The sequence below is a fragment of the Pantoea sp. CFSAN033090 genome, from assembly GCF_001264395.1.
Taxonomy (GTDB): domain Bacteria; phylum Pseudomonadota; class Gammaproteobacteria; order Enterobacterales; family Enterobacteriaceae; genus Pantoea; species Pantoea agglomerans.
The window spans coordinates 1-57,406 of sequence record NZ_LGYX01000012.1 but is presented as its reverse complement, the minus strand read 5'-3'; the positions used below and the strand labels follow the sequence as shown (position 1 = coordinate 57,406).

Below are 57,406 nucleotides of genomic sequence, written 5' to 3'. Positions count from 1 at the left end.
AAGGCGCAGAACATCACCATTCTTTCCTATCTGGCGAACCATTTTAAGGTGCCGATGATCGCATGGCTGGGACCGCTGATTGCCATTGTGGCGATCACGAAATCGTTTCTCGGTCACTATCTTGGTGCGCGCGAAGGATTTAACGGCATGGTTAATAAGGCGCTGCGCAGTCGCGGCAAAACCATCGCGCCCGCCAGACTGAATCGCCTGACCGGACTCTTTATGCTGCTGACGACCTGGCTGGTGGCAACGCTGGATCCCAATATTCTCGGCATGATTGAGACGCTTGGCGGGCCGGTCATTGCGATGATTCTGTTCCTGATGCCGATGTACGCTATCCAGAAGGTACCCGCGATGCGGAAGTACAGCGGTCATATCAGCAATCTGTTTGTCGTGCTGATCGGACTGATTGCCATCTCCGCAATCTTCTATTCGCTGGTGAAGTAACACTTAGCGCAACAGGCGCATCTCAATCCCCCTGGGATGCGCCTGCCATTCTGCCCGCCCTTCGCCATTCTCTCTATGCACCTCCACGTATTCAGCGATATCGCTCCCTGATTTAAGCCCGCTGCCGCGTTGTTAATGCCGCCTCTCAGACGCATCTGGTTAGCAATAGTTACATTTGGTACTTATCAGCATGGTAGAGTTAACGCGAATAATTATTATTCCCTAAAAGGACAGGAGAAAAATGAAAATCGGGATAGTTGCTGCCACCACACTTTTACTGTCAACCGCCTGTGCGGCTACCACCTATCCGGTCACGGTGACCGATATGGATGGTCAGAAAATTACGCTGCAAAAAGAGCCGCAGCATGTGATTTTACAGGATGGGCGTGACGTGATGGCGCTGGCATTACTGGATCGCCAGAACCCGTTTCAGCGTGTCGTTGCCTGGAACAACCTGCCGAAAAAGCAGGATACCCAGACCTGGGACCTGCTGAAGCAGCGCTGGCCGCAGGCGGCATCGATTGTTGATATGGGCTTTAACGATCAGGGGCAGGTCAATCTGGAGAGCGTGCTGGCGAAGCAGCCCGATCTGATGATTGCGCAGCTGCGCGCCAAACCGGCCCTGACGCAGTCAGGCGTGCTCGCCACCCTGAAAAATCTCCATATCCCGGTGCTGTTCCTTGATGTTGAACTTCATCCGAAAGAGAACACCCTGAAGAGCGTGAAAGTGCTGGGCACCGTTCTGAATCGCGAAGCCGAGGCGAAAGCTTACGCCGATTTTTACCAGCAGCGCTGGCAGATGCTTCAGCAGAAGATTGCGCAGGTGCCGCACAAGCCAACCGTGTTTATTGAACCGATTGCCGGTAACAGCGACAACTGCTGCTTTACACACGGTCATAACGGCTGGGGCGCGCTGGTGGAAGCGGTCGGTGGCAAGAATATCGGTTCTGCACTGCTGCCCGGCAGCTCAGGATTTGTGTCGCTGGAGAAGATTATCGCCATGAAGCCGGACGTCTATATCATGACCGGCTCTAAACGCCCGAACAGTAACGTGCTGCCGTTTGGTTACGGTGCCAGTCAGACCGACGTGACCGCCACCTTTAACCGCCTGCAGAGCCGCACCGGTCTGGAGCAGATCGAACCGGTGAAACAGAAGCGGGTGTATGGCGTTTATCACCATTTTTATAATCACCCTTACAACATTATCGGCATGGAAATTCTGGCAAAAGATCTCTATCCGGAAGTGTTCCGCGATCTGGACCCGACGGCTGATTACCACCACATCGTGACGCACTTTACCGGGTTACCGGATGCGCCAGTGATCCTCAGCACGCCATAACCGCAAAAATGTCAGGGTGCGTTTCAGCATCCTGACTTTTCATCGGCCATCATCCGTCAACCAGAGCGTGATTTTCAGACAGCGCAGGTTGCCCGGTTAACCTCTGGATTGCGTCAGCAACGTTGTCATCGCATGTCCTGTGTTAAGAAAGCGCTAAGCAAGCGTAATAGTGTGTAAGTTACCGGATTTTAAGACTTTTACAGATGCCTCCCGCCACAATTATTGCCATGATGCCGATCAACGGTGCCTGAACAGCCGTTATTTTCGGAGGCAGTATCATGAAAAAAACAACATTAACGCTTATCGCTTCACTTTTGACATGCAGCACACTCTTTTCTCAGGCCTCACGGGCAGACGATCGTGATGACGCGCACCGCAAGCCTGTGCCGCGTCAGAACGGTGACCATCGTGCTGACAATCGCGGTTCTGACCAGAATCAGGAGCGTGGCAACAACCGTCATGACAGCGTCAATCATCGCCCGGATCAGGACAACAACGGTCGGGGCAGAGAGGCACGTAATGATCGCGACCATTTCGCCTGGCAGGGGCACGACTTCCGTCGCGGGCATCCTGTCCCGCAGGCGTACCGCGGCGACCATTACCGCGTAGCCGACTGGCATGAGCGCGGTCTGCGTGAACCACCGCGCGGTTATCACTGGGCAAACATCGACGGCAACTATGTGCTGATTGCTGCCGCAACCGGGGTAATTACCGCGCTGGTGCTGAACAGCGCCCTGAACTGATCCCCAGGGGATGGCTGCGGCCATCCCTCTTTCTTTCCGTTTTGCTGCGCCAGCGGCTATCCTGACACTCCACGCTGAAATTTCCCTGTGTAAGGAGTCATGATGACGACGGTTAAGATGGTTGCGGTAGATATGGATGGCACATTTCTGGACGATAACAAGCAGTACAATCGATCCCGCTTTCTCGACTGCTATCAGCAACTCACCGCCCGTGACATCAAATTTGTGGTGGCCAGCGGCAATCAGTATTACCAGCTCAAATCATTTTTCCCGGAGATCGCCAGCGATATCGCCTTTGTAGCCGAAAACGGCGCATGGATTATCGATCGTGATGAGGAACTGTTTTGCGGTGCCTTTGAACGCCGCGATGTTGACGCGGTGATCGATACCCTGCAAAACGGCGACTATCCGGGTCTGCGTTACCTGCTGTGTGGCCGGGAGAGCGCCTGGTACTTCGACGGCATGGAAGAGAACTGGCTGAAGAAGATGCGCCATTACTGTCACCGGCTGAAGCCGATTCATCATCTGGATGAGGTGCAGCATGACCGGCTGTTTAAGTTCGCGCTGAATCTCTCTGATGACTATATCGAGCCACTGATGGCGGATATTGAACGTCTGCATCAGGGGCGAGTGGCAGCGACCTCAAGCGGTCACGGCTCGGTGGATTTGATCGTGCCGGGGAATCATAAAGCGCACGGTCTGGATCTGCTGGCACAACGCTGGGGGATCGCGCACGACCAGGTGCTGGCCTTTGGTGATGGCGGTAACGATCTGGAGATGCTCAGACAGTCTGGCTTCAGTTTTGCCATGGACAACGCGCCACAGCGGGTGAAACAGGCGGCGCGCTACGCCGCGCCCTCTAACAACGAGCAGGGCGTGCTGCAGGTGATTGAGCAGATGCTGGCAGGTGAGGGGCCTTTTAGCGCCACGCAGGCTTAGCCGTCTGGCGCTGCGATTAAGCCAGGACGGTCAGCGCCGTGATTCAGCCAGCCGCCTGGCTCAGAGAGCGGGTGCAACAGGATAGCGCTGAGGAGCAGCAAAGCCGGGCGAGGCTGGCAGGCCCGGTTGTGCCTGGTCAGCGAATGCGGGCAACGCGGCTCCTGATCACGCCGTGATTTCCCAGGCCTGCGCGATCATCATCTGCATCTGTTCGCGGCTGTAATTCACCAGCGAATTTTTGCTGTTGGCTCGCGCCAGAATCCACTCCACCTCGGCGCGGCTCAGTGAAGGGCCATCCTGCCAGAATGGGGTGATCGCCTGCTGCTGCAGCCACTGTTTCAGAAACTGAGCCGGTGAGTCCGTAGTTTCGCTGAAGAGCTGCGGGTGCAGTTCCGCCATCAGCTTACGCTGTAGTGGCTGTTCGCTGTCGGACAACAGATCCAGGAACGGAAACAGCAGACGTCCGCACACTTCACCGTGATGGAACGGCTTTATCGCGCCCAGTTCCCCTGCAATACCGTGGATCACCCCCAGACCCGCACTGCTGAGACTGACACCGCCCAGCCACGACGCCATCATCATCGCTTCCCGTGCCGCGTCGCCAGCAGCATCCTCACGATTAAGGGCAGGCCAGGCCTGAACAAACTGACGCAGGCCGGTCAGCGCCAGCTGTCGGGTAAAGAGGTTGCCTTTGCCGGAGAGATACGCTTCAAACAGGTGGGTAAACGCATCAATACCGCAGGTTGCCAGCACCCGGTCCGGCGCACCTTTCAGCAGATCGGCATCGAGAATTGCCACCTCCGGCACAAAGACCGGGTGACGCAGTGACGCTTTTATCTGAATGTCACGCTGGTCAGTCACCACCGCATTTTGCGTCACTTCACTGCCGGTACCGGCGGTGGTCGGGATAGCAATCAGCGGCAACGTGATGGGCTGAACCGCGGTGTCACCCACTTTTTCCAGATAGCGGGCGGTTGGCAACGGATGTTGTACCATCGCACTAAACGCTTTCGCCGCATCCAGCACGCTCCCGCCGCCAATCGCGACGACCCGATCCACATGACCGCGCCAGCGCGCAACCCAGCCATCAATCTCGGCGGGTGAGGCTTCATGACTGACAATTTCATAGCCAATAATATGATCGTTGAGTCCGGCTTTTAGCCGGGCATATGCGGGGCCTTGCAGAAAAGATTGTCCACAAAACAGCAGGGTAGGCTGTGGCCGGGCGGTCAGCAGCGGCACCAGTTTATCCAGGCTGCCCCGGCCAAAGAGGGTTCGTTGATTACTGTACAGCTCACTCAGGTTCTCACTCACCAGCGCATCCTTTTTACATTTCGCTAAAATCTGAGTGTAACGAAAAGCAAGGCGCCGGGACTGGCAAACTTTCTGATAACGCATTGGCAAAAAGTTGATCACCTTCGCAAAACAGAAATTCACCCCCGGCGGGGTGGTGCTTTCCTGCTGATGTTACCCTTAACATGTTATCGGTAACAGCGTTTGTCGGGATGTGTAAACATCTTACAGCGCACTGTTTTGTAGCCCTCAGGGGATCATGATAATAAACCGACACTGAATGATGTTCAGTGCACAAGGTGGAGAAAAGCTATGCCATTACTCTATGTGGCGATTGGCGTCGCGTTACTGCTGCTGCTGATGATTCGCTTTAAGCTTAATGGATTTATCGCGCTGATCCTGGTGGCGCTGGCGGTCGGTGTGATGCAGGGCATGCCGGTTAATAAAGTGATTACCTCAATCAAAGCGGGCGTGGGCGGCACGCTGGGCAGCCTGGCGCTGATCATGGGCTTTGGTGCCATGCTCGGTAAATTGCTGGCCGACTGCGGCGGTGCGCAGCGTATTGCCACCACCCTGATTGAAAAATTCGGCACTAAGCATATTCAGTGGGCGCTGGTGCTGACCGGTTTTATCGTCGGATTTGCGCTGTTCTATGAAGTCGGCTTTGTACTGATGCTGCCGCTGGTGTTCAGCGTTGCGGCATCGGCACGTGTGCCGCTGCTCTATGTCGGGGTGCCGATGGCGGCTGCCCTGTCCGTGACGCACGGCTTTCTTCCGCCGCATCCTGGCCCGACCGCAATCGCGACGCTGTTTAACGCTGACATGGGTAAAACGCTGCTGTTTGGTACGCTGTTGGGTATTCCTACGGTGATTCTGGCGGGTCCGGTCTACGCCCGCTTCCTGAAAGGCATCGACAAACCGATTCCTGAGGGTCTCTATAACCCGAAAACCTTTACCGAGGCGGAAATGCCGGGGTTTGGCGTCAGCGTCTGGACGGCACTGGTACCTGTGGTGCTGATGGCGCTGCGTGCGGTGGCAGAGATGCTGCTGCCTAAAGGCCATGTGCTGCTGCCCTATGCGGAGTTCTTTGGCGACCCGGTGATGGCGACACTGATTGCGGTGCTGATTGCAATCTTCACCTTTGGACTGAATCGCGGCCGCACGATGGAACAGGTCATGGATACCCTGACCGACTCGATCAAAATCATCGCCATGATGTTGTTGATCATCGGCGGTGGTGGTGCCTTCAAACAGGTGCTGGTGGATAGCGGCGTGGATAAATACATTGCCAGCATGATGCATTCTACTCAGCTGTCGCCAATCTTTATGGCCTGGTCGATTGCCGCGGTGCTGCGTATTGCTCTGGGTTCTGCCACGGTAGCGGCCATTACCGCCGGGGGAATTGTGGCACCGCTGATTGTTACCAGCGGCGCCAGCCCGGAACTGATGGTCATCGCCGTAGGGTCCGGCAGCGTGATCTTCTCGCACGTTAATGACCCGGGCTTCTGGCTGTTCAAAGAGTATTTCAACCTGACGATTGGCGAAACCATCCGCTCCTGGTCGGCGCTGGAAACCATTATTTCGGTCTGTGGTCTGGTGGGTTGCCTGCTGCTCTCCTGGGCGATTTAACCTCTGGCCGCTGGCAAGCCTGCCAGCGGCTCTCTGCTTTCGCGTCTCTCCCGCTGCCTCTTTGAGCTTTGAACATCCCGTCGCGCTTGCTGCCCCTGTTGCCGGTTAAACCGGGATGTGCGGGACAGACAGCATAAAAAAGGCCGCAAGGTGCGGCCTGACAGAGAAGATTCAGTCTGAATCTGCCACGTTAATGAGGCGGTTCAAAACCGGCTTTTACCATCTGTTCCCGCAGCGCGTGTGCAATGTCACGGTTGCCACCGGTAACGGGGTAGATAACGTTATTCACCACATCATCAAGGTAGTGCTCGTCAAACTCCTGCAGAGAGAGCTGCGTGCCGCCTTCATCGTTGATGGCGAAAGTCCCTTTGATGTGGTTACCGCTGTTTTTTGCCTTGAGGCTGTAGCGGCCCATGCTGGTATTAATCGTGCTCATAAGATCTCCTCGCGACTCATTTTCAATCTCATCACTCTTGAGGCCTGCCTTGCCGCCTAAATTTTAGCCAGGAGTGTTCTGTAAAACGAAGAAAGAGAGCCGTTAAAAAGTGGTGTTGCGATCGTTATCTCAGAATTTAAATAAAGCTCAGGGTTGATGAACTTATGACCAGTTGAGCCTTAAGTGAAGCGGCAGGGCGCATTTTCCTGTCTATAATGCTTACAGGAAAAGTGTTTAATTGGTGAGGGGAAAGGAAATGAAAATTATTCTGTGGATTATTGCGATCATTTTTATCGTTGGCTTACTGACCCTGACAGGGGTGTTCAAACTGATTTTCTGATATCTGTTAACGCTTCAGCAACAGCGGGCACCTAATCAGGTGCCCGCAATGTTTTCTGGCTGGCCAACAGAGCGTCTGTAATGGGATCCATCGGCGTATTGGGCAGCAGATCCTGTGAGCCCAGAGGTTTCTTACAGTATGCGCAGCAGGCACCATGAAAGTTTCGCTGGCCCTCGCGGTAATCAGTAAAAACGAATCGGGCGCTTCCACATTGACCGCAACGTATCTTCATCACCATCCTGTGTCTCACCCTCCTTTTACTCAGCATTAACGGATGCCTGTGCCTGACAGGTTAAGCAGACTTTATCTATTGCGCGGCAATATTATTTCGCACTGCGATAAGAAAAGTAGTTTCTTATGCTTTTGATTGTTTGTTGCCAAATGCGCATTCGGTCACTAAAAAGCATTTCATTGATCCAGATCAGTGTTTATTAGTTGTTGGCTAAAATATCCGCGAATAGCCTGCCATGACTGATGATAATGGCACAGCCGACTCATTTTTTTTGGCGAGGGAGCGGGATCTGCGCCAGTGAATTTAAGATTTATCGTACAATAAATAGCCACTGGCAGGACGCAGGCCTGAAAAAGCAGAAAAACGGGTTTAAGGTCATGGGACTTACCGTCCGGATGATAGAAAAAAATTGACCTTTTACCGGCGTAAACGTCATTAAGAACAGGAATATATCTTAATCAGATTTTTCTTTTTAACGTCAGTAACATAACCGCTTAAAATTAAAAAGGGTTTCGTTTCCAGCAGGTTAGCGACCGATACCCGCTCTGCGCCTGATACGCGTTGAGCGATGTTTCGCAAGTCGAAAAGCAGGAAAGTGTGATGGATGTACAGAATGTCGATATTTATCACTTTTTCATCAAATCATGCTGGACAAATCCCTCAGCAATTGCTGTACTAGACCCCGACACAGTTTAGTGTCCATTTTTCATGTAAAGGTAATATAGATGTCTAAGATCAAAGGTAACGTTAAGTGGTTTAATGAATCTAAAGGATTCGGTTTCATTACTCCTGAAGATGGCAGCAAAGATGTATTCGTACATTTCTCTGCAATCCAGAGCAACGGCTTCAAAACTCTGGCTGAAGGTCAGCGCGTAGAGTTTGAAATCACCGACGGCGCTAAAGGCCCATCTGCTGCTAACGTTATCAGTCTGTAAGTTAACAGTCAGAATTCTAAAAACCCGCCTTATGGCGGGTTTTTTTATGGCTGTAATCTGCGCTTCATCCCCCCTGTCGTACTCTCACTCTCGGCGTGTTGGCGCACAAACTGCGCGGCGGTTCACACTAAATAACCGTAACATATTTATAACAACCCGAGATGCAGCTTTTTGGCTTGCGACGCTATATAACTGTGCGACAGAACCCAGTGAGTGAGGAGGCAGGATGAACATACGTCAGGCAGAGTTGAAAGACAGTTTTGCGTTGAGTGCATTACTGAGCGAGTTAGGCTACGGCGGCACTGAAAGCTTTATTGAACAGCGCCTGGCGCAGTTATGCAGCGATCCCAGTGAAGCGCTGTTGGTGGCTGAACATGGCAGTCAGGTGCTGGGGTTTCTCTCCTTACATTTTATTCCTCAGCTGGCGCTGGCCGGTGATTTCGCCCGCATCAGCTATTTCTGCATTGCAGAAGGTGAGCGCAGTAAAGGCGTCGGCCAGCAGCTGATTCAGCATGCAGAAATGCTGGCGGCTCGTCGTGGCTGCGATCGCATGGAAGTCCATTGCCATCAGTCACGTCTCAAGGCGAACCAGTTCTACGCCCGTGAAGGCTATGTTGAATCCCCCTGTTATCTCATCAAAGATCTGCAAGCGAGTTAAATTCCCGTCCGCTGGCGATGACCAGCGCCCCGGCAATCATCTCCCGCTGTTCATCCCTGAGGCTGGCGATACTGACGCGAATAAATTGGGTTGGGCCGAGCCGACAGCGCTCGCCTGGCACGACCGCAATACCGCGGGCAGCCAGCGTGATCATGGCAAACTGCTCTGAAGTCACCGGAATATAGAGGCTTAATCCGTCGCGAAGCGGCAGATCAAGCCCACGCTGTGCCAGCGCCGCGAGCAACGCTTCACGCCGTTGCCGGTAGGTCGCGCGTGCGGTGGCGATCTGCCGTTGCGTTTCCTCATCCTCCAGCAGCCACGCCACCGCATCCTGCAGAATGCGGCTGGTCCAGCTGACGCCAAAATTTCGCCATGACTGAATGCGCCTGACCATCTCCGAGGTGGCAGAGAGCACTGCCAGCCGCAGATCCGGTCCATAGGCTTTGGAAAACGAACGGACGTGCAGCGTGCGCTCAGGAAAGATTGAACCCAGGCTCCAGCTCGCCTCCGCGGAGAGATCGCCAATACCATCATCCTCAACGATCAGTGTGTTGCTCTGTTGCAGAACCTGCGCCATTGCCTGACGTCGCGCCGGGCTGATGCTGTTCCCGGTGGCCGAGTGGGTGCGGGGCTGATAGATCAACATTACCGGTGCCTGCTCCAGCAGAAGAGAAAGAACCTCTGGCAGCGGGCCTTGATCATCACACGCCAGCGGCAGAATCTCTGCGCCGACGTTATCCAGTATATCGAGCAGCCGGGTCGCGGTCGGATCTTCAATAATCACGCGGTCTCCCGGCGAGACCAGGGTTTGCACCAGCAGATTCATCGCGTCAAAACCGCCATCTGTCGCCAGAAACGCCTCTGCAGCATAGGGCCAGCGCGGCGCGATCGCCCTATGCAGCGGCGCGGAAATCGCCTCACGGGTGTAGCTGTTGAGCTGCGGTGAGTGTAGGGCCGCCTGCAGCGCACGCTGCAGGTCAGGCAGCAGGGCGGGGTCGGGCGCGGCGAGGGTCAGATCGGCGCGGATGTTATCACCGTAGTTGCCGATCTTCTCAAAGCGAATCGGACGCGGCATCACCGTATTACTACTGACCCAGACACCACTGCGCCCCTTGCCCGCCAGCACTTTCTGCTTTCTGAGTTGCGCCCAGGCAGCAGAAACGGTTGCCGGGCTGACACCCAGCTGCTCCGCTATCTCCCGCACCGCAGGCATCTGCATACCTGTCGCGATCTGTCCGTCACGAATCAGCGCGGAGGCTGCCTGTGCAATGCCTTTCACTGAAGGCGATTTTATCTGGCTGCAAAACCAGTTGAGGTCGACGCTCTCTGTCATAAGAAAATACTTTGTTCAGTAACAAATTAATGATTGTTCAGGTAAGTATTCCGGATCTAGTATCAAATTCAAGCACTATTTCATGCCCCGTCCCGACGGTGCAGCGTAAACGGAGAGATCATGGCAAGGCTACTCATCAGACTGGCGGTACGCGACTGGGACTACTTCACCCCGCTGGCGCTGGGCGATATCAGACCAGAAGGTTTTGAACTGCAGATCGACCGCGTCGGCACACTTGTGAATGATCTGGCGACCAGCCCCGACTATGACGCGGGCGAAGTCTCCTTCAGCCGCTATGCTCAGGGCCGGGCCAGAGGAGACGAAACACTGCTTGGCCTGCCGCACTTCCTGATGCGCGGCTTCCGCCAGCGCTGCATTATCACAACCAGCAGCAGCCCCATCACCACGCCTGCGCAGCTGAAAGGTAAGAGAATCGGCGTCACCGGCTGGCAGGATTCGGGCAATACCTGGACACGCACGGTGCTGCGTGAAGCAGGCGTCGAAATCGATGATGTGTTCTGGTATGCCGGTCGTCTTACTGCCGATCATCCGATTGTCGATCGGCTGGCGGGATTTGGCCGCCCGGGCCGCATTGAACCCGCGCCTGACGAACGACCGCTGATAGAGATGCTGCAGGCGGGTGAGCTGGATGCCATCTTCACGCCATTTATGCCGGAGGGCTTTTTCCTGCCTGGTTCGGGATTACGTCAGCTGCAGACCGATTTTTATCAGGCGGAGCGGGACTACTTTAATCGTGTCGGCTATGTGCCGGGCATCCACATTCTGGCGCTTAAACCGGCACTGGCGGCGGCGCATCCGTGGCTGCCTGCGGCGTTAAGTGAGGTCATCGATCGCTCTTACCGGCTGTGGATGCAGAAAAGAGAGAAATATGCCGACACCACGCCGTGGCTGCTGGACGATTTGCGACGCACTGCGCAGGAATTGCCCGCTGACTGGAATCAGAATGGTTTTAGCGTTAACAGAAAGATGATTGCGGACTTTGGCCGTGAGCTCTATGAGCAAGGGCTGACTCACCAGGTACTGACGCCGGAAGCAATGTTTCCGGCCGCTGCGGGAGAAGAGAAATGATGAAAGTAGCACTGGGACAATTTGCGGTGAGCCGCGAATGGCAGGAGAACGCCAGTATCTGTCTGGACTTAATGCAGCGGGCGACAGAAGGTGGCGCCGATCTGCTGGTACTGCCGGAAGGGGTGCTGGCACGTGATATAGCCGACCCCGATTTAGTGCTGAAGGCGGCGCAGCCGCTGGATGGCCCTTTTCTGAGCCAGCTGCTGGCCGCCAGCAAGCAGAATGCACTGACCACCATGATGAGCATTCACGTTCCCACCGGCGAGCAAAAAGCGCTCAACGTGCTGGTAGCGATCCGCAACGGTGAGATCATCGCCGCCTATGAAAAGCTGCATCTGTACGATGCCTTTGCGATGCAGGAGTCGCAGCGGGTCAATCCCGGCCACGTCATTCCGCCGCTGATTGAGGTCGCGGGTATGAAAGTCGGATTAATGACCTGCTATGACGTGCGCTTCCCGGAGCTGGCGCGTCGGCTGGTACTGGATGGTGCAGAGGTGCTGGTGCTGCCTGCCGCCTGGGTTAAAGGTCCGCTGAAAGAGATGCACTGGGAACTGCTGACCCGTGCCCGCGCGCTGGAAAATACCTGCTATATGGTGGCGGTGGGGGAGTGCGGCCCGCGCAATATCGGCAACAGCCTGGTGGTCGATCCGCTGGGCGTAGCGGTGGCGAATGCGGCGGAATCGCCGGCGCTGCTGTTTGCCGATCTCGATCCTGAGCGCGTCGCCTATGCCCGCCGGGTGCTGCCGGTACTGGAAAACCGGCGCTTTGCCCGTCCCGAACTCAACTGATCCGCTGAACCAGGAATCCATTATGACGAAGAGAGCAACCGCCTTAATCGTGGCGCTGGGGCTGACTGCATCCCTGGCGCAGGCTGCCGACGCTATTCCGGTGCAAAAAGTTGACCAGGCCCTGCATGACAGGCTGCCGGATGAGATCAAAAAATCGGGCAAAATGATTTCAGTGAATAACGGTTCATTTCCGCCCTATGAAATTGTGAATGGCCCGCACTCAATGGAGGGCGCGTCGGCCGAATTAACGACTGCACTGGCACAACTGCTGGGTGTGAAGATCGAGCATGCGACGGTGAGTGGTTTATCGGGCGTACTCACCGGCATCAATGCGGGTCGTTATCAGCTGGCAATTGGGCCGATTGGTGATTATCCGGACCGTCAGCAGAAAGTGGATTTCATCGATTTTGTGCAGGAGTTCGTGGTGTTCGGCGTGCAGAAGGGCAATCCGGCCAGAATCAATCAGCTGGACGACACCTGCGGCAAGCGCATTGCCGTTATGGCCGCTGGCTCTGCGGAACAGGTTATCCGTAAGCAGTCAGCCCGGTGTGTGGCCGACGGGAAACCGGCCGTGACGGTGCAGGCCTTTACCGATCAACCTTCATCAATTCTGGCGGTACGCTCTAAACGCTCCGATGCGTTCTTCTCATCACAGGCGCCGCTGACTTACTTTGTTAATCAGGCGAAAGGGCAACTTGAGCTGGCGGGCAAAGGGCAGAAAAACGGCTTTGGCGATATTTTCCAGGGCACGGTGGTGCCGAAAGGCTCGCCGCTGGGTCAGGTGGTGCTGGATGCCTACAAAGAGCTGTATCAGAACGGGACGTATGCGGCCATCATGAAAAAGTGGCAGCTTGAGGGCAACATGACCACCGCACCCGGACTGAATCTGGCGAAAGAGGCCAGCAAATGAGCCCGCCGCGCCATCTGCACAGCGGCGAGGCACAGCTGCGCGACGTGGCGTTCGCTCGCAGCGCCCCCACTTACGGACGCTGGATCAGCTGGATTTTAGTGCTGGTGATCGGCACCAATCTGTTGTGGCTGGTGGCGACCAACCCTAATTTTGAATGGCAGGTGGTACTCAAGTGGTTTACCGAAGGATCCGTGCTCAAAGGGTTGCAGGTCACTCTGGGGCTGACAGTGGTGTCGATGGTGCTCGGCACGCTGCTCGGTCTGCTGCTGGGTGTCTGGCGGCTCTCTGAGAACCGGTTGCTGCGCGGCGTTGCCGGACTCTATATCTGGTTCTTTCGTGGCACGCCGCTGCTGGTACAGCTGATCTTCTGGTACAACCTTTCTACGCTGTTTCCGGCGCTGTCGCTGACGCTGCCGTGGACCGATATCACGCTGGCCAGCTGGAATACCAACGATCTGATTACGCCGCTGACGGCCGCTATCGCCGGGCTGGCGCTGAATGAAGCGGCCTATATGGCGGAAATTATTCGCGCCGGTCTGCTGTCGGTGGATAACGGTCAGGTAGAGACCACACAGGCCTTTGGCATGAGTCGTTCACGGGCGCTGCGGCGCATCATTATTCCGCAGGCGATGCGGTCGATTATTCCGCCCACCGGCAACCAGCTGATCAGCATGATCAAGGCGACGTCGCTGGTCAGCGTGATCGCAATGGGCGATCTGCTCTACTCGGTGCAGGCGATCTACAACCGTACCTTCGAGATCATCCCGATGCTGATGGTGGCGGTGATCTGGTATCTGCTGATCACCTCGATCCTCAATCTGGGCCAGTCCGCCATCGAGCGTTACTACGCGCGTGGCACTCGCCGGGTGGCCAGCGCCCCCAGACGCGCCGCCGTCGCGGCTAACGCGCAACCCCAGCAGGAGGAACAATGAGTCAGCATGAACCCCTGGTCTGCGCCCGCAACGTGCAGAAGAATTACGGCGACAATCAGGTTCTGAAAGGGATCGATCTGGATGTCTGGCCCGGTGAGGTAGTGGTGATCCTCGGGCCGTCTGGTTCCGGTAAATCCACGTTTCTGCGCTGCATCAATCACCTTGAAGAGATGAACGCCGGATCGATTCGGGTCGGCGATGAGCAGATCGGGTACGTACTTAAAGGGCATGTGCTGCACCGGTTGTCGCCACGCCAGATCGCCCGTCAGCGCCAGAAAATTGGCATGGTGTTTCAGCAGTTCAATCTCTACCCCCATATGACCGTGCTGCAGAACATCACTGAAGCGCCCATCGGCGTGCATAAATTCCCGCGTCAGGAGGCGATGGCTCATGCCCGATCGCTGCTGGCGACGGTGGGGTTAAGCGATAAAGCGGACGCCTGGCCACGTCACCTCTCGGGCGGACAGCAACAGCGTGTGGCGATTGCGCGGGCGCTGGCGATTAAGCCGCAGCTGATGCTGTTTGATGAGCCGACCTCCGCGCTCGATCCGGAACTGGTGGGCGAAGTGCTGGCGACCATGCGTACCCTGGCCGACCAGGGATTAACGATGATCGTGGTGACTCATGAGATTAGCTTTGCGCGGGAAGCCGCCGATCGCGTGGTCTTTATGGATGGGGGTGTGGTGGTGGAGCAGGGCACGCCTGAAGAGGTGATCGCGAATCCACAGCATCCGCGCACCCAGGCGTTCCTGAGTCGCTTCATCTGAGATCTTACTCTGTTACAGATTCCAGTTGTCGCCGCAGGCAAACTGCGCGTAAATATCAGTCACCGTGATTCGATAAAGTTGAAAGGTTAAATATGGAAGGTATCAGTATTGCCAAGCTGCTGATTATCGGTGCGCTTATCGTACTGCTTTTTGGTACCAACAAGTTGCGCTCACTGGGTGGCGATCTGGGCTCCGCAATCAAGGGCTTTAAAAAAGCCATGAAAGATGAAGATACCAGCGCAACCCGAACTGCGGCTGAAGACGTGCCGGCAGAACGCGTCGTTCATAAAGATTAATCGGTTATTTGCTGCAAATAACTGTTACTTTTTATTTCAGGCACAGATAAAAAAACCAGACTGTCTCCAGTCTGGTTTTTTGTTTTTCGGGCTTCCTGAAGCAAAAGCGTGCTTATTTCACTTCTTCGCCTTTGGCCTGCATATCCGCATGATAGGAAGAGCGGACAAACGGACCGCACGCGGCATGGGTAAAGCCCATCGCCATCGCTTCTTCTTTCATCTCATCGAACTCAGCCGGGCTGACGTAGCGCTGAACCGGCAGGTGGTGGCGGCTCGGCTGCAGATACTGGCCCAGCGTCAGCATGGTGACACCATGGCGACGCAGATCGCGCATCACTTCAACGATTTCGGCATTGGTTTCGCCCAGGCCCACCATCAGACCCGATTTTGTCGGGATGTGAGGATGTGCCTCTTTGAAACGTTCAAGCAGCTTCAGTGACCACTCGTAGTTCGCGCCCGGACGCACCTGGCGGTAGACTCGCGGTACGTTTTCCAGATTGTGGTTAAACACATCCGGTGGCGTCGCGGTAAGAATCTCCAGCGCGCGATCCATACGGCCACGGAAGTCCGGCACCAGCGTTTCGATTTTGATCGTCGGATTTTTTTCGCGAATCGCGCTGATGCAGTCGGCAAAGTGCTGTGCGCCACCATCACGCAAATCATCGCGGTCAACCGAGGTGATCACCACGTAGCGCAGGCCCATATCGGCAATCGTCTGCGCCAGTTTAGCGGGTTCGTTAGCGTCAGGGGCATTGGGGCGGCCATGTGCCACATCGCAGAACGGACAACGACGGGTACAGATTGCGCCAAGGATCATAAAGGTGGCGGTGCCGTGGTTGAAGCATTCGGCGAGGTTAGGGCAGGATGCCTCTTCACAGACTGAGTGCAGCCCGTTTTTACGCATCGCGGCTTTAATGCCCTGAATACGACTGGAGTCAGCTGGCAGCTTGATTTTCATCCATTCCGGCTTACGCAACATCTCCTGCCGTTCAACAGCCACGGTTTTCACCGGGATCAGCGCCATTTTGTCTGCGTCACGATATTTGACGCCGCGTTCCATCTGAATTGGTTTACTCATAAATCAGCAGGTTCCGGTCGGATTGCGATTTGAAAGCGTTCCCACTCAAACCGGGAAGGCTGCTTTCAACTTTATTTGAAAAAAGTGCAAAAATTATATCATCACATCGCCTGCGAAGCAGCCACAGTCAGCGCGGATAAGTTACATATTTGTAAATTCGCATTCTGCGTTAAGGTTTAACAGGGAGATCCCCTGAAATCCATTCAACATTTTCATAACCTGACAGCCGCGCAAACGCGCTGACCAGCGGAGAGTGTACCTGCTCCGTCGTCACCTCTGGCTGGAAATTTTTCAACTGGGTCATGCTCATGCCGGCGTAACCACAGGGATTGATGCGCAGGAAGGGCGACAAATCCATAGCAACATTCAGCGCCAGACCGTGAAACGAGCAGCCTTTACGGATGCGTAATCCCAGTGAGCAGATCTTCTCTTCCCCGACGTAGACGCCAGGTGCATCAGCACGGGCGCGGGCGCTGACGCCAAACTCTGCCAGGGTGGCGATAACCGTCTCTTCCAGAATGGTCACCAGCTGGCGTACGCCGAGCTTACGGCGTTTCACATCGATCAGGACGTACATCACCTGCTGTCCTGGCCCGTGATAGGTGACCTGACCCCCGCGGTCACTCTGCACCACCGGGATTTCGCCTGGCATCAGCAGATGCTCTGCTTTGCCCGCCTGCCCCTGAGTGAAGACCGGAGGATGTTCAACCAGCCAGATTTCATCACGACTCTGGTCGTTGCGCTGGTCGGTATAGTGATGCATGGCGTCGGAGACAGATTGCCAGTCGCGCAGACCTGACTGGCGGACAAGAAGAGTTTCAACTGACAAAACGATAGCCCGCTAAAGGAAATAACGCTGAGGATAACGTCGGCAAACCGTCAGGCAGAGGCGCCTTGCCGACCCGTAAATTACAGTACCATCCGCACAATTTCGATGTTGCCCAGCTCTTCGTACAGGCGTTCTACCTGCTCGATGTGGGTGGCGGTGATAGTGATGTTGACGGAGTGATAGTTGCCTTTGCTGCTCGGCTTAACTTCAGGGCTGTAGTCGCCTGGCGCATGGCGTTGCACCACTTCAACCACTTGATCAACCAGCTCCGGTTGTGCCAGACCCATTACTTTGTAGGTAAATGGGGTAGGAAATTCGAGCAGCTCATTCAGTTTGGTTTTCATATTAACTCCGGTGCATAAAAAACAGGCTCCCGCCTGAGCGGGAGCAACATAATATCGTGTAATGGGGGCGAAGGGGTGATTTTTCAATCACCCGCCACGCTTAACCGAACCAGTGATGGAACATCAGCTTGATGTAATCAACGATACGGCCAAAGAAACCTCCTTCAGAGATCTCGTTCAGTACCACCAGCGGACGCTGTTCGATAGTCTTGCCATCCAGCTGGAAGTTGATGCTGCCGACCACCTGATTTTTCTTCAGTGGTGCATGCAGTTCCGTGTTGGTCAGCACATAGCTGGCTTTCAGATCTTTCATGCGGCCACGTGGGATGGTCAGGTAAGCATCTTTTTCCACGCCCAGCTGCACACGGTCGTTATCGCCGAACCAGACTGGCTCAGAGGCGAACTCTTTGCCCGCTTTCAGTGGCGCCACGGTTTCAAAGAAACGGAAGCCCCAGGTCAGCAGTTTCTTACTCTCAGTTTCACGGCCTTTGTAGGTATGACCGCCCATGACAGCGGAGATCAGGCGCATCTGGCCTTCAGTCGCAGACGCCACCAGGTTGTAACCGGCAGCGTTGGTGTGACCGGTTTTGATGCCGTCCACATTCAGGTTGGTATCCCACAGCAGACCGTTACGGTTCATCTGACGGATATTATTGAAGGTGAACTCTTTCTCTTTATAAACAGCATACTCTTCCGGCACGTCACGGATCAGCGCCTGACCGATCAACGCCATATCGCGCGCGGAGCTGTACTGACCTTCCGCGTCCAGACCATGAACGGTCTGGAAGTGGGTATTCTGCAGGCCAATCGCTTTGACGTAGTTGTTCATCAGATTAACGAACGCATCCTGGCTGCCAGCGACATAGTCAGCCATTGCAACACAGGCGTCGTTACCGGACTGCAGCACAATCCCACGGGTCAGTTGAGAAACCGGCACGCGGTCGCCTGGCTTCAGGAACATCAGCGAGGAGCCTTTGAACACCGGGTTGCCGGTCGCCCAGGCATCCGGGCCGACGGTGACCATATCGTCCTGATGAATTTTACCCGCTTTAACGGCCTGACCAATGACATAGCTGGTCATCATCTTGGTCAGACTGGCAGGATCGCGGCGTGCATCGGCATTTTTCTCTGCCAGCACTTTGCCTGAGTTGTAGTCGATAAGGACGTACGCTTCGGCATCAATGTCCGGCACGCCCGGAATCATGGTCTTGAGATTGACGTCATCAGCAATAGCAGCATGGCTGAGAGAGAAAGCGATCAGTGATCCCACTGTCAGGCGTTTCAGCAAACGAGATGATTTCAGCGTGTTCATGTGTAGGACTACAACATCCGTGAGTTTGAGGTTGAAAATGTCACTCATCATACCCAATGCCAGATTAACTGGCACCGGACGTGATGATTGGGTTGTTAGCAGACGTAACGTGCAGCTGTCTGATAAACGGTTCAGCGACGCGTGTTAGTAATAAATGAGGCGGCCTGGCCTTCACTGCTCAGGCGCTGTTGCAGCGCAGCCGCTTCGGCGCGGGAGGCGTAACCGCCGAGCTGAACGCGATACACATTGTTGCCCGCGTCTTCTACCTTACCGGGCACGCCATAACGCTGGCTCAGGCTTTTCATCATCTGCTGGGCACGCGCCGGGTCATTCAGCGCACCGACCTGCACTACATATCCATCGGCACCACCACTGCTGGCTGCAGGCGCGGCGCTGGCTGCTGCGGGAGCAGCATTGCTGACTGCCAGTGCGGAACTGGCGGGTGCGGCGGCTGGCGGTTCGTTACCTTCCAGTACGCCGGTCGCTAATGGCTGGGGTGCACCAAGAAAGCCGCTGCTCTGCACCGGCGCGCCCATGTTGTCACCGCTTTGCAGCGTACTGTTGCTGATGGCCTCAACATTTTGCGCAGGCGGCTCTGAGGGGGCTGCGCTGCCGCCGTTCATCACCGCGCCACCACTCAGGTCCGGACGGGCAGGCAGAGAGTAGCTCTGTTTTGCCACGACGGTCCCGATGGTGCCGGGGCCAGAGAGCGAACCGTCTGGGGCGACTTTGATGTAATCAACCCGCACGCGCGAATTGTTGGAGATGTTCAGGCGGTCACCGGCAGCCCGCGACAGGTCGATAATGCGTCCTGGCGTGTAAGGGCCGCGATCGTTAACGCGCACCACAATCTGACGGCCATTCGCGATATTGGTCACGCGCACATAGCTCGGCAGCGGCAGAGTAGGGTGGGCCGCGGTCAGTGCATCAGGATCGTAGGCTTCGCCGGTAGCGGTGCGGTTGCCCTGCGCCTCTTCGCCGTACCAGGTGGCCAGGCCGACTTCACTGTAGTTCGACGGATCTTTGATGACGCGATAATTTTTGCCGTTCACGCTGTAATCCTGGCTGGTGCCTGGATTGATCGGCTCATAACGTGGCTCAACGCCTGGAATCTCCACCACCGGTCCATTGTAAGCCGGTTGCGGCGGCGCCGTATTTTGGGGTTCCGGCGTGGTACAGGCCGCCAGAACCAGTGATGCCAGTGCAACGCCAAGCCATTCCTTACGCATCTGCAGCCTCTTAGACACTTTTAGATAACATTTTTCGGTGAGTGTGGATCGACATCACAATGCCAAATCCCGCCATAAGCACGATAAGCGCGGAGCCGCCATAACTGACCAGCGGCAGCGGCACGCCAACTACCGGTAAGATACCACTAACCATGCCAATGTTAACGAAAACATAAACGAATAAAATCAGCATTAAACCGCCCGCCATTACCCGGCCAAAGGTGGTCTGCGCCCGGGCTGCCACCACCAATCCCCGCATGATCAGCAGCAGATAAAGGGCCAGCAGCAGCAGCACGCCAACCAGGCCTAACTCTTCGGCCAGAACCGCAAAGATAAAGTCAGTATGACGTTCCGGCAAAAACTCCAGCTGAGACTGGGTGCCCTGCAGCCAGCCTTTACCGCGCAGACCTCCTGAGCCAATAGCAATTTTCGACTGGATAATGTGATAACCCGCTCCCAGCGGATCTGTTTCCGGGTCGAGCAGCATCATCACGCGGTCACGCTGATAATCGTGCATCAGGAAAAACCACAAAATCGGGATAAAGGCGGCGACCAGCAACACGGCTACGCCAATCAGTTTCCAGCTCATACCCGAGAGGAACAGCACAAACAAGCCGGAGGCGGCAATCAGAATCGAGGTGCCGAGATCGGGCTGTGCCGCCACCAGCAGGGTGGGCAGGAAGATCAGAATCAGCGCAATGCCGGTATTTTTCAGCGTTGGCGGACAGACATCGCGGTTAATAAAGCGCGCCACCATCAAAGGCACCGCTATCTTGGCAATCTCAGAGGGCTGAAAACGCACAAAGCCGAGATCGAGCCAGCGTTGAGCGCCTTTACTGATCTGCCCAAAGGCATCCACCGCCACCAGCAGAATGACACAGACAATATAGAGATAGGGCGCCCAGCCTTCATAGACGCGCGGCGGTACCTGCGCCAGCACAATCATGATGACCAGCCCCATCGCGATCTGACCGAGTTTACGCTCCATCATGCCGGGGTCCTGACCACTGGCGCTCCAGATCACCACAGCGCTGTAGGTCAGCAGGCCGAGAATGATCAGCATAAACAGCGGATCGATGTGGATGCGCATCCAGATCGAACGTTTCTGCGGACTATCTTGCATCGACATGTTTATTCACCTTCATAACCGGGCGGCACAGGAGCGGCGTCCGGCAGGACTGTATTGTTATCACCCAACATAATGTGATCCAGAATCTGGCGCATGACGGTGCCGACAGCCGGACCGGCGCCACCGTTTTCCAGGATAATGGTCACGGCGACCCGAGGTTTGTCATAAGGGGCAAACGCGGTCATTAATTTATGGTCGCGTAATCGTTCAGCAATTTTATGGGCGTTATAGGTTTCGTTCTCTTTCAGGCCAAAGACCTGGGCCGTACCGGACTTAGCGGCGATTTTATAGGGCGCATCGGCGAAGCTTTTGTGCGCGGTGCCGTTGGGCCGGTTCGCCACGCCATACATGCCATCTTTGGCAATTTCCCAGTAGCCGGAATGGATATCACCAATCGGGGCTTCAGGCGGCTGGCGATAGGGCACCAGGGTACGGCCTTCGCGGGTGGCGCGCAGCATATGCGGCACTTTGACGACGCCGTCGTTGATCAGAATCATCATCGCTTTGTTCATCTGCAACGGCGTGGCGGTCCAGTAACCCTGTCCGATCCCCACCGGAATGGTATCGCCCTGATACCACGGCTTTTTAAAGCGTCTCTGTTTCCAGTCACGGGTCGGCATGTTACCGGCGCTCTCCTGCGGTAAATCGATGCCGGTACGGCTGCCGTAACCAAATTTATTCATCCACTCCGACAGACGGTCGATGCCCATGTCATAGGCAACCTGATAGAAGAAGGTATCGGCAGACTCTTCCAGCGCTTTGGTGACGTTCAGACGTCCGTGGCCCCATTTTTTCCAGTCGCGGAAGCGTTTTTCTGAACCAGGAAGCTGCCACCAGCCGGGATCAAACAGGCTGGTATTACGGTTAATCACGCCAGCACTCAGGGCAGAGACCGCCACATAAGGTTTAACCGTCGAAGCCGGTGGATAGGCAGCCTGAATCGCACGGTTATAGAGCGGGCGGTTTTCATCTTCCAGCAGGCCGCGGTAATCCTTACTGGAAATACCGTCGACAAACATGTTGGCGTCATAGCTTGGCGTTGAGACCATGGCGAGGATTTCGCCGGTGCGCGGGTCGCTGACCACGACGGCCGCGCGACTGCCCGCCAGCAGGGTCTCGACATATTGCTGCAGTTTGAGATCGATAGTCAGATAGATATCACGGCCTGCCTGAGGGGACTCCTCATGCAGCTGGCGAATGACCCGGCCACGGTTGTTGACCTCAACCTCTTCAAAGCCGGTTTTGCCGTGCAGCAAATTTTCGTAATAGGCTTCAATGCCCAGCTTACCGATGTCGTGCGTCGCGGCGTAGTTAGGCCATATGCCCTCTTTGTCGAGGCGTGCAACGTCACGATCGTTGATTTTTGAGACGTAGCCGACCACATGCGTCAGCGTGGCACCGTAAGGGTAGTAGCGGCGCTGGTAACCTTTAACTTCCACGCCGGGGAAGCGGTACTGATTGACCGCAAAACGCGCGACCTGCACGTCATTCAGACCGGTTTTAACCGGGATAGAGGTGAACCGACGCGAGCGTTTACGCTCTTTCTGGAAGTTTTCGAGGTCGTCGTCAGTCAGCTCAAGAATCGGGCGTAAGTTTTCCAGGGTCTGTTGCAGATTATCAACTTTTTCCGGAACCAGTTCTGCCTGATAGATGGTGCGGTTCAGCGCCAGCGGCGTGCCGGTACGATCGTAAATTATGCCGCGGCTGGGGGCCACAGGCACCAGTTTGATACGGTTCTGGTTGGAGCGGGTGCTGTAATCATCAAAGCGAAGGATCTGCAGGTGGTAAAGGTTAACCACCAGTACTGAAGAGAGCAGTAAGATACCGACGAAGGCGATAAAGGCCCGACGGACAAAGAGTTTCTGTTCGGCGCTGTAATCGCGAAAGGCGTTGCTTTGTAATTTCATCCGCTACTTGTCATGTCTGATGTGGGCTGATCGGTCATTCACGATGATAAGGATGATTTGTCGTTATGCTCCAGGCCCGATACAGACTTTCGGCTACCAGCACGCGCACCAGCGGATGGGGCAACGTCAATGCTGACAGTGACCAGCTCTGCTCTGCCGCCGCTTTACAGGCGGGGGCCAGGCCTTCAGGCCCGCCAATCAGCAGGCTGACGTCGCGACCATCCAGCTTCCAGCGTTCAATCTGCTGTGCCAGCTGCGGGGTTTCCCACGGATGACCAGGAATATCCAGCGTGACGATGCGATTGCCTTTGCCGACCGCCGCTAACATCGCTTCACCCTCTTTTTCAAGAATGCGTTTGATATCAGCATTTTTACCGCGTTTACCTGCGGTCACTTCGGTCAGCTCAAGCGGCATATCTTTCGGGAAGCGGCGCAGATATTCCATAAAACCGGTCTGCACCCAGTCAGGCATTTTCGTGCCGACGGCAACAAGTTGCAGTTTCACCGATTAGCCCCAGAGTTTTTCCAGCTCATACAGCTGGCGACTCTCTTCCTGCATCACATGCACGATGACATCACCCAGATCGACCACGACCCAGTCTGCCGCGCTTTTACCTTCAATGCCTAATGGCATCAGGCCTGCTAAACGCGACTCCTGCTCTACGTGTTCTGCGATCGAAGTCACATGACGCGTTGAGGTGCCGGTGCAGATGATCATGAAATCGGTGATGCTGGATTTGCCCTGAACGTCGATGGTGACAATGTCCTGGCCTTTGAGATCATCAATCTTATCAATAACGAACTCTTGGAGTGCTTTACCTTGCAAAAGGTTCCCCTTGGAATCTGGTGGTAACGAGCCGGCTGTAAGCCCGGAGAGTGCAGCCAAAAAATTAAGCGGCGTAGTATAGCATGCCCGGATCAGTCGCGATATAAGCCTTCGCGGTCGATATAATCGATAACCGCAGCGGGCAACAGATCGTCGCAGGGCTGATTCTGGTGGCGACGACGGCGAATTTCCGTGGCCGAAATGTCATAGAGAGGGGTGTCCGCCAGCCAGATATGGCCTGCGGGCTGCTGATGCAGCTGCCAGATATCCTGAGCGAGGTGTTGCTCAAGCCAGCGCTGCATGTCAGGCGAGTCGAACCGGGTCGGATAGCCGGGGCGCTGGCACACCAGCAGATGGCAGAGTGACAGCAGATCCTGCCAGCGATGCCATTTTGACAAGCTCAGCAATGAATCCTGACCAATAATAAATCCCAGCGGCTGCTCTGCACCGCGTTCGGTGCGCCAGGCTTCCAGGGTGGTCACGGTCCAGGACGGCGTGTCGCGTTCCAGCTCGCGGGTATCGATCTCAAACAGCGGCAGGTCGCGGATAGCGCAGCGCAGCATAGCAACCCGCTGGGCAGCGCTGGCTTCCGGTTGCGGACGATGCGGCGGCACATTGTTGGGCAGCAGCGTCACACGCTGCAGGCCGGTCTGTTGCGCCAGCGCTTCGACCGGGCGCAGATGGCCAAAATGAATCGGATCAAAGGTGCCGCCAAACAGTGCGTGTAACTCAGACATGGGCAAAGCTCGTCGGAAAAGCACGACTGCTGAGCAGCAGCGTCAGGGTCTGTAACTGCGGCCACACCGGCTGTCCATAATCCTGCTTCAGGGTGATCTCAATCTGACTCAGCAGATGAATGGCGCGTTGCAGACGCGTGGCATCCACTCGTTGCAGCGCGTCGGTAAACAGCGCACGGCGATTCTGCCAGATGCGCTGCTGATCCATCAGCGTACGCAGCGGCTGCGCTGTCTGGTGGCGTTGCAGATGCAGCAGCGTCAGCAGATCACGCTGCAGCGTACGCAGCAGTATCACCACTTCGCTCTCTTCTTTCTCCAGCTGATGCAGAATATGCAGGGCGCGGCGGCTTTTTCCCGCCAGCAGGGCATCCACCCAGTGGAAAGGAGTAAAATGCGCGGCATCACTGACCGCCTCTTCAACCCGGGGCAGTGTCAGCTTGCCGTCGGGCCACTGCAGCGAAAGCCGCTCCAGCGCCTGCGCCAGCGCCAGCAGATTGCCTTCATAGCAGTAACACAACAGCTGCACGGCCGCGTCATCTACCGATAACTTCAGCGCCTTAGCGCGATTAACGACCCAGCGTGGTAGTTGCGCCTGTTCAGGCGTCTGACAGGGCACTAATACCGCAGAGGCGGACAACGCTTTAAACCAGGCGCTGTTTTCCTGCGCTTTGGTCAGCTTCGCCATCCGGCAGATCAGCAGAATATCGGCGTGCAGCAACTGCGACAGCTTAACCAGCTGTTCTGCCATCGCGGCGTTGGGGCCATTATCGGGGAATTGCAGCGTCATGGTCTGACGCTGAGCAAACAGACTCAGTGACTGGCAACTGACGAACAGGCTCTCCCAGTCAGTCTGTGCATCCAGCGTAAAACTAAAATGTTCTTCGAATCCCTGCGCGGTTGCGGCGACGCGAATCGCATCTGAACTTTCCTGCAGCAGCAGCGGTTCGTTACCGGCTAACAAATAACAGGCGCGCAGCCCCTCACGGAGCTGCGCGCTGAGTTGCTCAGGATAAATCCTGATCATTGCAGGCTGGTAGCAGAGGAAGTGGGCGCTTCCTGTGAACCCTGACCCGGCACCGGAATCACTGACGCCGGTAAGGTCTCTTTGCTGTTGATCTGCGCGGCGTGTACCGTCAGCAGTTTACGTACCAGCTGTTCAGCAGCACGCTGACGCATCTCCTGCGTAATCAGATCCTGCTCGGCATCTTTTGCCAGCGCAGCGTTCGGGTTATCGAAGAATGACCGATAAACCGTGGTGCTGATAGGATAGATACCTTTGCCCGGCAGCAGCACCTGTGCGGTAAGGGTCATCACCAGCTGATACTCGGCAGTGGTGCCGCTGATAAAGACCGAAGCCGTGTTACGGCCCGAGGATTCAGGCCCCAGGCGCAGCGTTGGAATATCGGTGCGATTCTGTTTGCTGTCTTCAACAATTTTGACATCGTTGATACGCAGCTGCTGACGCACAGTACGCGCCAGCGGCCCATAAGGATCGCCGGTTGAAACAATCAGGGTTTTCAGTTCGCTGGGCACCTGAGTGGTGCCGCGCGGATGAAAACCACAGCCAGCGGTGATCACCACCGCCAGAATGACAAACAGCCTGATAATCGGATGTCGCACAGTTCCTCCTGAACTTAACCTACGACCAGGTTAAGCAGTTTGCCCGGTACATAAATGACTTTACGGATAGTCACGCCGTCCAGATACTTCGCTACCAGATGCTCCTGCGCAGCGCGTGCCTGAACCTGTTCCTGTGTTGCATCGGCTGGCACGGTGATTTTACCGCGCACTTTACCGTTAACCTGAACCACTACCAGCAGCGAATCTTCAACCATAGCGGCTTCATCCGCAACCGGCCAGCTCGCTTCATCGATAGTGCCTTCGCCACCCAGCGTCTGCCACAGAACATAGCAGGCGTGCGGGGTAAACGGATAGAGCAGACGGACGATGGCCAGCAGCGCTTCCTGCATCAGGGCGCGATCCTGCTCGCTTTCCTGCGGGGCGCGTGCCAGTTTGTTCATCAGCTCCATGATCGCCGCAATGGCGGTGTTGAAAGTCTGACGACGGCCAATATCATCCGCCACTTTGGCGATGGTTTTGTGCAGATCGCGACGCAGCGATTTCTGCTCGTCATTCAGGCTCTCCACATCCAGTGCCACGGTCGCACCTTTCTGTGTATGCTCGAAGACCAGCTTCCAGACACGTTTCAGGAAGCGGTTCGCCCCTTCAACGCCCGACTCCTGCCACTCCAGCGTCATATCCGCCGGTGAAGCAAACATCATAAACAGACGCACGGTATCCGCGCCGTAACGCTCAACCATCAGCTGTGGGTCGATGCCGTTGTTTTTCGACTTCGACATTTTGCTCATGCCCGCGTAGATCACTTCGCGGCCCTGCGTGTCTGTGGCTTTAACAATGCGGCCTTTCTCATCCCGCTCAACCTCAACGTCAACCGGTGAAACCCAGTTACGCTCGCCATTGGCGCCAAGGTAGTAGAAGGCGTCAGCCAGCACCATGCCCTGGCACAGCAGACGTTTGGCTGGCTCATTGGAGTTCACCAGGCCCGCGTCACGCAGCAGCTTGTGGAAGAAGCGGAAATACATCAGGTGCATGATGGCGTGTTCAATACCGCCCACATACTGATCGACCGGCAGCCAGTAGTTTGCCGCTGCCGGATCCAGCATGCCTTCCTTGTAGCTGGCGCAGGTATAACGCGCGTAGTACCAGGAAGACTCCATGAAGGTGTCAAAGGTGTCGGTTTCACGCAGGGCAGGCTGGCCGTTTACCGTGGTTTTAGCCCACTCCGGATCCGCTTTGATTGGGCTGGTAATGCCATCCATCACCACATCTTCCGGCAGGATCACCGGCAACTGGTCTTCTGGTGCAGGCATGACGGTGCCATCTTCCAGCGTCACCATCGGGATAGGGGCACCCCAGTAGCGCTGACGGGAGACACCCCAGTCGCGCAGGCGGTAGTTCACTTTACGCACGCCCACGCCTTTTGCCGCCAGCGAATCCGCAATGGCGTTAAAACCGGTGGCGTGATCCATGCCGTTAAACTCACCTGAGTTGAACAGCGCACCTTTGTCAGTCATCGCCGCGATGCTGACATCAGGAATGGAACCATCCAGATTCAGAATGACCGGCTTAATCGGCAGATCATATTTAGTGGCAAACTCCCAGTCGCGCTGATCGTGCGCCGGAACCGCCATCACAGCGCCGGTGCCATATTCCATCAGTACGAAGTTGGCAACCCAGACCGGGATAAGCTCGCCGGTCAGCGGATGAACAACAGACAGGCCGGTCGCCATGCCTTTCTTCTCCATGGTCGCCATATCGGCTTCAGCCACTTTGGTATTGCGACATTCAGCGATAAAGTCAGCCAGCGCCGGATTATTGACCGACGCCTGGGTCGCCAGCGGATGGCCTGCGGCAACGGCAACATAGGTTGCGCCGATAAAGGTATCCGGGCGGGTGGTGTAGACAGTGACCTTCTCTTCGCTGTCAGCCACATCGAAGGTGATTTCGACACCTTCAGAGCGGCCAATCCAGTTACGCTGCATGGTTTTGACCTGCTCAGGCCACTCTTCCAGCGTATCCAGATCGTTTAGCAGCTCCTCCGCATAATCGGTGATTTTGATAAACCACTGCGGGATCTCTTTACGCTCAACTTTGGTGTCGCAGCGCCAGCAGCAGCCGTCAATCACCTGCTCGTTCGCCAGCACCGTCTGATCGTTCGGGCACCAGTTCACGGCAGAGGTCTTTTTATAGACCAGGCCTTTTTCATACAGTTTGGTAAAGAACCACTGTTCCCAGCGATAGTACTCTGGCTGGCAGGTTGCCAGTTCACGACTCCAGTCATAGCCAAAGCCCAGCAATTTGAGCTGGTTTTTCATGTAGGCGATGTTGTCGTAAGTCCACGGGGCCGGAGCGGTGTTGTTTTTCACCGCAGCGCCTTCCGCAGGCAGGCCGAAAGCATCCCAGCCAATCGGCTGTAGTACGTTTTTGCCGAGCATACGCTGATAACGCGCGATTACGTCGCCGATGGTGTAGTTACGAACGTGGCCCATGTGCAGGCGGCCAGAAGGATAGGGCAACATGGAGAGGCAATAGTATTTCTCTTTACCTTCCTGCTCAGTCACTTTAAACGTTTCGTTTTCATCCCAGTGCTGCTGCACACGGGATTCAATTTCTTCCGGGCGGTATTGCTCTTGCATGGCTGCCTGTGGTCCTTTATGAAAAACATTTTTCTGGCTCTAAGATCCGCATAGCATACCCATAAGGCCGCGTATCAACAACACTTCCCACTTTTGCCGGCACGATTTCTGCAGAAAGCGTCAGAGCCTTCACCCTTTTGTAATTCACTGTACAGACGACACGGCAAAAGCAACATTACGACTAAACTTAGTTCAGCTAGGGTCTGCATAAAGGAGAACAAAATGAATAAAGTGGCTCAGGAATATCGCGAGTCGTTAGCCGTATTGACCGAACGTCTTCGTCAGGGCGATCGTAACCTTGATGAGCTGATTGCCGGGCGACGAAGCCAGTTGCTGGTGCGCGATGATATGACGGAACAGGAGATTGACCAGGCGCTGAGCTCAGTGCGCCGTGATCTGGGCGAGTTTGCACGCAGCTACACCGATGTGGAAGAACCGCTGGCGGACTCACTGTTTATGCGCATCATCCGTGAGAGCGTCTGGAAAGAGCTGGCAGATATCACCGATAAAAGTCAGCTGGAGTGGCGAGAGGTCTTCCAGGATCTGCATCATCACGGGGTTTATCAGAGCGGGGAAGTGGTGGGGCTGGGCAATCTGGTCTGTGAGAAATGCCAGTTCACCCGGGCAATCTACACGCCTGAAACGCTGTCACGTTGTCCGGAATGCGGCAACGATCAGTTCCAGCGTCAGCCGTTTGAACCCTGATAGTGCGGCGTAGCTAAATGAAGCGGGCCACCCTAAGTGACCCGCCTGTTCGTCAGGTTTAGTGCAGAATTTTTGCGAGGAAATCTTTAGCGCGCTCAGACTGTGGGTTATTAAAGAAGTCATCTTTGTTGGTGTCTTCGATAATTTTCCCTTCATCCATAAAGATCACGCGATTGGCCACTTTACGGGCGAAGCCCATCTCATGGGTCACCACCATCATCGTCATCCCTTCCTGTGCCAGTTCAACCATCACATCCAGCACTTCGTTGATCATTTCCGGATCCAGCGCGGAGGTGGGTTCATCAAACAGCATCGCGATAGGGTCCATGCAGAGCGCTCGCGCAATCGCCACACGCTGCTGCTGACCACCTGAGAGCTGGCCGGGAAACTTCTCAGCATGGGCGGAAAGACCCACACGCTTCAGCAGCTTCAGCCCTTTATCGCGGGCTGCCGCTTTGTCGCGCTTCAGCACTTTCACCTGCGCCAGAACCAGATTGTTGATAATGCTCAGATGCGGAAACAGCTCGAAGTGCTGGAACACCATCCCGACCTGGCTGCGAAGCTGCGCAAGATTAGTCTTTTTGTTATTCACCTCGGTGCCGTTCACCGCAATCACGCCCTGCTGAATCGGCTCAAGGCCGTTCACCGTTTTGATCAGCGTTGATTTACCGGAGCCGGACGGGCCGCACACCACCACCACTTCACCGGTTTTGACGTCGGTTGAGCAGTCGGTCAGCACCTGAAAGTGACCATACCACTTAGAAACATTTTTCAGGCTAATCATTTAAACCGTCCTTTTTCTTTTTAGATAGCTGACCAACAGCGATGCGCTCAGGCTGATAACGAAGTAGACCAGACCTGCAAACAGAACCATTTCAACCTGGGTGCCATCACGCTCACCAATGGTGGACGCGGTACGGAAGAAGTCCGCCAGGCTTAAGACATAAACCAGCGAGGTATCCTGGAACAGCACGATACCTTGCGTCAGTAACAGCGGAACCATGGCGCGAAACGCCTGTGGCAGGATGATCAGTCGCATTGCCTGCCACTGCGTCATGCCCAGCGCCAGAGCTGCACTGCCCTGTCCACGCGAGATACTGATGATGCCGGCGCGAATAATTTCAGAGTAGTACGCCGCTTCGAACAGCGAAAAGGCGACCATGGCCGAAATCAGTCGGATATCCGTTTTGGGCGACAGCCCCAGCACCTGCTGCAGAAAACTCGGCACGACCAGATAGAACCACAGCAGCACCATAACCAGCGGCACCGAGCGGAACAGGTTAACGTAAATTTTAGCGAACCAGCTGATAGGCTTAAACGTCGACAGGCGCATCACCGCCAGCAGAGTGCCCCACAGAATGCCGAAGACCACGGCGGTAATCGTGATCTTAAAGGTGATCACTAAGCCATTAAGCAGATAGGGCAGGCTGGGTGTAATCGAACTCCAGTCAAACTCGTACATTACTTGCCTCCCGCATTGCCTGGCAGCCGGACTTTGCGCTCGACCAGACTCATTAACAACATAATCACCAGGTTAATCGCAACGTAGGCCAGCGTAATGGCGGTAAAGGATTCATAGGCGTGGGCAGAATAGTCGAGCAGTTTGCCCGCCTGCGCCGCCATATCGACCAGACCAATGGTGGAGGCGATAGCGGAGTTCTTCACCAGGTTCAGCATCTCCGAGGTCATCGGCGGCACAATCACGCGATACGCATTCGGCAGCAGTACATAGCGATAGGTCTGCGGCAGGGTTAAGCCCATCGCCAGACCGGCATTCTTCTGTCCACTCGGCAGTGACTGAATCGCTGCGCGCACCTGCTCGCAGACGCGGGCGGCGGTAAACAGGCCAAGACAGATCATCGAGGAGAGGAAGAACTGAATGTTGGGATCCAGCTCAGACTTAAACCACATGCCAAGCTTTTCGCCCACCAGCTCGGGCGCCACCAGATACCAGAAGAAGAACTGGACGATCAGTGGGATATTACGAAACAGTTCGACATAGCAGGTGCCAATGGTCGACAGCAGGCGATTAGGCACGGTGCGCAGAATGCCGAAAAATGAACCCACGCAGAAGGCGATAATCCAGGCGCAGCAGGAGACGGCAATTGTCACCTGAAAACCGGACCACAGCCAGCCGAGGTAGGTCGTGTTACCGAACGGGGCCTGTTCGAGGAATATGCCCCAGTTCCAATCGATACCCATAACGAGCTCCGGAAAAAAAGGGTAGCTAAGCTACCCTGAAGATTGATGAACGGCGTTTTATTTCCTGACTCAGGGGAACGACCCGTGTCAGTCTGTCTGTCCATGCCGCGGTTTCAGCAATCGAGAGGGCAGCCAGGCCGCCCTTGTTATACCCGTCGTCTTTCAGGCTGCATTTTTGTTGGCTACATTCACTCACCCAAATCACTTACCGGAGCAGGCTCATCGGGAGTCATTTTTCTGCTGCCTCAATGCAATCTGAAATCCATTGGGTATTTTTTTGTTAATTCAGTGCTTTATCATTTGGTGTTTTGAACAGCGCTTTCATGTCATCAGAGAGCTCAAAGTTCATGTTCAGGTTCTTTGGTGGAATCGGCTGTTTGAACCAGGTGTCGAACCATTTTTCTGCCTGGCCAGAGGTCTGGGCTTTAGCAATGGTTTCATCCACCAGCGCTTTGAACTGCGGATCATCTTTACGCAGCATGCAGCCATAGGCTTCTTTTGACTGTGGCGTGCCCAGAATTTCCCAGTTGTCCGGCTTTTTGGCTTTGGCGCGTTCGCCTGCCAGCAGGGCATCATCCATCATAAAGGCCACGGCACGACCGGTTTCCAGCGTACGGAAGGAGTCACCGTGATCTTTTGCGCTGATGATGCGCAGATCCAGTTTCTGTTCGTCGTTGAGTTTGTGCAGCAGCACTTCAGAGGTGGTACCTGAGGTCACCACTACGGTTTTGCCTTTCAGGTCAGCGAAATCTTTGATCGGGCCATCTTTCTTCACCAGCAGACGGGTGCCGATAACAAAAATAGTGTCTGAGAAGGCGGCCTGTTTCTGGCGCTCAAGGTTATTGGTGGTCGAGCCACACTCATAATCGTAGGTGCCGTTTTGCAGCAGCGGAATACGGTTTTGTGAGGTGATCGGGATCATTTTGACCTGCAGATCAGGCTTGTTCAGCTTTGCTTTAATCGCTTCAACGATGGCGTTTGAGTAAGCCTGTGAGTAGCCGACGACTTTTTGCTGGTTGTCATAATAAGAAAAGGGAACTGATGATTCGCGATGCCCGACCACAATGACGCCATTGTCATTGATCTTCTTCAGGGTGCCGCTGAGATCTTCCGCCTGGGCCGCTCCCGCCGCTGCGCTGATCAGCAGAAGAGATAATGCCACTTTGCGTAGTTGCATGTTCCAACTCCTTCGTATGAAAAAGGCACAGGATATAACCTGCGCTGATTATGATGTTGTGTCTGTTTTCTGCTGCGTTTCTGCTCATTCTGCGGTTTAAACGGGCGCAGAAGAGTCATTAACATAGCGGATTGTTAACGCAATGAAACAAAAAAGTTTCTTTTTTGCGAGGTGATACGCACCAAAAAAAGGCAATTTTTTCACCCTGCGCGTTAATGGTGCAGCAGCGTCAATTGTTTTGGTGCAATCCGCCCGGCATCAGCACCTGCAATCAGCCTGTTTGCGAAAAGCAGTGAAACATTTTGCAATCATCGTGCCAGAAAGAGGTTATGGGTTAGAAAGACAGCAGAGTGTGCGGCGTGGGGAGTGAAAAAAACCGGAGAGTCACCATGAAAAAGGCGAAGCACGTGCTTCGCCTTCAGTGAGCACAGGAGGGGAGGTTATCGACGACGGCGCAGGAGTGCTATCACCGCCGCCAGCAGCGTCAGTGACCACACTGGCCAGATGCCAGCCCGCGCATACGGGGTTTCTCCCTGTGTTGGCGTAACCTTGCTGGTCAGCACATCGCGGGTAAACTGCGGCAGCATGGCTTCCACATCACCACTGGCATTGACCACCGCCGTCACACCATTATTGGTGCTGCGCAACAGCGGACGTCCCAGTTCCAGCGCACGCATCCTCGCCATCTGGAAGTGCTGCCATGGGCCGATAGAGTGACCAAACCAGGCATCGTTCGAAACGGTGAGCAGGAAGTTGGTGTCAGGATGGAAGTTGGCCCGCACCTGTTCACCCAGCACGATCTCATAACAGATCGCGCTGGTCAGGTTATAGCCCGCCACGCTGAGTTGCGGCTGGAGGTAGTTGCCACGACTGAATGCCGACATCGGCAGATCGAAGAACGGGGCCAGCGGACGCAGCAGATCGGCCAGCGGCACAAATTCGCCAAACGGCACCAGGTGATTCTTCTGGTAACGATTGCCGCTGAAGTAGTTGTACGGCGCTTTGCCGCCCAGCACGATTACGGTGTTGTAATCGTGATATCGGTTCTGCTCCAGCCGGGAGTCCACAATGCCGGTGATCAGCGAGCTGCCGCGCTCACGCAGTTCGTCATCCAGCGAACGCAGGAACGGCTGCTGATTACTCTCCAGATCGGTAATTGCCGATTCAGGCCAGATAATAATCGGCGCTTTGCCCATCAGCGGCTGACTCAGACCATTGTAAATGCGCAGGGTAGTGAGCAGCTGCTGCGGATCCCACTTCATCGATTGCGGAATGTTCCCCTGGACCAGCGCCACCTCGACGGCCCGCTCGGGCATCGGCTGAACCCACTGGATGTAGCGCAACGGCCATGGCAATGCCAGCAGCAGCAGCGCTGCTACCAGACTTCTGACGTTGCGCTGTTGCAGGGCATAAGCCAGCAGGCCAGCCACCACCATCAGCAGGAAGGTCAGCGTCTCTACGCCCGCCAGTGGGGCCAGGCCTTTTAACGGGCCATCGATCTGGCTGTAACCAAACTGCAGCCACGGAAAGCCGGTCAGCACCCAGCCGCGCAGGAACTCGGTGATCTGCCACAATGCCGGTGCCGCCAGCGCCAGTCGCCACAGCGTCGTTCGCGGCCAGATGCGATTCAGTACGCCGGCAAACAGCGCCGGGTAGATCGCCAGATAAGCCGCCAGCAGCGCCACGATAAAGACATTGACCGGGCCAGGCATGCCGCCAAAGGTGGCGACACTGACATAAACCCAGTTGATGCCACTGCCGAACAGACCTAAACCCCAGACAAACCCAATGGCGCTGGCCTGCGGGCTGGAGCGGTTAAGAGTCAGCAGCTGTAAGCCGCACAGCGAGAGTAGTGCGGCGGGCCAGAAATCGTAGGGAGAAAAGGCGAGGGTGCCAGATGCACCCGTTATTAAAGCCAGCAGCAGGCGAACCCGCTGACGCGGGTAGAGTGAGGCTAAAGCCATAGACTTATTCGTCTTCCAGTTGAGGTTGTGGCGAATTTTCCGGAATAGTCACGTGAACCTGGATGATGCGGCGGCTGTCAGCCATCGCCACCTTGAACTGGTAACCCTCAATCTCGATGCTTTCACCGCGAGCGGGCAGATGACCGAAGCCCTGCATCACCAGACCACCGATGGTGTCGACTTCATCGTCGCTGAACTGGGTGCCAAACACCTCGTTGAAATCTTCAATGGCAGTCAGTGCACGCACGGTAAAGGTGTGACGGTTGAGCTGACGGATATCACGATCTTCTTCGTCGTCATACTCATCTTCAATTTCACCGACGATCAGCTCCAGGATGTCTTCAATGGTCACCAGACCGGAGACACCGCCAAACTCATCAATGACGATCGCCATGTGGTAACGCTGGGAGCGGAACTCTTTCAGCATCCGGTCGACACGCTTACTTTCAGGCACTACCACCGCAGGACGCAGCACTTTCTCAATGCTGAAAGGCTCAGATTCGCTGCTCATAAACGGCAGCAGATCTTTCGCCATCAGAATCCCTTCCACATGATCTTTATCTTCGCTGATCACCGGGAAACGAGAATGGGCGGATTCGATAATGACATCCAGACACTCTTCGAGGCTCTGATTACGTTTCAGGGTGATCATTTGCGAGCGCGGGATCATGATGTCACGCACGCGCTGCTCCGCAATATCCAGTACCCCTTCGAGCATGTCGCGGGTGTCCTGGTCAATCAGCTCTTTGTTATTCGAGTCGCGGATCAGCTCCAGTAGCTCATCACGGCTTTTTGGTTCACCGTGAAAGAGTTGGTTGATCAACAGGGAGAAAAATCCCTTTTTACTACTGGGTGCATCGCTGTTTTGAGAATGGTCGTCGCTCATGGCGGTTTTTAAAGATCTCTCTGGTGAGGAATGGGTGCTGTCAGTAACCTGTACTGACAGCAGGATTGACTGAATTCAGGATTCAGGCGTCTTCTTTCTCCGAAATGTACGGATCAGGATACCCAAGAGCAAGCATTATCTCGGTCTCCAGCCCTTCCATCTCGTCCGCTTCGTCGTCTTCAATATGGTCGTAACCCAGCAGATGCAGCGTGCCGTGTACCACCATATGTGCCCAGTGGGCTTCAGCGCTTTTACCCTGTTCAGCGGCTTCCTGCTCAACGACCTGGCGGCAGATGATCAGATCGCCCAGCAGCGGCAGCTCAATGCCCGGCGGCGCTTCAAACGGGAAAGAGAGGACGTTGGTCGGCTTGTCTTTGCCGCGATAAGTCAGATTAAGCTCATGACTCTCCGCTTCATCAACCAGACGCACCGTAACTTCGCTTTCCGGCTGAAAAGGGGTGACAGCCGCTGACAGCCAGCGATGAAACTGGCTTTCAGCAGGCAGGTCAGCGGTGCTGTCACAGGCGACCTGCAGGTCGAGAATCACCTCGCTCATTTGCTCTCCTGCGTGGCGCTCTGTGCAGCCAGTGCTTCACGTTTACGCTCTTCGGCCTGCTGGTCACGACGGGTCTGATCGGCCGCTTCCCAGGCTTCATAGGCGGTGACAATGCGGGCAACTACCGGATGGCGCACCACATCTTCGCTGTGGAAGAAGTTGAAGCTGATCTCTTCAACGTCCGCCAGCACCTCAATGGCATGACGCAGGCCTGACTTGACGTGACGCGGCAGGTCAATCTGGGTAACGTCGCCGGTAATCACCGCTTTAGAGTTAAAGCCGATACGCGTCAGGAACATTTTCATCTGCTCGATGGTGGTGTTCTGGCTCTCATCAAGAATGATAAACGCATCGTTCAGGGTACGACCACGCATGTAGGCCAGCGGGGCGACTTCAATGACGTTGCGCTCCATCAGCTTTTCCACCCGCTCGAAGCCGAGCATTTCGAACAGCGCATCGTAGAGCGGACGCAGATAAGGGTCGACTTTCTGGCTCAGATCGCCTGGCAGAAAGCCGAGCTTTTCACCCGCTTCGACGGCAGGGCGGGTCAGCATGATGCGGCGAATTTCCTGACGCTCCAGCGCATCCACTGCCGCGGCTACCGCCAGATAGGTTTTACCGGTACCAGCCGGACCGACACCAAAGGTGATATCGTGGTCGAGCACATTAGCGATGTACTGGGCCTGGTTTGGGGTGCGCGGCTTGATCACACCGCGTTTGGTCTTGATATTGACCGCTTTACCGTACTCCGGCACGCTCTCAGCGGTTTGCTCCAGTACCCGGCTCTCTTTGATCGCCAGGTGAATCTGATCAGGCTCGATATCCGGGATGTCGCCACGCACAGGCGCGGTATCGACATAGAGGGTTTTCAGAATATCTGCTGCGGCATTCACGCAAAGTGGACGTCCTGACAGCTTAAAAACGTTGTCGCGACGATTGATCTCAATGCCCAGACGACGTTCAAGCTGTTTTACATTATCGTCGAAAGGCCCACACAGGCTCATCAGACGACGGTTATCAGCCGGTTCAAGGGCGATTTCACGAGTTTCGATATTCAAACGAATCCTTTGGGTCACTCAGGGCCAGTTATGGGATGTGTCTGACGCACCGTTAAACTTAACCGGATGCACCATAACGAAATTATTTATGCCGTAACGCCTGGGCGCAAGCTTATGGAGAGATATTTGGGCGACACTTTCAGAAAGCAAGTGGTGCAAAGTGAAATTGGCGGCAACGCGATGCGCGCTGCCGCACAGTAAAGCAGGCATCACGGCTGGAACAGACTCACGCCGATTTCGTTTTCTTTACGGGTACGGGCGATCACGGACGCCGGGCTTTCCGCCATGCGCAGCCCCATCTCTTCTTCAGTACGCACCAGTTTGCCGCGCAGCGAGTTGGTGTAGACATCGACAATCTCAACATCCACAAAGCGGCCGATCATTTCAGGCGAGCCTTCGAAATTTACTACGCGGTTATTTTCGGTGCGGCCAGAGACTTCCATCACGTTCTTGCGGGAGATGCCTTCCACCAGAATACGCTGCACTGTGCCCACCATGCGGCGACTGATCGCCTGCGCCTGCTGGTTAATGCGGTCCTGCAGGATCCACAGACGCTGCTTTTTCTCCTCTTCGCTGACATCATCCGGCAGGTCAGCGGCGGGCGTGCCGGGACGGGCAGAGTAGATAAAGCTGAAGCTGACGTCGAAATTGATCTCGGCGATAAGCTTCATGGTCTGCTCGAAATCCTGCTGAGTTTCACCGGGGAAACCAATGATAAAGTCAGAGCTGATCTCAATATCCGGGCGCGCCGCGCGCAGCTTGCGGATAATCGACTTATACTCCAGCGCGGTATGAGCACGCTTCATCAGCGTCAGAATACGGTCTGATCCACTCTGAACCGGCAGGTGCAGGAAGCTCACCAGTTCCGGCGTATCGCGGTAGACCTCGATAATGTCATCGGTGAACTCAATCGGGTGGCTGGTGGTGAAGCGAATGCGGTCGATACCGTCGATGGCGGCGACCAGGCGCAGCAGCTCAGCGAAGGTACAGATTTCACCATCAAAGGTGGCACCACGATAGGCGTTAACGTTCTGGCCAAGCAGGTTAACTTCACGCACGCCCTGCGCCGCCAGCTGAGCGATCTCCAGCAGAATGTCATCGCTGGGACGGCTCACTTCCTCGCCACGGGTGTAAGGCACCACGCAGAAAGTACAATATTTGTTGCAGCCTTCCATGATGGAGACAAAGGCCGTCGGGCCGTCTGCGCGCGGTTCCGGCAGGCGATCAAATTTCTCGATTTCCGGGAAGCTGATGTCGACCACCGGGCTTTTGGTGCCGCGCACGGTGTTGATCATCTCCGGCAGGCGGTGCAGTGTCTGCGGACCAAAAACGATATCCACGCAGGGCGCACGCTGGCGGATATGATCCCCTTCCTGCGACGCCACGCAGCCGCCCACGCCGATAATCACATCCGGGTTGCGCTCTTTGAGTTTTCTCCAGCGTCCCAGCAGGTGGAATACCTTCTCCTGCGCTTTCTCACGAATAGAACAGGTGTTAAGCAGCAGAATATCCGCCTCTTCAGGAACCTCGGTCAGCGTATAGCCGTGCGTACTGTTCAGCAGATCAGACATCTTGGATGAATCATACTCATTCATCTGACATCCCCAGGTTTTGATATGCAGTTTTTTTGTCATCGCGCTAACCATTGATTCAGTGCAGTGAAGTGCGGGGCGCGTATTGTAATGCTTTGATGCTGTTGTGACCAGCCTCAGGGCTTTTCTGCCAGCAATCCGGTTTTCCGGTACACTTTGCTTTATTCAGACCCGTGTTGCGCAGGCTGGCGGGAATAAGAGAGGGACATAAGCAATGCAGGATAATCAGTTTGATGTAGTGATTGTTGGCGGTGGCATGGTCGGTGCGGCGCTGGCCTGTGGACTGACGCAGCAACATTTTCGCGTTGCGGTCATTGAGCGTGCCGAACCCGCGCCTTTTGATGCCGACAGCGATCCCGATCTGCGAATTTCGGCGATTGGGTCATCCTCGGTGGGGTTGCTGAAGCAGCTCAACGTCTGGCCACGGGTAGAGGCGATGCGCAGCGCGCCCTATCGCAGGCTGGAAACCTGGGAGTGGCAGACGGCGCAGGTGAGTTTTGATGCGGCCTCGCTGGGGCTGCCCGAGCTGGGCTTTATGGTCGAGAACAGCGTGCTTCAGCGGGCGCTATGGGAGGAGATGCAGTCGCTGGGCGTGACCTGCTATTGCCCGGCCACACTGGAGAACCTGCAGCCAGAAAATGGCGGCTGGCGCATCGACCTCAACGACGACGTTGCCTTACACACCCGCCTGGTGGTTGGGGCTGATGGCGCGAACTCTCAGGTGCGACAGATGGCCGGGATTGGTATTCATGGCTGGAGCTATGCGCAATCCTGTTTACTGATCAGCGTGACCTGCGAACATCCGGCAGGCGATGCGACCTGGCAGCACTTTACGCCTCAGGGACCGCGCGCCTTTTTACCGCTGTATGGCAACCGGGCCTCGCTGGTCTGGTATGACGCGCCTGCAAGAGTCCGCCAGCTACAGGCGATGCCGATGGCCCAGCTGGAAAAAGAGATAGCCAGCCACTTCCCGGCGCGGCTGGGACGTTTTAAAGCCCATGCGGCTGGCGGCTTCCCGCTGGTACGGCGTCACGCTTCACGGTATGTCCTGCCAGGACTGGCGCTGGTCGGTGATGCCGCGCATACCATTAATCCGCTGGCCGGGCAGGGCGTGAATCTGGGCTATCGCGATATTGATGCGTTGATTAATGTGCTGGTCAGCGCACGCGGTGCGGCGGAAGATTGGGCATCCGAGCGCGTATTGCAGCGCTATCATCGGCAACGTCGTAAAGACAATATGCTGATGCAGGGCGGTATGGATCTGTTCTATTTTGCCTTCAGCAATCAGCTGGCACCGCTGCGGTTTGCACGTAATCTCGGATTGATTGCCGCCGAACATTCCGGGGTACTGAAGCGGCAGGTATTGCGCTACGCGCTGGGGTTATAGCAGATTGCGCATGTCGGCTCGCCATACGGCGGGCCTGCAATCAGGAAATCAGGAAGGGGAACGACAAAAACAACAAAGCCCGCAAAAGCGGGCCAGGTTGTGCAATTTGGCTGGGGTGCAGGGATTCGAACCCCGGAATGCTGGTATCAGAAACCAGTGCCTTACCGCTTGGCGACACCCCAATAATGGTGTTTTTCAAATTGTCTTTTGTATGGCTGGGGTGCAGGGATTCGAACCCCGGAATGCTGGTATCAGAAACCAGTGCCTTACCGCTTGGCGACACCCCAATTATATGGTGGCTACGACGGGAATCGAACCTGTGACCCCAGCATTATGAGTGCTGTGCTCTAACCAGCTGAGCTACGTAGCCAAATTGTACTGCATTTCAATGATGGCTGGGATACCTGGATTCGAACCAGGGAATGCCGGTATCAAAAACCGGTGCCTTACCGCTTGGCGATATCCCATTCGTCCGTTCTCAGCCTCGAGAATCATCGAAATTGGCTGGGATACCTGGATTCGAACCAGGGAATGCCGGTATCAAAAACCGGTGCCTTACCGCTTGGCGATATCCCATCCACGCTGCCGAATAATGAAATGGTGCGGGAGGCGAGACTTGAACTCGCACACCTTGCGGCGCCAGAACCTAAATCTGGTGCGTCTACCAATTTCGCCACTCCCGCAAAAAAAGATGGTGGCTACGACGGGAATCGAACCTGTGACCCCAGCATTATGAGTGCTGTGCTCTAACCAGCTGAGCTACGTAGCCATCTTTTTTTCGCGTTACCTTCATCGGCGTTGCGGGGCGCATTATGCGGAGTTGACCAGACAGCGTCAACAATTTTTTTACCGTTTTTTGCCAGGTAATCGCTGTTTGACTGGCTTATAACCAGCCTGGATGTTTATTCGGCAATTTTTCAGTGAATACAACGCTAATCGTAAAAAAAATGGGCCACAACGGGCCCATTCTGGTTGCTTTCTGCCGGCTTATTTATAGGCTGACTGATGCACACCCACGGCACGACCAGAGGGATCGTCCATGTTTTTAAACGCTTCATCCCATTCAATCGCTTTGGCTGAAGAACAGGCGACCGATGGACCGCCAGGCACACACTCTGCCGCGCTCGCCAACGGGAACAGCTCTTCAAAGATCTCACGATAGAGATAGGCTTCTTTCGAACCCGGCGTGTTGAACGGGAAGCGGAAGTGAGCGGTAGCCAGCTGCTGATCGCTGATTTGCTTCGCAGCCACTTCTTTCAGTGAGTCGATCCAGCTGTAACCCACGCCATCCGAGAACTGCTCTTTCTGACGCCACGCCACGCTCTCCGGCAGGTAAGAGGAGAAACATTCACGCAGAATGTGCTTCTCCATTTTACCGTTGCTGCCACACATTTTATCGGCCGGGTTAATACGCATCGCCACATCCAGGAATTTTTTATCCAGGAACGGTACGCGGGCTTCAACGCCCCAGGCGGACATCGCTTTGTTGGCACGGGCGCAGTCGAACATATGCAGCGCCTGCAGTTTACGTACGTTTTCTTCGTGGAACTCTTTGGCGTTTGGCGCCTTGTGGAAATAGAGATAGCCGCCGAAGACTTCATCTGCGCCTTCGCCCGACAGCACCATCTTAATGCCCATCGCTTTAATTTTACGCGACATTAAGTACATTGGCGTAGAGGCACGAATGGTGGTGACGTCATAGGTTTCAATGTGATAAATCACATCGCGAATGGCATCCAGACCTTCCTGCACGGTGAAATGAATTTCATGGTGTACGGTGCCCAGATGCTCCGCCACCGATTTCGCCGCTTTTAAGTCGGGTGAACCTTCCAGTCCTACCGCGAAGGAGTGCAGCTGTGGCCACCACGCATCACTTTTATCCTGATCTTCAACCCGCTTCGCCGCGTAACGCTTGGTCACGGCTGAAATGATGGAAGAGTCCAGACCGCCTGACAGCAGCACGCCGTAAGGCACATCTGACATCAGGTGGCTTTTCACGGACTCTTCCAGCGCATGTTTCAGGCCAGCGGCGTCGGTGGTGTTGTGCTCAACGTTTTTATATTCCATCCAGTCGCGCTGCCAGTAACGGCGGATCTCGCCATCGGTGCTGGAGAGGTAGCTTCCCGGCGGGAACTCTTTGATTGAACGGCAGGCAGGCACCAGCGCTTTCATTTCTGAAGCAACAAACAGGTTGCCATGCTCATCGTTACCCATATAGAGCGGGATGATGCCGATGTGGTCGCGACCAATCAGGTACGTTTTTTTAACGGTGTCATAGAGGATAAAGGCGAACATGCCTTCCAGCTCATCAAGGAAATCGACACCTTTCTCCTGATAGAGCGCCAGAATCACTTCACAGTCAGAACCGGTCTGAAACGCGTAGCGATCGCTGAGTTCAGCGCGCAGTGCCTGATGGTTATAAATTTCGCCGTTAACTGCCAGTACGTGGGTGTGATCGGCGTTGTACAGCGGCTGTGCGCCATTGTTAACGTCAACAATTGAGAGACGTTCATGCGCCAGAATAGCATGGTCATCGGCGTAGACGCCTGACCAGTCCGGGCCGCGATGACGCATTAAGCGTGAACATTCCAGCGCTTTTTTGCGCAGCTCAACAGGATCGGTTTTCAGATCCAGCACACCAAAAATTGAACACATAACTGACTCCTGAGCTCACCTTACGGCGATGTTTTCTTTTGCGTTTGTCCGGCAGCCTGATGCTGCGTGATACATAAGAAAATGCGCTATTTGGTGCATTCAATGCAAGAGGAATCGTGATTTACTGATAAAAAGATTGCTTGCATGGCAATAAAATTAAATAAACGATAATTTTAAAGCCGTTTCGTTGCTGGATCAGCAATAAAATAGCTTTTGTGAGCAGAAATCAGACAGTAAAAGTGGGAGATATAGCGCAAAAAGGGGTGACGCATCACAGATTAGCCGGATGCGTCATAAGAGAAATGAATCAGAACAGGTCAATATCGGCCACAGAAGGGTAGATCCAGTCCGGACGGAACGGCATGGCATCGATATCACTCAGCGTCGAGACGCCGGAGAGCACCAGCACCGTCTCCAGACCCGCCTGAAAACCGGCCAGAATATCGGTTCGCAGATTGTCACCGACAATCACGGTCTCTTCCGAGTGGGCCTGCATTTTGTTCAGCGCGGCGCGCATGATGTAGGGGCTGGGCTTGCCGACAACAAACGGGCGACGGCCTGATATCTTCTCAATACCCGCACAGAGTGCGCCACAGGCAGGAATAAAACCGCGCGCATGGGTATCCGGATTGGTGGCAATAAAGCGAGCGCCATTAGCCACGAAGAAGGCCGCTTTATGCATCATGTCCCAGTTAAACGAGCGCGTCTCTCCGACAATGACAAAATCTGGATTCACATCGGTAATGGTAAAGCCCGCTTTGTAGAGTTCATGAATCAGTGCGCCCTCACCAATCACATACGCCTTTTTGCCCTCCTGACGGCGCAGGAAGTCGGCGGTTGCCATTGCGGAGGTATAGAAAACGGAGTCGGGCACCTCGACACCGGCCGAGGCAAAGCGGTTTGCCAGATCCTGCTCGGTTTGCGAGGGATAGTTCGTCAGCACCACCAGCGGCATCTCTTTGGCCAGAATGCGCTGTAAAAACTCCTGTGCGCCGGGAACGGCCGTGTTGTCGTGCATCAGCACGCCATCGATATCACAAATTACGCTTTTAATGGTCATAGTCAGATCCGATATGGCCCGCCACAGCAGCGGGTTAGCTTAGTCTTCCAGAAGATGTTGCAGCAGAATGCCGTTAAGCATGGCACGTTTAGCGAGCGCAAAGGCGCCAATAGCGGAACGATGATCCAGGGTGGAACGCACGACCGGCAGATTTTTACGGAAGGCCTCTAATGCCTGAGTATTAATGCAGCCCTCAATCGCGGGCAGCAGCACTTTTTCTGCTTCAGTGATCTCACCCGCCAGCACCACTTTTTGCGGATTAAACAGGTTGATCGCAATCGCGATAGCTTTGCCAAGATAACGGCCAACGTGCTCAACCACTTCGCAGGCCAGTGCATCACCCTGATTGGCCGCTTTGCAGATGTGAGATATCTGGCACGCCTCCAGCGTCAGTACGCTGGGATAGCCCTGATTCAGCAGATGGCGTACCCGATTTTCAATGGCGCCGTTGGCGGCAATAGTCTCAAGGCAGCCAAAGTTGCCGCAGTGACAGCGCTCGCCAAGCGGGTCGACCTGAATATGGCCGATCTCGCCAACGTTGCCGTTGCTGCCGAGAAAAATATGGCCGTTGGCAATAATGCCGGCGCCCGTGCCCCGGTGTAAACGCACCAGAATTGAGTCAGCACAGTCGCGGCTTGCACCGAAATAGTGCTCAGCCAGCGCCAGGCTGCGAATATCATGACCTACAAAACTGGTAACGTTAAAACGTTTTTTCAGACTGGCGACCAGCGGCCAGCGGCTGACAGAGATGTGTGGCATATAGCGGATCACGCCGTTAATCGGATCAACCAGCCCTGGCAGGATCACTGAAATCGCGATCAGCTCGCGAATTTTACGCTGGTGCTGCTCAATGAAGCTGCTGATGGCGTTAAACAGCGCATGTTCCAGCGTCTCCTGGGTGCGTTCCGGCAGCGCATAATCTTCCTGCGCCAGCGATTTACCGCTGAGGTCAAACAGAGTCAGGGTGGCGTCGTTGCGTCCGAGGCGGACGCCGATGGTATGGAAATGGCGGGTTTCAGTGATAATGGAGATGGCGCGGCGACCACCGGTAGACGCCTGCTGGTCTACCTCTTTGATCAGGCCGCGCTCAATCAACTGACGGGTAATTTTGGTGACGCTGGCGGGCGCGAGCTGGCTAAGTTCGGCAATCTGAATGCGCGATATCGGCCCCTGTTGATCAATCAGCCGGTAAACCGCTGCGCTATTGAGTTGCTTAACAAGATCGACATTTCCTATTTGTGACTGGCCGCCAGTGGTCATTCAGTGCTTACTCGCTCAGGACGTCGTCTCCGTTGACAAACGTCTTTATGATTTTAAAGTCGCGCGTAAACACAGTCAGGTTCGCGATTTTTCCTGCTTCGATCGAGCCTGACTGCCTTTCCACGCCCATCGCCCGTGCCGGGTAGAGTGTTGCCATACGCAACGCTTCGTCCAGTGCGATCCCTGCATGCTCAACGCTGTTTTGTACCGCTTCAATCATCGTCAGGGCAGAACCACTTAATGTGCCGTTTTCGTCGACACAGAGCCCATCGCGATAATAGATTGTTTTGCCTGCAAAAATAAACTCGCTTATGTCTGCGCCAGCCGGTGCAGTGGCATCCGTGACCAGCACCAGTTTGTCGCCTTTGATGCGTTTTGCATTGCGCACGTTAGCGTAATGTACATGTAAACCGTCCGCAATAATGCCGCAGTATACATCAGGCGAATCAAACAGCGCACCGATAAGCCCGGGTTCACGTCCGGCAAAGGTGGGCATGGCGTTGTAGAGGTGCGTCGCGAAACTCACACCAGCAGAAAAGCCCGCTTTAGCCTCTTCATAGGTCGCATTCGAGTGACCGGCTGAGACAATAATCCCGGCATCAGTCAATTGACGAATCACATCGCTACCCGCATTTTCAGGGGCAAGCGTGACTTTGGTGATGACGTCCGCGTTGTCACACAGGTACTGCACCATTGCCGCATCCGGCAGGCGAATCAGCGCCGGATCGTGGGTGCCTTTTTTCGCTTTGCTCAGCCAGGGCCCTTCCAGATGCAGACCCAGCGCCTGATTCTGATGTTTCTGCAGGTAGGCGCGCATGGTTTCAATCGCCCGCTTCATCAGGGCGTCGCTGCTGGTTATCAGCGTCGGTAAAAAGCTGGTGCAGCCAGACTTTTCATTGGCGCGCTGCATCGTTTCCAGCGTTTCAATGCTGAGCGCCTCAAGGCTGTCATTGAACTGCACGCCACCGCAGCCATTTAGCTGGAGATCGATAAAGCCTGGCGCAATATTCGCCCCTGCCATATCCCGCTGCTCAATATCCGCCGGGAGGGCTTCACGTGGACAGACGCGCGCAATACGCTCATCGGCAACCACCACCGCGTGATTATCCAGAACCTCATGGCCACTGTAGATTCGACCGTTAACTAATGCGTACATCTCTCTTCTCCCGTCCTGGCCTGCTGTCACTCAGCGTAACAGCAGGGCATGACAATGTTCTGTTACACGCCTTTCATATTTTCCGCTTCCATTTCGCGGAAATATTTCACGGTTTTCACTTTCAGTTCCATGGTGGCCGGCTCATCGCACACTACCACCGATTTCGCGTGCAGCTGCAGGCAGCTGATGGTCCACATATGATTAACGTTGCCTTCAACCGCCGCCTGTAATGCCTGCGCTTTAACATGGCCGGTAACCAGAATCATCACTTCCTCTGCATCCAGCAGCGTACCGACGCCGACCGTCAGCGCATATTTAGGCACCTGATCAACATCACCGTTAAAGAAGCGGGAGTTCGCCACGCGGGTGTCATGGGTCAGGGTTTTAATGCGGGTACGGGAAGCGAGAGAGGAAGCCGGTTCGTTAAAGGCGATATGACCGTCGTTGCCAACGCCGCCCATGAACAGGTGAATTTTACCCAGCGCGCGAATTTTCTCTTCGTACTGACGACATTCTGCGTCAATATCGGGGGCATTACCATTCAGCAGGTTGATATTTTCCGGTTGAATATCAACGTGATCGAAGAAATTGCGATACATGAAGCTGTGATAGCTCTCAGGATGCTCTTTTGGCAGGCCAACATATTCATCCATATTGAATGTCACGACGTTTTTAAAACTGACCTGGCCCGCTTTGTGCATATCAATCAGGTGTTTGTACGCTTCCAGTGGCGTACCGCCGGTTGGCAGCCCCAGGACAAAAGGTTTATCCGCCGTCGGGTTAAACGCATTGATACGATTAACAATATGTCGGGCGGCCCATTTTCCCACCTGGGTTGGTGTCGCTAAAGGAATCAGTCTCATGTTTCACCTCAATTGAAAATAGAAAGGGGATGGCTAAGCCGTTGCGTGAGTCACCAATCTGAACAGATGATTCATTGTCGCCATGGCCAGCGCATAATTCAATATTTCGGATCATAAAATAAGTTTACGGTCATAGCCAGATGTTGCCGTATGAAACGATGTTTTTTAGTGATAAAAATCACATTTACCAGGCTTTTAATTTGCGAGGCGAATTAATTTATCATTACACTTCGCTGCGTGATATGAAGTGTATTAACGATCTTTGCAGCTGACATAACAACATTAAGCAGCGCAAAGCGACAAGTCAGGCTCATAGGGGGAAGGGGATATGTTAGGTTACTTACAAAAGGTGGGGCGCGCACTGATGGTGCCGGTAGCAACCCTGCCAGCAGCAGCGATATTAATGGGCGTGGGCTACTGGATCGATCCAGACAGCTGGGGCGCAGGTAATGCGCTGGCGGCATTGCTGATCAAATCTGGTGCTGCCATCATTGAAAACATGTCAGTGCTGTTTGCGATTGGTGTCGCGTATGGCATGTCGAAAGATAAAGATGGTGCGGCAGCCCTGACCGGCTTTGTCGGATTCCTGGTAGTCACCACGCTCTGCTCACCGGCCGCGGTGGCGATGATACAGAAGATGCCGGTTGACCAGGTACCTGTGGCGTTTGGCAAAATTAATAACCAGTTTGTCGGTATTCTGGTCGGTATCCTGTCGGCGGAGGTCTATAACCGCTTCAGCCACGTCGAGCTGCCGAAAGCACTCTCCTTCTTCAGCGGACGGCGACTGGTGCCGATACTGGTCTCGTTCCTGATGATCCTGGTCGCCTTTATCCTGATGTATATCTGGCCGGTTATCTTTAACGGTCTGGTGGGCTTTGGTGAACATATCCAGAAGCTCGGCTCTGCCGGTGCCGGTATCTACGCCTTCTTTAACCGCCTGCTGATTCCGGTCGGTCTGCATCACGCCCTGAACTCGGTGTTCTGGTTCGATGTTGCGGGCATTAATGACATTCCTAAATTCCTTGGCGGTGCACAGTCACTGGCTGACGGATCGGCAACTGTCGGCATCACCGGTCGTTATCAGGCGGGCTTCTTCCCGATCATGATGTTTGGTCTGCCGGGTGCTGCGCTGGCTATCTACCACTGTGCGCGTCCTGAGAACCGCGTCAAAGTGGGTAGTATCATGCTGGCCGCGGCGTTTGCTGCCTTCTTTACGGGTATTACCGAACCGCTGGAGTTCTCCTTCATGTTCGTGGCACCCGTGCTTTATCTGATCCACGCCGTCCTGACCGGTATTTCTGTCTTCATCGCTGCCAGCATGCACTGGATTGCCGGATTTGGTTTCAGCGCCGGGCTGGTGGATATGGTGCTGTCGACCCGTAATCCGCTGGCGACACACTGGTACATGCTGATCCCGCAGGGTCTGGTCTTCTTCGTTATCTATTATGTGGTGTTCCGCTTTACCATCAAAAAATTCAACCTGATGACGCCGGGCCGCGAGCTGGCGGTTGATGGTGATGAAACTGATGGTTATGACGTTAACGTTGATAAAACGGATAGCGGTGAAAGTGCCACAGAGTCACTGGCGCGCCGCTACATTGGGGCGATTGGTGGTTCAGCTAACTTAACCAGTATCGATGCCTGTATCACCCGTCTGCGTCTTAACGTGAATGACTCGGCGCAGGTGAATGAGGCGGTTGCTAAGCGCCTTGGCGCGTCCGGCGTGATCCGTCTTAACAAACAGAGCGTGCAGATCATCGTAGGTACCCAGGCAGAAAGCATCGCCTCGGCCATGAAAAAAGTGCTGACCAAAGGTCCGGTCGCTGCAGCGGCTACCAGCAGTGCGCCGGCCGAGCCGGACGTTAAACCGCAGGCGGTGCTGAACAGTGAGAAGCAGGTCATCGCCACGCTGCTGGCGCCGGTCAGCGGTGAAGTCGTGGCGCTGGATGATGTGCCGGATGAAGCCTTTGCCAGCAAAGCGGTGGGCGACGGTCTGGCGATCAAGCCCAGCGACAAATGGGTAGTGGCACCGATTGCCGGTACGCTGGTGAAAATCTTTAACACCAATCATGCCTTCTGTCTGGAAACCGACAATGGCGTGGAGATTGTGGTGCACATGGGGCTGGATACCGTGGCGCTGGAAGGTAAAGGCTTTACCCGTCTGGTTGAAGAGGGGGCCAGCGTGGTCGCCGGTCAGCGAGTACTGGAGATGGACCTTGAATTCCTTAACGCCAATGCCCGCTCAATGGTGAGTCCGGTCGTGGTCAGCAACAGCGACGATTTCGCCGGTCTGACTTTACTGGCACAGGGTCAGGTAATAGCAGGGGAAACCCCGCTGTATGAAGTGAAAGGCTAATCCCCGCAACAGAACCCCACAGGCAGGAAGCGATTCCTGCCTTTTTTGTTTTAAAGGCTTAACAAACGGTTGTTTCCCTCAGACGCTTTGTGGATCATACTCCGTTACTTCGTGGTACAAATCACCCGTTATTCGTATTGAGGATTTTTGAGATGAGTGAGGCTGAAGCCCGCCCAACTAACTTTATTCGTCAGATCATTGACGAAGATTTGGCGAGCGGTAAGCACAGCAGCGTGCATACCCGTTTTCCGCCGGAGCCCAATGGCTATCTGCATATTGGTCATGCGAAATCGATCTGTCTGAATTTTGGCATCGCCCAGGACTATCAGGGGCAATGCAACCTGCGTTTCGACGATACCAATCCGGTTAAAGAGGATATGGAATTCGTTGAATCCATCAAGCGTGACGTTCAGTGGCTGGGTTTTGAGTGGAGCGGTGAGGTCTGTTACTCATCAAACTATTTCGATCAGCTCTACAACTATGCCATCGAGCTGATTTCCAAAGGACTGGCCTACGTTGATGAACTGAGTCCGGATGAGATTCGTGAATATCGCGGCACCCTGAAAGAGCCGGGTAAAAACAGCCCTTATCGCGATCGCAGCGTGGAAGAGAATCTGGCGCTGTTTGAGAAGATGCGAAACGGTGAGTTTGCCGAAGGCACCGCCTGTCTGCGCGCCAAAATCGACATGGCCTCTAATTTCATCGTGATGCGCGATCCGGTGCTTTACCGCATCAAGTTCGCGGAACACCACCAGACCGGCAATAAGTGGTGCATCTACCCGATGTATGACTTTACCCACTGCATCTCCGATGCGCTGGAAGGCATTACGCACTCGCTCTGTACGCTGGAGTTTCAGGACAACCGCCGTCTCTATGACTGGGTGCTGGACAACATCACTATTCCGGTTCATCCGCGTCAGTATGAATTCTCGCGCCTGAATCTGGAGTATGCGGTGATGTCGAAACGTAAACTCACTCAGCTGGTGACCGAGAAGCACGTAGAAGGGTGGGACGATCCGCGCATGCTGACCGTTTCAGGTCTGCGTCGCCGTGGTTACACCGCCGCTTCTATCCGTGAGTTCTGTCGTCGTATTGGCGTGACCAAGCAGGATAACATCGTGGAGATGGCCTCGCTGGAGTCCTGTATCCGTGATGATCTTAACGAGAATGCGCCCCGCGCCATGGCGGTTTTAGATCCGCTTAAAGTGGTGATCGAAAACCTGCCAGCAGGCCATAGCGAAATCGTCACCATGCCAAATCATCCGGGTAAACCGGAGATGGGCACGCGTGAAGTGCCGTTCAGCCGCGAGATCTGGATCGATCGCGCGGATTTCCGTGAAGAGGCGAACAAACAATATAAGCGTCTGGTGCTGGGCAAAGAAGTCCGCCTGCGTAACGCCTATGTGATTCGTGCTGAGCGGGTCGCCAAAGATGAAGCGGGCAACATTACCTGCATCTACTGCACCAGCGATGTTGATACACTGAGCAAAGATCCAGCCGATGGCCGCAAAGTCAAAGGCGTGATTCACTGGGTTTCTGCGGATCACGCGCAGCCAGCTGAGTTCCGCCTGTATGACCGTCTGTTCAGTGTGCCAAACCCGGCTGCTGCAGAGGATTTCCTGGCGGTCATTAATCCTGAGTCACTGACCATCAAAAACGGCTTTGTTGAACCCAGCCTGCGCGATGTAGAACCGACAACACCGTTTCAGTTTGAACGTGAAGGTTATTTCTGCGCCGACAGCGTTTACTCGAAACCGACGCAACTGGTGTTTAACCGCACCGTCGGTCTTCGTGATACCTGGACCAAAACGGGCGAATAAATTTTTTGAGGCTGACCTCATAAAATGACAAAAGGGCGATTTATCGCCCTTTTTTATTGCCCCGATTTTTACCATCGCCGACGTTTATTCTGCACTAACCACAACCGGTTCAATACCGCCTTGTGGGAGTAATCTGAGTTTAAAAAAATTAATCAATTTCAGGATGTGAATTGTCAGCTTTCAGGTAGGCTATCCGCTCTCAGAGGTTGCAAAGCGGGTTACAGAAGGAAAAAAAATGACAGTTCTCGCCCAGGAAGCCAAACACAGTGTCGTCGTTTTACATCAGCTCATTGAACGTATTTTTAATCAGCCAGCCGGATCTGACGACAGTTTCCAGCTGCTGATGTCCTATTTTCATCCTGAATTTCGCATGGTGACCCCAAAGGGCAAAGAGTATAATCTGAACGAGGTCGAGGATCTTTTCCAGCAGTTACAAGGGCAGCGGGAAGGGATGCGCATTGCCACCTGTGAACATGTCATTCTCTCTCATCATGAAAAAGAGATCGTCGTACAGTATCGCGAAATGCAGATGATGAACGGCAATAACCAGAGCCGCATTTCGCTGGCCATTCTGGATTGCAGCAGCTCCATTCCACGCTGGCGCTATCTGCAGGAGACGCTGGTCGCCTGAGGTGAGGGCAGAAAACAGACAAAAAAAACCGGTGAATTCACCGGTTTTTTTATTTCAGGCCGCGCCAGCGTTACTGGTCGTGCAGCGTTTCGTCTTCACGGCAATCGCCCAGCGTGCAGTGTCCATAGAGATAGAGGCTGTGGTTGGTCAGCTTGATGCCATGGCGGGTCGCGATTTCACGCTGACGCGTTTCAATCGATTCGTCGCTGAACTCGATAACCTTGCCGCAATCCAGGCAGATCAGGTGATCGTGGTGATGCTGCTGCGTCAGTTCGAAGACAGACTTGCCGCCTTCAAAGTTGTGACGAGTCACAATACCGGCATCATCAAACTGGTTCAGAACACGGTAAACGGTCGCCAGGCCAATCTCTTCGCCAATGTCGATCAGGCGTTTATACAAATCTTCCGCACTGACGTGATGGCACTCAGGTTCCTGAAGCACTTCCAGAATTTTCAGTCTGGGCAGCGTTACTTTCAGGCCAGCCTTCTTTAATGCGGTGTTGTTGTCAGTCATGCGGATTTTGTCCTGTTACTAATATTCACTTTTGTGGCTTATCGCCTTGAATGTCGATCTGTGCTCATTCTCATTTGCGTCTCATTATAGAACTGAAGCGATGAAATGAAAACCAGAGGGCGTGTCAGAATCATCATGGGCTATTGGGGGTTCGTCACCGGGCCGGGGAAGATTCTGACAGAGGTCTGTTAGCACATCACTTAGTCTTGCCGCCTGAGAAAATAAGCGGAAGATCGATGCGGGTATTCTACAGATTAAACGGAGAAAGTTAAAAAAATGTGGCTATTATTTCTATAGGCATTTTCATTGCCTCAATGTGAGCTGGCGCTCACATTGAGTCGGGCAGGATCAGGCTTCGATGATCTCTTTCAGCTGCAGTTCATCAAAAATCTGCTTAACCCACTGCTCCACACGCTGGCTGGTCAGCTCAGGCTGGCGATCTTCGTCAATGGCCAGGCCCAGGAAGTGGGTATCATCGGCCAGGCCTTTCGAGGCTTCGAAGTGGTAGCCTTCAGTTGGCCAGTGTCCGACAATCACGGCACCGTGCGGTTCGATAATGTCGCGAATCGTGCCCATGGCATCACAGAAATACTCTGCGTAATCTTCCTGGTCGCCACAGCCAAACAGCGCAACCAGCTTGCCGTTAAAATCGATCTCTTCCAGCGTCGGGAAAAAGTCATCCCAGTCGCACTGCGCTTCGCCGTAGTACCAGGTCGGAATACCCAGCAGCAGGATATCAAACGCTTCCAGATCTTCTTTTGTGCTTTTTGCGATGTCATGGACTTCTGCAACATCTGTACCCAGCTGTTTCTGGATCATTTTTGCAATGTTTTCGGTATTGCCGGTATCGCTGCCGAAGAAGATGCCTACGAGTGCCATGAGTAAAATAACCTCTTAAATCCTGATGATGAGATGTGTGCCGCAGCACATTTCAGCGAATAATAGCAGACGAGAGAAAACCGGTGAACGGTTAAAGCCCCGACATTTGCCTCTGCGTGCGATTTGCCCGCATTAATCCAGTTTGAGCTGTGCCAGTAGCATCTGTTCTATCAGTTCGCTACGGCTGAGATTGCGCTGTTCTGCCAGCGTATTGAGTGCATCGACGGCGTCACTGTTCATTTTCAGTTCGACACGACGAAGCCCGCGTCCTTTGTCACGTTTCAGTTGATTGCGCTTGTTAATGCGCAGCTGTTCATCACGCGAAAGCGGACTGGTTTTGGGTCGACCAGGGCGGCGCTCATCAGCAAAGAGATCGAGCGTCGTGCGGTCAGTCTGTTCTTTTGCCATGGCTTAGTAAAACTGAATGGGGGCGGGCGCCAGACACTCACCGCGCAGATTATAAATTATTGGCCATTGCCGCAGCAAAACTGACCCGCGGCAAAATTTTAGCGCGCCATCATACTTCACGCTTACGCCGGACGCCAATCCTAAACCTTTACCGCCATCTATTTGCTTTTAAAGCGCAAAAAAGCGACGGACACTGCGCAAAACGGCATCGGGTTTCTCTGCATGAACCCAGTGTCCTGCGCCACCGATCACATGCGCCTGAGCGGCCGGGAACTGCTGCAGCAACGCATCGCGATAGCTGTTATCCAGGTAGCTGGAGTCGCCGCCGCGAATAAACAGCGCCGGGTGATTCCAGGCGGGAACCGGCTGCCAGCCAGAGATCGTGGTGTAGTTATCCCACAGCACCGGAACGTTGAAGCGCCACTCCCCCTCCTGGAAGGATTTCAGCAGGAACTGGATCACCCCTTCTTCCTCTATCAGCGTTCGCATGACCTTCGCCGCCTCGCTGCGGGATGAGACGCCCGCATCGGTGACGGCACGAATGCCGGCAAATATCTGGTCATGACGGCGCGTCTGGTAATCCACCGGGGCGATATCGATCATCACCAGACGCTCAATGCGTTCCGGCACCAGCGCGCTCATGGTCATGGCGATTTTACCGCCCATCGAGTGTCCGATCACCGCGACGCGATCAATGCCATGTGCATCCAGTGTTTCGACCATATCCTGCGCCATTACAGCGTAGTTCATCTCGTCGGATCGTGGTGAAAGTCCGTGGTTGCGGACATCTACCTGCAGCAACGGACCGGCATCTTTCAGCCCGCGCGCCAGCACGCCAAGGTTATCGAGACTGCCAAACAGACCGTGAATAAGCAGGATGGGCAGAGAATCAGCAGGGGATTGTTCAGTTTGCAGACGGGCGTTCAAAATCATAGCAAAGTTCTTAAGTTTGAGACCTGAGCTTAGGTTATCATGGTTTCACCTTTTCAGGCGCGCCGGTTCCGGCGGCATTAGGACATATTCTGACTTTTGCCCGTAAACCGTTTGATTGCTAACAACCCGCCTGACTTTAACTTTATAATCCTGATGTTAGAACCCACACACCCTTTGAATTGCCTGACTATACTCAGAGCTTTTCAGGAAACAGGTGGTTCTGTCATGAGAAAGAACCGTACGGAATAAGATGAAAACGATCGAAGTTGACGAAGAGCTCTACCGTTATATTGCCAGCCACACGCAACACATTGGTGAAAGCGCATCCGACATTCTGCGTCGTATGCTGAAGTTCACGGCCGGTCAGACTGCACCCGCTTCGCCTGCACAGCCAGCCTCAAAAGATGCAGCGAAAGAGTCCCAGCCTGCGTCTGTGGGTTCGCGCCCGCAGGATCGTGTCCGCGCGGTGCGCGAGCTGCTGCTTTCTGATGAATATGCGGAGCAGAAGCGGGCGGTGAATCGCTTTATGCTTATCTTGTCAACGCTCTATCGTCTTGATACCGCAGCCTTTGCTGAAGCTACTGCATCTCTGCAGGGCCGCACCCGCGTCTATTTTGCAGGTGATGAGCATACGCTGTTGCAGAATGGCACCCATACTAAGCCGAAGCATGTGCCCGGCACGCCGTACTGGGTGATCACCAACACCAATACTGGTCGTAAATGCAGCATGATCGAACACATCATGCTCTCGATGCAGTTCCCTGCGGAACTGACCGAGAAAGTTTGCGGCACCATTTAAAACTTAAGCGTCAGGGAGCAGCGCCAATGGCCAATCACCCACGTGCCGGGCAACCCGCCCAGCAGAGCGATTTGATTAACGTTGCACAATTAACGTCACAATATTATGTCCTGCAGCCCGATGTGGCGAACCCGGAACATGCGGTGAAATTTGGCACTTCCGGCCATCGCGGCAGTGCAGGGCGTCAAAGCTTCAACGAGATGCACATTCTGGCGATCGCTCAGGCGATTGCCGAAGAGCGTAAAAAGAATGGTATCACCGGGCCTTGCTACGTCGGTAAAGACACCCATGCGCTGTCTGAACCCGCCATCCTGTCTGTTCTGGAAGTGCTGGCGGCAAACGGCGTTGATGTGATCGTGCAGCAGGATAATGGCTATACGCCGACCCCTGCGATCTCGAATGCGATTCTTGAGCACAACAAAGCGGGTGGCGCGCTGGCGGACGGCATCGTGATTACGCCGTCGCATAACCCACCGGAAGATGGCGGCATCAAGTACAACCCACCTAACGGCGGACCTGCTGATACCAACGTCACCAAAGTGGTTGAAGATCGTGCCAATCAGCTGATCAAAGATGGCCTTAAAGAGGTGAAACGTCTGCCGCTGGAGCAGGCGATGGCCAGCGGTCATGTGGTCGAAAAAGATCTGATCCAGCCTTATGTTGAAGGTCTGGCAGAGATTATCGACTTCCCGGCGATTCAGAAAGCGGGCCTGAAGCTGGGTGTGGATCCACTGGGTGGTTCCGGTATTGCTTACTGGCAGCGTATTGCTGAGCACTACAAGCTGGATCTGACGCTGGTGAATGACGCGGTCGATCAGACCTTCCGCTTTATGCATCTGGATAAAGATGGCGTGGTCCGCATGGACTGCTCGTCTGAAAGCGCAATGGCAGGCCTGCTGGCTTACCGTGACAAGTTCGATCTGGCGTTCGGCAACGATCCCGATTATGACCGTCACGGCATTGTGACCCCGGCGGGTCTGATGAATCCAAACCACTATCTGGCGGTGGCGATCAACTATCTGTTCCAGCACCGTCCACAGTGGGGTCAGGATGTTGCCGTGGGTAAAACCCTGGTCTCCAGCGCCATGATTGACCGTGTGGTCAACGACATTGGTCGCAAGCTGGTGGAAGTGCCGGTGGGTTTCAAATGGTTTGTTGATGGTCTGTATGACGGCAGCCTCGGTTTCGGTGGCGAAGAGAGCGCAGGCGCTTCATTCCTGCGTTTCGACGGTACGCCGTGGTCTACGGACAAAGATGGCATCATCATGTGTCTGCTGGCCGCTGAAATTACTGCCGTAACCGGTAAAAATCCGCAGCAACACTATGACGAACTGGCAGCGCGCTTTGGCGCACCAAGCTACAACCGTCTGCAGGCATCAGCCACCTCAGCGCAGAAAGCCGCGCTGTCGAAGCTGTCACCGGAGATGGTCAGCGCTGATACGCTGGCGGGTGATCCTATCACCGCTCGTCTGACTGCCGCGCCAGGTAATGGTGCATCTATCGGCGGTCTGAAAGTGATGACGGAGAATGGCTGGTTTGCTGCCCGTCCTTCAGGCACCGAAGACGCTTACAAAATCTACTGTGAAAGCTTCCTGGGCGCTGAGCACCGCGCGCAGATTGAGAAAGAAGCCGTTGAGATTGTCAGCGAAGTGCTGAAAAACGCCTGATTAGTCGGGCAGATAAAGAGGCGCATCGCGCGCCTCAGAGCTGCTGACAAACTCACATCAGGGTAAATCTGACCGCAACGGATTTATTTAACGCGCAGGGAACAGGGTCAGAAGAGGAAAGCGTCCCACGCCATGGATGGCGTGGGCCGAGCGTGTCAGCTACC

Annotated in this window: 54 protein-coding genes and 7 tRNA genes (1 of these 61 cut by a window edge); 20 read left to right on the top strand and 41 right to left on the bottom strand. The window is 54.7% G+C overall.

Translation table 11 applies throughout. The annotated features are described in order from the left end of the window. The 4 genes from AFL22_RS12960 to AFL22_RS12945 all read left to right on the top strand — a co-directional run. Positions 1-447, top strand: partial view of an HAAAP family serine/threonine permease gene (locus AFL22_RS12960; protein WP_010671264.1) — the 3' end only. Its footprint begins 840 nt before the window's first position; 447 of the gene's 1,287 nt are visible here — the last part of the coding sequence; its start codon lies off the left edge, out of view; the stop codon is at positions 445-447. 241 nt (positions 448-688) lie between these two features. Then, on the top strand, positions 689-1,786 hold the full coding sequence (locus AFL22_RS12955) for an ABC transporter substrate-binding protein (RefSeq protein ID WP_033756865.1): 1,098 nt from the start codon (positions 689-691) through the stop codon (positions 1,784-1,786). Between the two features lie 278 nt (positions 1,787-2,064). Next, a complete protein-coding gene (locus AFL22_RS12950) occupies positions 2,065-2,529 on the top strand; it encodes an RcnB family protein (protein WP_052271543.1) in 465 nt (154 codons plus the stop codon). 102 nt (positions 2,530-2,631) lie between these two features. Then, positions 2,632-3,468, top strand: a complete 837-nt coding sequence (locus tag AFL22_RS12945; RefSeq protein WP_033756869.1) for a Cof-type HAD-IIB family hydrolase — start codon at positions 2,632-2,634, stop codon at positions 3,466-3,468. 165 nt (positions 3,469-3,633) lie between these two features. On the opposite strand, the gene AFL22_RS12940 is transcribed toward AFL22_RS12945, so the two are convergent. Beyond that, positions 3,634-4,782 (bottom strand): iron-containing alcohol dehydrogenase, encoded by a 1,149-nt coding sequence (locus AFL22_RS12940; protein WP_052271548.1) that lies wholly within the window; start codon positions 4,780-4,782, stop codon positions 3,634-3,636. A gap of 291 nt (positions 4,783-5,073) precedes the next feature. On the opposite strand from AFL22_RS12940, the gene gntT reads away from it, so the two are divergent. Beyond that, complete coding sequence (gntT, locus tag AFL22_RS12935) at positions 5,074-6,390, top strand: gluconate transporter (protein ID WP_010258995.1); 1,317 nt, start codon at positions 5,074-5,076, stop codon at positions 6,388-6,390. A gap of 190 nt (positions 6,391-6,580) precedes the next feature. On the opposite strand, the gene AFL22_RS12930 is transcribed toward gntT, so the two are convergent. Then, the gene (locus AFL22_RS12930; RefSeq protein ID WP_010258994.1) at positions 6,581-6,826 is read right to left on the bottom strand and encodes a hypothetical protein; all 246 of its coding nucleotides are present in this window, start codon (positions 6,824-6,826) and stop codon (positions 6,581-6,583) included. 1,297 nt (positions 6,827-8,123) lie between these two features. Here AFL22_RS12930 and cspE point away from each other — a divergent pair. Continuing rightward, entirely contained in the window at positions 8,124-8,333 is a 210-nt protein-coding gene (gene cspE / locus AFL22_RS12925; protein ID WP_006118399.1) for a transcription antiterminator/RNA stability regulator CspE, read from the top strand. A gap of 226 nt (positions 8,334-8,559) precedes the next feature. Then, positions 8,560-8,991, top strand: a complete 432-nt coding sequence (locus AFL22_RS12920) for a GNAT family N-acetyltransferase (RefSeq protein WP_010258992.1) — start codon at positions 8,560-8,562, stop codon at positions 8,989-8,991. Here AFL22_RS12920 and AFL22_RS12915 read toward each other — a convergent pair. Continuing rightward, positions 8,969-10,324: an aminotransferase class I/II-fold pyridoxal phosphate-dependent enzyme gene (locus tag AFL22_RS12915; protein ID WP_052271542.1), complete on the bottom strand. Its 1,356-nt coding sequence runs from the start codon at positions 10,322-10,324 to the stop codon at positions 8,969-8,971. The genes AFL22_RS12920 and AFL22_RS12915 overlap by 23 nt on opposite strands. A gap of 120 nt (positions 10,325-10,444) precedes the next feature. On the opposite strand from AFL22_RS12915, the gene AFL22_RS12910 reads away from it, so the two are divergent. The 6 genes from AFL22_RS12910 to tatE all read left to right on the top strand — a co-directional run bounded on the left by AFL22_RS12910 (position 10,445) and on the right by tatE (position 15,106). Beyond that, positions 10,445-11,413, top strand: coding sequence for an ABC transporter substrate-binding protein (locus AFL22_RS12910; protein ID WP_033756873.1), 969 nt, complete (start codon positions 10,445-10,447; stop codon positions 11,411-11,413). Further along, entirely contained in the window at positions 11,413-12,201 is a 789-nt protein-coding gene (locus AFL22_RS12905; protein WP_052271541.1) for a deaminated glutathione amidase, read from the top strand. Before AFL22_RS12910 ends, AFL22_RS12905 begins: the two co-directional genes overlap by 1 nt. Before the next feature lie 22 nt (positions 12,202-12,223). Next, the gene (locus tag AFL22_RS12900) at positions 12,224-13,111 is read left to right on the top strand and encodes an ABC transporter substrate-binding protein (protein WP_010671270.1); all 888 of its coding nucleotides are present in this window, start codon (positions 12,224-12,226) and stop codon (positions 13,109-13,111) included. Continuing rightward, positions 13,108-14,043: an amino acid ABC transporter permease gene (locus AFL22_RS12895; RefSeq protein WP_052271540.1), complete on the top strand. Its 936-nt coding sequence runs from the start codon at positions 13,108-13,110 to the stop codon at positions 14,041-14,043. The genes AFL22_RS12900 and AFL22_RS12895 overlap by 4 nt, the downstream gene beginning before the upstream one ends. After that, on the top strand, positions 14,040-14,810 hold the full coding sequence (locus AFL22_RS12890) for an amino acid ABC transporter ATP-binding protein (protein WP_039391274.1): 771 nt from the start codon (positions 14,040-14,042) through the stop codon (positions 14,808-14,810). Before AFL22_RS12895 ends, AFL22_RS12890 begins: the two co-directional genes overlap by 4 nt. Before the next feature lie 92 nt (positions 14,811-14,902). Further along, positions 14,903-15,106: a twin-arginine translocase subunit TatE gene (gene tatE / locus AFL22_RS12885; protein ID WP_010671272.1), complete on the top strand. Its 204-nt coding sequence runs from the start codon at positions 14,903-14,905 to the stop codon at positions 15,104-15,106. Between the two features lie 112 nt (positions 15,107-15,218). Here tatE and lipA read toward each other — a convergent pair whose 3' ends face one another. The 13 genes from lipA to leuS all read right to left on the bottom strand — a co-directional run bounded on the left by lipA (position 15,219) and on the right by leuS (position 28,714). Next, entirely contained in the window at positions 15,219-16,184 is a 966-nt protein-coding gene (gene lipA / locus AFL22_RS12880; protein WP_010258979.1) for a lipoyl synthase, read from the bottom strand. A gap of 169 nt (positions 16,185-16,353) precedes the next feature. After that, on the bottom strand, positions 16,354-17,013 hold the full coding sequence (gene lipB, locus AFL22_RS12875; RefSeq protein ID WP_029519432.1) for a lipoyl(octanoyl) transferase LipB: 660 nt from the start codon (positions 17,011-17,013) through the stop codon (positions 16,354-16,356). An 80-nt stretch (positions 17,014-17,093) separates the two neighbouring features. Next, on the bottom strand, positions 17,094-17,357 hold the full coding sequence (gene ybeD / locus AFL22_RS12870) for a DUF493 family protein YbeD (RefSeq protein WP_003854030.1): 264 nt from the start codon (positions 17,355-17,357) through the stop codon (positions 17,094-17,096). A 100-nt stretch (positions 17,358-17,457) separates the two neighbouring features. After that, positions 17,458-18,669: a D-alanyl-D-alanine carboxypeptidase DacA gene (dacA, locus tag AFL22_RS12865; protein ID WP_052271547.1), complete on the bottom strand. Its 1,212-nt coding sequence runs from the start codon at positions 18,667-18,669 to the stop codon at positions 17,458-17,460. Positions 18,670-18,800: 131 nt separating this feature from the next. Then, entirely contained in the window at positions 18,801-19,898 is a 1,098-nt protein-coding gene (rlpA, locus tag AFL22_RS12860) for an endolytic peptidoglycan transglycosylase RlpA (RefSeq protein ID WP_052271539.1), read from the bottom strand. Positions 19,899-19,908: 10 nt separating this feature from the next. Beyond that, positions 19,909-21,021 (bottom strand): peptidoglycan glycosyltransferase MrdB, encoded by a 1,113-nt coding sequence (gene mrdB, locus AFL22_RS12855; protein ID WP_010258973.1) that lies wholly within the window; start codon positions 21,019-21,021, stop codon positions 19,909-19,911. 8 nt (positions 21,022-21,029) lie between these two features. Next, positions 21,030-22,934 (bottom strand): peptidoglycan DD-transpeptidase MrdA, encoded by a 1,905-nt coding sequence (mrdA, locus tag AFL22_RS12850; protein WP_010258971.1) that lies wholly within the window; start codon positions 22,932-22,934, stop codon positions 21,030-21,032. Between the two features lie 34 nt (positions 22,935-22,968). Then, positions 22,969-23,439 (bottom strand): 23S rRNA (pseudouridine(1915)-N(3))-methyltransferase RlmH, encoded by a 471-nt coding sequence (rlmH, locus tag AFL22_RS12845; protein ID WP_010258969.1) that lies wholly within the window; start codon positions 23,437-23,439, stop codon positions 22,969-22,971. 3 nt (positions 23,440-23,442) lie between these two features. After that, positions 23,443-23,760: a ribosome silencing factor gene (gene rsfS / locus AFL22_RS12840; protein WP_010258968.1), complete on the bottom strand. Its 318-nt coding sequence runs from the start codon at positions 23,758-23,760 to the stop codon at positions 23,443-23,445. 92 nt (positions 23,761-23,852) lie between these two features. Further along, complete coding sequence (gene nadD / locus AFL22_RS12835; protein ID WP_052271538.1) at positions 23,853-24,497, bottom strand: nicotinate-nucleotide adenylyltransferase; 645 nt, start codon at positions 24,495-24,497, stop codon at positions 23,853-23,855. Continuing rightward, entirely contained in the window at positions 24,490-25,521 is a 1,032-nt protein-coding gene (gene holA / locus AFL22_RS12830) for a DNA polymerase III subunit delta (protein WP_010671276.1), read from the bottom strand. The genes nadD and holA overlap by 8 nt, the downstream gene beginning before the upstream one ends. Then, positions 25,518-26,117 carry an LPS assembly lipoprotein LptE gene (gene lptE, locus AFL22_RS12825; protein WP_052271537.1) on the bottom strand — a complete coding sequence of 200 codons (600 nt, stop codon included), beginning with the start codon at positions 26,115-26,117 and terminating at the stop codon, positions 25,518-25,520. The genes holA and lptE overlap by 4 nt, the downstream gene beginning before the upstream one ends. Positions 26,118-26,131: 14 nt before the next feature. Further along, positions 26,132-28,714: a leucine--tRNA ligase gene (gene leuS, locus AFL22_RS12820; RefSeq protein ID WP_010258964.1), complete on the bottom strand. Its 2,583-nt coding sequence runs from the start codon at positions 28,712-28,714 to the stop codon at positions 26,132-26,134. Positions 28,715-28,936: 222 nt separating this feature from the next. Between leuS and AFL22_RS12815 the strand changes: the two genes are divergently transcribed. Continuing rightward, on the top strand, positions 28,937-29,419 hold the full coding sequence (locus tag AFL22_RS12815; RefSeq protein WP_010258963.1) for a zinc ribbon-containing protein: 483 nt from the start codon (positions 28,937-28,939) through the stop codon (positions 29,417-29,419). Between the two features lie 58 nt (positions 29,420-29,477). Here the strand turns inward: AFL22_RS12815 and AFL22_RS12810 are convergent, their stop codons facing one another. The 9 genes from AFL22_RS12810 to miaB form a co-directional block, all read right to left on the bottom strand. Then, on the bottom strand, positions 29,478-30,203 hold the full coding sequence (locus tag AFL22_RS12810) for an amino acid ABC transporter ATP-binding protein (protein ID WP_010258962.1): 726 nt from the start codon (positions 30,201-30,203) through the stop codon (positions 29,478-29,480). After that, complete coding sequence (gene gltK, locus AFL22_RS12805; protein WP_010258961.1) at positions 30,204-30,881, bottom strand: glutamate/aspartate ABC transporter permease GltK; 678 nt, start codon at positions 30,879-30,881, stop codon at positions 30,204-30,206. Continuing rightward, complete coding sequence (locus tag AFL22_RS12800; RefSeq protein WP_010258960.1) at positions 30,881-31,621, bottom strand: amino acid ABC transporter permease; 741 nt, start codon at positions 31,619-31,621, stop codon at positions 30,881-30,883. The genes gltK and AFL22_RS12800 overlap by 1 nt, the downstream gene beginning before the upstream one ends. 280 nt (positions 31,622-31,901) lie before the next feature. Continuing rightward, a complete protein-coding gene (locus AFL22_RS12795) occupies positions 31,902-32,798 on the bottom strand; it encodes an amino acid ABC transporter substrate-binding protein (protein WP_010258958.1) in 897 nt (298 codons plus the stop codon). 440 nt (positions 32,799-33,238) lie between these two features. Beyond that, the gene (gene lnt / locus AFL22_RS12790) at positions 33,239-34,762 is read right to left on the bottom strand and encodes an apolipoprotein N-acyltransferase (protein ID WP_052271536.1); all 1,524 of its coding nucleotides are present in this window, start codon (positions 34,760-34,762) and stop codon (positions 33,239-33,241) included. A gap of 4 nt (positions 34,763-34,766) precedes the next feature. After that, complete coding sequence (gene corC / locus AFL22_RS12785) at positions 34,767-35,648, bottom strand: CNNM family magnesium/cobalt transport protein CorC (protein WP_008925004.1); 882 nt, start codon at positions 35,646-35,648, stop codon at positions 34,767-34,769. Between the two features lie 82 nt (positions 35,649-35,730). Beyond that, the gene (gene ybeY, locus AFL22_RS12780) at positions 35,731-36,204 is read right to left on the bottom strand and encodes an rRNA maturation RNase YbeY (RefSeq protein WP_033771130.1); all 474 of its coding nucleotides are present in this window, start codon (positions 36,202-36,204) and stop codon (positions 35,731-35,733) included. Next, positions 36,201-37,262 carry a PhoH family protein gene (locus AFL22_RS12775; RefSeq protein ID WP_010258952.1) on the bottom strand — a complete coding sequence of 354 codons (1,062 nt, stop codon included), beginning with the start codon at positions 37,260-37,262 and terminating at the stop codon, positions 36,201-36,203. Before AFL22_RS12775 ends, ybeY begins: the two co-directional genes overlap by 4 nt. A 209-nt stretch (positions 37,263-37,471) precedes the next feature. Beyond that, positions 37,472-38,896 carry a tRNA (N6-isopentenyl adenosine(37)-C2)-methylthiotransferase MiaB gene (miaB, locus tag AFL22_RS12770; protein ID WP_010258951.1) on the bottom strand — a complete coding sequence of 475 codons (1,425 nt, stop codon included), beginning with the start codon at positions 38,894-38,896 and terminating at the stop codon, positions 37,472-37,474. A 172-nt stretch (positions 38,897-39,068) separates the two neighbouring features. On the opposite strand from miaB, the gene ubiF reads away from it, so the two are divergent. After that, positions 39,069-40,241, top strand: coding sequence for a 3-demethoxyubiquinol 3-hydroxylase (ubiF, locus tag AFL22_RS12765; protein WP_050680187.1), 1,173 nt, complete (start codon positions 39,069-39,071; stop codon positions 40,239-40,241). Between the two features lie 107 nt (positions 40,242-40,348). On the opposite strand, the gene AFL22_RS12760 is transcribed toward ubiF, so the two are convergent. The 12 genes from AFL22_RS12760 to nagB all read right to left on the bottom strand — a co-directional run bounded on the left by AFL22_RS12760 (position 40,349) and on the right by nagB (position 47,235). Then, positions 40,349-40,423: transfer RNA gene (locus AFL22_RS12760), tRNA-Gln, on the bottom strand. A 30-nt stretch (positions 40,424-40,453) separates the two neighbouring features. Next, positions 40,454-40,528 (bottom strand) — tRNA-Gln (locus AFL22_RS12755). A gap of 6 nt (positions 40,529-40,534) precedes the next feature. Then, a tRNA-Met gene (locus tag AFL22_RS12750) sits at positions 40,535-40,611 on the bottom strand. Positions 40,612-40,633: 22 nt separating this feature from the next. Next, a tRNA-Gln gene (locus tag AFL22_RS12745) sits at positions 40,634-40,708 on the bottom strand. A 34-nt stretch (positions 40,709-40,742) separates the two neighbouring features. Next, positions 40,743-40,817 (bottom strand) — tRNA-Gln (locus AFL22_RS12740). Positions 40,818-40,839: 22 nt separating this feature from the next. Then, a tRNA-Leu gene (locus tag AFL22_RS12735) sits at positions 40,840-40,924 on the bottom strand. A gap of 9 nt (positions 40,925-40,933) precedes the next feature. Next, positions 40,934-41,010, bottom strand: a tRNA-Met gene (locus AFL22_RS12730). A 218-nt stretch (positions 41,011-41,228) separates the two neighbouring features. Next, on the bottom strand, positions 41,229-42,896 hold the full coding sequence (gene asnB / locus AFL22_RS12725) for an asparagine synthase B (RefSeq protein WP_010671283.1): 1,668 nt from the start codon (positions 42,894-42,896) through the stop codon (positions 41,229-41,231). A gap of 307 nt (positions 42,897-43,203) precedes the next feature. After that, positions 43,204-43,956, bottom strand: coding sequence for an HAD-IIA family hydrolase (locus AFL22_RS12720; protein ID WP_010260664.1), 753 nt, complete (start codon positions 43,954-43,956; stop codon positions 43,204-43,206). 39 nt (positions 43,957-43,995) lie between these two features. Then, positions 43,996-45,216 (bottom strand): N-acetylglucosamine repressor, encoded by a 1,221-nt coding sequence (locus AFL22_RS12715; RefSeq protein ID WP_010260667.1) that lies wholly within the window; start codon positions 45,214-45,216, stop codon positions 43,996-43,998. Positions 45,217-45,223: 7 nt separating this feature from the next. Then, a complete protein-coding gene (nagA, locus tag AFL22_RS12710; RefSeq protein WP_052271535.1) occupies positions 45,224-46,372 on the bottom strand; it encodes an N-acetylglucosamine-6-phosphate deacetylase in 1,149 nt (382 codons plus the stop codon). A gap of 62 nt (positions 46,373-46,434) precedes the next feature. Then, the gene (gene nagB / locus AFL22_RS12705; protein WP_010260676.1) at positions 46,435-47,235 is read right to left on the bottom strand and encodes a glucosamine-6-phosphate deaminase; all 801 of its coding nucleotides are present in this window, start codon (positions 47,233-47,235) and stop codon (positions 46,435-46,437) included. Between the two features lie 328 nt (positions 47,236-47,563). On the opposite strand from nagB, the gene nagE reads away from it, so the two are divergent. The 3 genes from nagE (at position 47,564) to AFL22_RS12690 (ending at position 52,042) form a co-directional block, all read left to right on the top strand. After that, positions 47,564-49,591: an N-acetylglucosamine-specific PTS transporter subunit IIBC gene (gene nagE, locus AFL22_RS12700; RefSeq protein ID WP_031293061.1), complete on the top strand. Its 2,028-nt coding sequence runs from the start codon at positions 47,564-47,566 to the stop codon at positions 49,589-49,591. Positions 49,592-49,743: 152 nt separating this feature from the next. Then, the gene (gene glnS, locus AFL22_RS12695) at positions 49,744-51,411 is read left to right on the top strand and encodes a glutamine--tRNA ligase (RefSeq protein WP_010671287.1); all 1,668 of its coding nucleotides are present in this window, start codon (positions 49,744-49,746) and stop codon (positions 51,409-51,411) included. 235 nt (positions 51,412-51,646) lie between these two features. After that, positions 51,647-52,042: a hypothetical protein gene (locus AFL22_RS12690; protein WP_010260686.1), complete on the top strand. Its 396-nt coding sequence runs from the start codon at positions 51,647-51,649 to the stop codon at positions 52,040-52,042. 70 nt (positions 52,043-52,112) lie between these two features. Here AFL22_RS12690 and fur read toward each other — a convergent pair whose 3' ends face one another. The 4 genes from fur to ybfF form a co-directional block, all read right to left on the bottom strand. Next, a complete protein-coding gene (gene fur / locus AFL22_RS12685; RefSeq protein ID WP_009091454.1) occupies positions 52,113-52,556 on the bottom strand; it encodes a ferric iron uptake transcriptional regulator in 444 nt (147 codons plus the stop codon). A gap of 348 nt (positions 52,557-52,904) precedes the next feature. Then, entirely contained in the window at positions 52,905-53,435 is a 531-nt protein-coding gene (gene fldA, locus AFL22_RS12680) for a flavodoxin FldA (RefSeq protein WP_010671288.1), read from the bottom strand. 132 nt (positions 53,436-53,567) lie between these two features. After that, on the bottom strand, positions 53,568-53,843 hold the full coding sequence (gene ybfE, locus AFL22_RS12675; protein WP_010260688.1) for a LexA regulated protein: 276 nt from the start codon (positions 53,841-53,843) through the stop codon (positions 53,568-53,570). Positions 53,844-54,011: 168 nt separating this feature from the next. Further along, positions 54,012-54,776, bottom strand: a complete 765-nt coding sequence (ybfF, locus tag AFL22_RS12670) for an esterase (protein WP_033766681.1) — start codon at positions 54,774-54,776, stop codon at positions 54,012-54,014. A 250-nt stretch (positions 54,777-55,026) separates the two neighbouring features. Here ybfF and seqA point away from each other — a divergent pair, with 250 nt between their 5' ends. Both seqA and pgm read left to right on the top strand, forming a co-directional pair. Further along, positions 55,027-55,575 carry a replication initiation negative regulator SeqA gene (gene seqA, locus AFL22_RS12665; protein WP_010260690.1) on the top strand — a complete coding sequence of 183 codons (549 nt, stop codon included), beginning with the start codon at positions 55,027-55,029 and terminating at the stop codon, positions 55,573-55,575. 26 nt (positions 55,576-55,601) lie between these two features. Beyond that, on the top strand, positions 55,602-57,242 hold the full coding sequence (gene pgm / locus AFL22_RS12660; RefSeq protein ID WP_010260692.1) for a phosphoglucomutase (alpha-D-glucose-1,6-bisphosphate-dependent): 1,641 nt from the start codon (positions 55,602-55,604) through the stop codon (positions 57,240-57,242). The last annotated feature ends 164 nt before the right edge of the window (positions 57,243-57,406 follow it).

Excerpts from the sequence above, each read along its gene's own strand:
- AFL22_RS12955 (WP_033756865.1), top strand. The coding sequence starts at position 689 with ATGAAAATCGGGATAGTTGCTGCCACCACACTTTTACTGTCAACCGCC.
- AFL22_RS12950 (WP_052271543.1), top strand. The coding sequence starts at position 2,065 with ATGAAAAAAACAACATTAACGCTTATCGCTTCACTTTTGACATGCAGC.
- AFL22_RS12945 (WP_033756869.1), top strand. The coding sequence starts at position 2,632 with ATGACGACGGTTAAGATGGTTGCGGTAGATATGGATGGCACATTTCTG.
- gntT (WP_010258995.1), top strand. The coding sequence starts at position 5,074 with ATGCCATTACTCTATGTGGCGATTGGCGTCGCGTTACTGCTGCTGCTG.
- AFL22_RS12930 (WP_010258994.1), bottom strand. The coding sequence starts at position 6,826 with ATGAGCACGATTAATACCAGCATGGGCCGCTACAGCCTCAAGGCAAAA.
- cspE (WP_006118399.1), top strand. The coding sequence starts at position 8,124 with ATGTCTAAGATCAAAGGTAACGTTAAGTGGTTTAATGAATCTAAAGGA.
- AFL22_RS12920 (WP_010258992.1), top strand. The coding sequence starts at position 8,560 with ATGAACATACGTCAGGCAGAGTTGAAAGACAGTTTTGCGTTGAGTGCA.
- AFL22_RS12915 (WP_052271542.1), bottom strand. The coding sequence starts at position 10,324 with ATGACAGAGAGCGTCGACCTCAACTGGTTTTGCAGCCAGATAAAATCG.
- AFL22_RS12910 (WP_033756873.1), top strand. The coding sequence starts at position 10,445 with ATGGCAAGGCTACTCATCAGACTGGCGGTACGCGACTGGGACTACTTC.
- AFL22_RS12905 (WP_052271541.1), top strand. The coding sequence starts at position 11,413 with ATGAAAGTAGCACTGGGACAATTTGCGGTGAGCCGCGAATGGCAGGAG.
- AFL22_RS12900 (WP_010671270.1), top strand. The coding sequence starts at position 12,224 with ATGACGAAGAGAGCAACCGCCTTAATCGTGGCGCTGGGGCTGACTGCA.
- AFL22_RS12895 (WP_052271540.1), top strand. The coding sequence starts at position 13,108 with ATGAGCCCGCCGCGCCATCTGCACAGCGGCGAGGCACAGCTGCGCGAC.
- AFL22_RS12890 (WP_039391274.1), top strand. The coding sequence starts at position 14,040 with ATGAGTCAGCATGAACCCCTGGTCTGCGCCCGCAACGTGCAGAAGAAT.
- tatE (WP_010671272.1), top strand. The coding sequence starts at position 14,903 with ATGGAAGGTATCAGTATTGCCAAGCTGCTGATTATCGGTGCGCTTATC.
- lipA (WP_010258979.1), bottom strand. The coding sequence starts at position 16,184 with ATGAGTAAACCAATTCAGATGGAACGCGGCGTCAAATATCGTGACGCA.
- ybeD (WP_003854030.1), bottom strand. The coding sequence starts at position 17,357 with ATGAAAACCAAACTGAATGAGCTGCTCGAATTTCCTACCCCATTTACC.
- dacA (WP_052271547.1), bottom strand. The coding sequence starts at position 18,669 with ATGAACACGCTGAAATCATCTCGTTTGCTGAAACGCCTGACAGTGGGA.
- rlpA (WP_052271539.1), bottom strand. The coding sequence starts at position 19,898 with ATGCGTAAGGAATGGCTTGGCGTTGCACTGGCATCACTGGTTCTGGCG.
- mrdB (WP_010258973.1), bottom strand. The coding sequence starts at position 21,021 with ATGCAAGATAGTCCGCAGAAACGTTCGATCTGGATGCGCATCCACATC.
- mrdA (WP_010258971.1), bottom strand. The coding sequence starts at position 22,934 with ATGAAATTACAAAGCAACGCCTTTCGCGATTACAGCGCCGAACAGAAA.
- nadD (WP_052271538.1), bottom strand. The coding sequence starts at position 24,497 with ATGTCTGAGTTACACGCACTGTTTGGCGGCACCTTTGATCCGATTCAT.
- holA (WP_010671276.1), bottom strand. The coding sequence starts at position 25,521 with ATGATCAGGATTTATCCTGAGCAACTCAGCGCGCAGCTCCGTGAGGGG.
- leuS (WP_010258964.1), bottom strand. The coding sequence starts at position 28,714 with ATGCAAGAGCAATACCGCCCGGAAGAAATTGAATCCCGTGTGCAGCAG.
- AFL22_RS12815 (WP_010258963.1), top strand. The coding sequence starts at position 28,937 with ATGAATAAAGTGGCTCAGGAATATCGCGAGTCGTTAGCCGTATTGACC.
- AFL22_RS12810 (WP_010258962.1), bottom strand. The coding sequence starts at position 30,203 with ATGATTAGCCTGAAAAATGTTTCTAAGTGGTATGGTCACTTTCAGGTG.
- gltK (WP_010258961.1), bottom strand. The coding sequence starts at position 30,881 with ATGTACGAGTTTGACTGGAGTTCGATTACACCCAGCCTGCCCTATCTG.
- AFL22_RS12800 (WP_010258960.1), bottom strand. The coding sequence starts at position 31,621 with ATGGGTATCGATTGGAACTGGGGCATATTCCTCGAACAGGCCCCGTTC.
- AFL22_RS12795 (WP_010258958.1), bottom strand. The coding sequence starts at position 32,798 with ATGCAACTACGCAAAGTGGCATTATCTCTTCTGCTGATCAGCGCAGCG.
- lnt (WP_052271536.1), bottom strand. The coding sequence starts at position 34,762 with ATGGCTTTAGCCTCACTCTACCCGCGTCAGCGGGTTCGCCTGCTGCTG.
- corC (WP_008925004.1), bottom strand. The coding sequence starts at position 35,648 with ATGAGCGACGACCATTCTCAAAACAGCGATGCACCCAGTAGTAAAAAG.
- ybeY (WP_033771130.1), bottom strand. The coding sequence starts at position 36,204 with ATGAGCGAGGTGATTCTCGACCTGCAGGTCGCCTGTGACAGCACCGCT.
- miaB (WP_010258951.1), bottom strand. The coding sequence starts at position 38,896 with ATGACAAAAAAACTGCATATCAAAACCTGGGGATGTCAGATGAATGAG.
- ubiF (WP_050680187.1), top strand. The coding sequence starts at position 39,069 with ATGCAGGATAATCAGTTTGATGTAGTGATTGTTGGCGGTGGCATGGTC.
- asnB (WP_010671283.1), bottom strand. The coding sequence starts at position 42,896 with ATGTGTTCAATTTTTGGTGTGCTGGATCTGAAAACCGATCCTGTTGAG.
- AFL22_RS12720 (WP_010260664.1), bottom strand. The coding sequence starts at position 43,956 with ATGACCATTAAAAGCGTAATTTGTGATATCGATGGCGTGCTGATGCAC.
- AFL22_RS12715 (WP_010260667.1), bottom strand. The coding sequence starts at position 45,216 with ATGACCACTGGCGGCCAGTCACAAATAGGAAATGTCGATCTTGTTAAG.
- nagA (WP_052271535.1), bottom strand. The coding sequence starts at position 46,372 with ATGTACGCATTAGTTAACGGTCGAATCTACAGTGGCCATGAGGTTCTG.
- nagB (WP_010260676.1), bottom strand. The coding sequence starts at position 47,235 with ATGAGACTGATTCCTTTAGCGACACCAACCCAGGTGGGAAAATGGGCC.
- nagE (WP_031293061.1), top strand. The coding sequence starts at position 47,564 with ATGTTAGGTTACTTACAAAAGGTGGGGCGCGCACTGATGGTGCCGGTA.
- glnS (WP_010671287.1), top strand. The coding sequence starts at position 49,744 with ATGAGTGAGGCTGAAGCCCGCCCAACTAACTTTATTCGTCAGATCATT.
- AFL22_RS12690 (WP_010260686.1), top strand. The coding sequence starts at position 51,647 with ATGACAGTTCTCGCCCAGGAAGCCAAACACAGTGTCGTCGTTTTACAT.
- fur (WP_009091454.1), bottom strand. The coding sequence starts at position 52,556 with ATGACTGACAACAACACCGCATTAAAGAAGGCTGGCCTGAAAGTAACG.
- fldA (WP_010671288.1), bottom strand. The coding sequence starts at position 53,435 with ATGGCACTCGTAGGCATCTTCTTCGGCAGCGATACCGGCAATACCGAA.
- ybfE (WP_010260688.1), bottom strand. The coding sequence starts at position 53,843 with ATGGCAAAAGAACAGACTGACCGCACGACGCTCGATCTCTTTGCTGAT.
- ybfF (WP_033766681.1), bottom strand. The coding sequence starts at position 54,776 with ATGATTTTGAACGCCCGTCTGCAAACTGAACAATCCCCTGCTGATTCT.
- seqA (WP_010260690.1), top strand. The coding sequence starts at position 55,027 with ATGAAAACGATCGAAGTTGACGAAGAGCTCTACCGTTATATTGCCAGC.
- pgm (WP_010260692.1), top strand. The coding sequence starts at position 55,602 with ATGGCCAATCACCCACGTGCCGGGCAACCCGCCCAGCAGAGCGATTTG.